At 35.9% G+C, this 57,671-nt stretch carries 50 protein-coding genes and 1 riboswitch (1 of these 51 running past the window's edge); of the genes, 34 read left to right on the top strand and 16 right to left on the bottom strand.

Features of this window, described 5'->3' with window-relative positions:
• Both rluB and rnd read left to right on the top strand, forming a co-directional pair.
• Nucleotides 1-1,051, top strand: the 3' portion of a protein-coding gene (gene rluB, locus Q4496_RS12905; protein ID WP_289847520.1) for a 23S rRNA pseudouridine(2605) synthase RluB. 20 nt of this gene lie to the left of the window's left edge; the window shows 1,051 of its 1,071 coding nt (coding positions 21-1,071); its start codon lies off the left edge, out of view; it ends in the stop codon at nt 1,049-1,051.
• A 99-nt stretch (nt 1,052-1,150) separates the two neighbouring features.
• Nucleotides 1,151-2,302 (top strand): ribonuclease D, encoded by a 1,152-nt coding sequence (gene rnd / locus Q4496_RS12900; protein WP_215972098.1) that lies wholly within the window; start codon nt 1,151-1,153, stop codon nt 2,300-2,302.
• A gap of 110 nt (nt 2,303-2,412) precedes the next feature.
• Here the strand turns inward: rnd and Q4496_RS12895 are convergent, their stop codons facing one another.
• Nucleotides 2,413-2,823 (bottom strand): hypothetical protein, encoded by a 411-nt coding sequence (locus tag Q4496_RS12895; RefSeq protein WP_215972099.1) that lies wholly within the window; start codon nt 2,821-2,823, stop codon nt 2,413-2,415.
• Nucleotides 2,824-2,936: 113 nt separating this feature from the next.
• Here Q4496_RS12895 and Q4496_RS12890 point away from each other — a divergent pair, with 113 nt between their 5' ends.
• Genes Q4496_RS12890 through Q4496_RS12875 form a run of 4 tightly spaced genes read left to right on the top strand, consistent with a single transcriptional unit; the run spans nt 2,937 to nt 5,688 of the window.
• Nucleotides 2,937-3,221 (top strand): YcgL domain-containing protein, encoded by a 285-nt coding sequence (locus Q4496_RS12890; protein ID WP_215972100.1) that lies wholly within the window; start codon nt 2,937-2,939, stop codon nt 3,219-3,221.
• Nucleotides 3,211-4,251 carry a lytic transglycosylase domain-containing protein gene (locus Q4496_RS12885; protein ID WP_303610589.1) on the top strand — a complete coding sequence of 347 codons (1,041 nt, stop codon included), beginning with the start codon at nt 3,211-3,213 and terminating at the stop codon, nt 4,249-4,251. The genes Q4496_RS12890 and Q4496_RS12885 overlap by 11 nt, the downstream gene beginning before the upstream one ends.
• A gap of 14 nt (nt 4,252-4,265) precedes the next feature.
• Nucleotides 4,266-4,784, top strand: coding sequence for a YcgN family cysteine cluster protein (locus Q4496_RS12880; RefSeq protein WP_215972102.1), 519 nt, complete (start codon nt 4,266-4,268; stop codon nt 4,782-4,784).
• A gap of 37 nt (nt 4,785-4,821) precedes the next feature.
• Complete coding sequence (locus Q4496_RS12875) at nt 4,822-5,688, top strand: DMT family transporter (RefSeq protein WP_215972103.1); 867 nt, start codon at nt 4,822-4,824, stop codon at nt 5,686-5,688.
• 16 nt (nt 5,689-5,704) lie between these two features.
• Here the strand turns inward: Q4496_RS12875 and Q4496_RS12870 are convergent, their stop codons facing one another.
• Nucleotides 5,705-6,820, bottom strand: coding sequence for an ABC transporter substrate-binding protein (locus Q4496_RS12870; RefSeq protein WP_303610588.1), 1,116 nt, complete (start codon nt 6,818-6,820; stop codon nt 5,705-5,707).
• A 177-nt stretch (nt 6,821-6,997) separates the two neighbouring features.
• Between Q4496_RS12870 and Q4496_RS12865 the strand changes: the two genes are divergently transcribed.
• From Q4496_RS12865 to icd, 3 genes are all read left to right on the top strand, one after another.
• Nucleotides 6,998-8,545, top strand: coding sequence for a Re/Si-specific NAD(P)(+) transhydrogenase subunit alpha (locus tag Q4496_RS12865; RefSeq protein WP_303610587.1), 1,548 nt, complete (start codon nt 6,998-7,000; stop codon nt 8,543-8,545).
• 9 nt (nt 8,546-8,554) lie between these two features.
• Nucleotides 8,555-9,964: a Re/Si-specific NAD(P)(+) transhydrogenase subunit beta gene (pntB, locus tag Q4496_RS12860; RefSeq protein ID WP_215972106.1), complete on the top strand. Its 1,410-nt coding sequence runs from the start codon at nt 8,555-8,557 to the stop codon at nt 9,962-9,964.
• Nucleotides 9,965-10,245: 281 nt separating this feature from the next.
• A complete protein-coding gene (gene icd / locus Q4496_RS12855) occupies nt 10,246-11,496 on the top strand; it encodes an NADP-dependent isocitrate dehydrogenase (RefSeq protein WP_215972107.1) in 1,251 nt (416 codons plus the stop codon).
• 119 nt (nt 11,497-11,615) lie between these two features.
• Here the strand turns inward: icd and Q4496_RS12850 are convergent, their stop codons facing one another.
• Nucleotides 11,616-12,377, bottom strand: a complete 762-nt coding sequence (locus tag Q4496_RS12850) for an ElyC/SanA/YdcF family protein (RefSeq protein ID WP_303610586.1) — start codon at nt 12,375-12,377, stop codon at nt 11,616-11,618.
• Between the two features lie 329 nt (nt 12,378-12,706).
• Nucleotides 12,707-12,911, top strand: a riboswitch (Lysine riboswitch).
• Nucleotides 12,912-13,041: 130 nt separating this feature from the next.
• On the opposite strand from Q4496_RS12850, the gene lysC reads away from it, so the two are divergent.
• From lysC to Q4496_RS12835, 3 genes are all read left to right on the top strand, one after another.
• Nucleotides 13,042-14,421, top strand: coding sequence for a lysine-sensitive aspartokinase 3 (gene lysC / locus Q4496_RS12845; protein WP_303610585.1), 1,380 nt, complete (start codon nt 13,042-13,044; stop codon nt 14,419-14,421).
• 472 nt (nt 14,422-14,893) lie between these two features.
• Nucleotides 14,894-16,216 (top strand): sensor histidine kinase, encoded by a 1,323-nt coding sequence (locus Q4496_RS12840; protein ID WP_303610584.1) that lies wholly within the window; start codon nt 14,894-14,896, stop codon nt 16,214-16,216.
• Complete coding sequence (locus Q4496_RS12835) at nt 16,216-16,863, top strand: response regulator transcription factor (protein ID WP_303610583.1); 648 nt, start codon at nt 16,216-16,218, stop codon at nt 16,861-16,863. The genes Q4496_RS12840 and Q4496_RS12835 overlap by 1 nt, the downstream gene beginning before the upstream one ends.
• Before the next feature lie 19 nt (nt 16,864-16,882).
• On the opposite strand, the gene Q4496_RS12830 is transcribed toward Q4496_RS12835, so the two are convergent.
• The 6 genes from Q4496_RS12830 to Q4496_RS12805 all read right to left on the bottom strand — a co-directional run bounded on the left by Q4496_RS12830 (nt 16,883) and on the right by Q4496_RS12805 (nt 25,320).
• A complete protein-coding gene (locus Q4496_RS12830; RefSeq protein ID WP_215972112.1) occupies nt 16,883-17,983 on the bottom strand; it encodes an ABC transporter ATP-binding protein in 1,101 nt (366 codons plus the stop codon).
• A gap of 5 nt (nt 17,984-17,988) precedes the next feature.
• Nucleotides 17,989-19,470: an iron ABC transporter permease gene (locus tag Q4496_RS12825; RefSeq protein WP_303610582.1), complete on the bottom strand. Its 1,482-nt coding sequence runs from the start codon at nt 19,468-19,470 to the stop codon at nt 17,989-17,991.
• A gap of 158 nt (nt 19,471-19,628) precedes the next feature.
• Entirely contained in the window at nt 19,629-20,654 is a 1,026-nt protein-coding gene (locus Q4496_RS12820; protein WP_303610581.1) for an extracellular solute-binding protein, read from the bottom strand.
• A gap of 287 nt (nt 20,655-20,941) precedes the next feature.
• A complete protein-coding gene (locus Q4496_RS12815; RefSeq protein WP_303610580.1) occupies nt 20,942-22,510 on the bottom strand; it encodes a PepSY domain-containing protein in 1,569 nt (522 codons plus the stop codon).
• The gene (locus tag Q4496_RS12810) at nt 22,507-22,806 is read right to left on the bottom strand and encodes a hypothetical protein (protein WP_215972116.1); all 300 of its coding nucleotides are present in this window, start codon (nt 22,804-22,806) and stop codon (nt 22,507-22,509) included. Before Q4496_RS12810 ends, Q4496_RS12815 begins: the two co-directional genes overlap by 4 nt.
• Before the next feature lie 387 nt (nt 22,807-23,193).
• The gene (locus Q4496_RS12805) at nt 23,194-25,320 is read right to left on the bottom strand and encodes a TonB-dependent siderophore receptor (RefSeq protein ID WP_303610579.1); all 2,127 of its coding nucleotides are present in this window, start codon (nt 25,318-25,320) and stop codon (nt 23,194-23,196) included.
• A 239-nt stretch (nt 25,321-25,559) separates the two neighbouring features.
• Between Q4496_RS12805 and Q4496_RS12800 the strand changes: the two genes are divergently transcribed.
• Together Q4496_RS12800 and Q4496_RS12795 are read left to right on the top strand one after the other, a co-directional pair.
• Nucleotides 25,560-27,236: an esterase family protein gene (locus Q4496_RS12800; RefSeq protein ID WP_303610578.1), complete on the top strand. Its 1,677-nt coding sequence runs from the start codon at nt 25,560-25,562 to the stop codon at nt 27,234-27,236.
• Nucleotides 27,237-27,725: 489 nt separating this feature from the next.
• Nucleotides 27,726-28,775 carry a hypothetical protein gene (locus tag Q4496_RS12795; RefSeq protein ID WP_215972119.1) on the top strand — a complete coding sequence of 350 codons (1,050 nt, stop codon included), beginning with the start codon at nt 27,726-27,728 and terminating at the stop codon, nt 28,773-28,775.
• Between the two features lie 44 nt (nt 28,776-28,819).
• On the opposite strand, the gene Q4496_RS12790 is transcribed toward Q4496_RS12795, so the two are convergent.
• Nucleotides 28,820-29,731 (bottom strand): LysR family transcriptional regulator, encoded by a 912-nt coding sequence (locus Q4496_RS12790; protein ID WP_303610577.1) that lies wholly within the window; start codon nt 29,729-29,731, stop codon nt 28,820-28,822.
• Nucleotides 29,732-29,906: 175 nt separating this feature from the next.
• Here Q4496_RS12790 and Q4496_RS12785 point away from each other — a divergent pair, with 175 nt between their 5' ends.
• The 3 genes from Q4496_RS12785 to Q4496_RS12775 all read left to right on the top strand — a co-directional run bounded on the left by Q4496_RS12785 (nt 29,907) and on the right by Q4496_RS12775 (nt 32,898).
• A complete protein-coding gene (locus Q4496_RS12785) occupies nt 29,907-30,593 on the top strand; it encodes a type 1 glutamine amidotransferase domain-containing protein (RefSeq protein WP_215972121.1) in 687 nt (228 codons plus the stop codon).
• Nucleotides 30,594-30,669: 76 nt separating this feature from the next.
• Entirely contained in the window at nt 30,670-31,839 is a 1,170-nt protein-coding gene (locus Q4496_RS12780; protein ID WP_303610576.1) for an iron-containing alcohol dehydrogenase, read from the top strand.
• A gap of 18 nt (nt 31,840-31,857) precedes the next feature.
• Nucleotides 31,858-32,898: an NADP-dependent oxidoreductase gene (locus Q4496_RS12775; protein WP_303610575.1), complete on the top strand. Its 1,041-nt coding sequence runs from the start codon at nt 31,858-31,860 to the stop codon at nt 32,896-32,898.
• Nucleotides 32,899-33,118: 220 nt separating this feature from the next.
• Here Q4496_RS12775 and Q4496_RS12770 read toward each other — a convergent pair whose 3' ends face one another.
• Nucleotides 33,119-33,538 (bottom strand): Cd(II)/Pb(II)-responsive transcriptional regulator, encoded by a 420-nt coding sequence (locus Q4496_RS12770; RefSeq protein WP_159820685.1) that lies wholly within the window; start codon nt 33,536-33,538, stop codon nt 33,119-33,121.
• Nucleotides 33,539-33,710: 172 nt separating this feature from the next.
• Here Q4496_RS12770 and Q4496_RS12765 point away from each other — a divergent pair, with 172 nt between their 5' ends.
• From Q4496_RS12765 to Q4496_RS12755, 3 genes are read left to right on the top strand one after another with little or no spacing between them, the layout of a single operon-like run.
• The gene (locus Q4496_RS12765) at nt 33,711-35,099 is read left to right on the top strand and encodes a TolC family protein (RefSeq protein WP_303610574.1); all 1,389 of its coding nucleotides are present in this window, start codon (nt 33,711-33,713) and stop codon (nt 35,097-35,099) included.
• A 10-nt stretch (nt 35,100-35,109) separates the two neighbouring features.
• Nucleotides 35,110-36,195: an efflux RND transporter periplasmic adaptor subunit gene (locus Q4496_RS12760; protein WP_303610573.1), complete on the top strand. Its 1,086-nt coding sequence runs from the start codon at nt 35,110-35,112 to the stop codon at nt 36,193-36,195.
• Between the two features lie 12 nt (nt 36,196-36,207).
• Entirely contained in the window at nt 36,208-39,330 is a 3,123-nt protein-coding gene (locus Q4496_RS12755) for an efflux RND transporter permease subunit (protein ID WP_303610572.1), read from the top strand.
• 208 nt (nt 39,331-39,538) lie between these two features.
• Here Q4496_RS12755 and Q4496_RS12750 read toward each other — a convergent pair whose 3' ends face one another.
• On the bottom strand, nt 39,539-41,527 hold the full coding sequence (locus Q4496_RS12750; RefSeq protein WP_215972126.1) for an oleate hydratase: 1,989 nt from the start codon (nt 41,525-41,527) through the stop codon (nt 39,539-39,541).
• A 223-nt stretch (nt 41,528-41,750) separates the two neighbouring features.
• Between Q4496_RS12750 and Q4496_RS12745 the strand changes: the two genes are divergently transcribed.
• Together Q4496_RS12745 and Q4496_RS12740 are read left to right on the top strand one after the other, a co-directional pair.
• Nucleotides 41,751-42,305: a DsrE family protein gene (locus tag Q4496_RS12745; RefSeq protein WP_303610571.1), complete on the top strand. Its 555-nt coding sequence runs from the start codon at nt 41,751-41,753 to the stop codon at nt 42,303-42,305.
• Between the two features lie 130 nt (nt 42,306-42,435).
• A complete protein-coding gene (locus tag Q4496_RS12740) occupies nt 42,436-44,130 on the top strand; it encodes an alkaline phosphatase (protein WP_215972128.1) in 1,695 nt (564 codons plus the stop codon).
• 227 nt (nt 44,131-44,357) lie between these two features.
• Here Q4496_RS12740 and Q4496_RS12735 read toward each other — a convergent pair whose 3' ends face one another.
• Together Q4496_RS12735 and Q4496_RS12730 are read right to left on the bottom strand one after the other, a co-directional pair.
• Nucleotides 44,358-46,733, bottom strand: a complete 2,376-nt coding sequence (locus Q4496_RS12735; RefSeq protein WP_303610570.1) for a TonB-dependent receptor — start codon at nt 46,731-46,733, stop codon at nt 44,358-44,360.
• A 265-nt stretch (nt 46,734-46,998) separates the two neighbouring features.
• Nucleotides 46,999-47,523, bottom strand: coding sequence for a M48 family metallopeptidase (locus Q4496_RS12730; RefSeq protein WP_303602607.1), 525 nt, complete (start codon nt 47,521-47,523; stop codon nt 46,999-47,001).
• A 493-nt stretch (nt 47,524-48,016) separates the two neighbouring features.
• Between Q4496_RS12730 and Q4496_RS12725 the strand changes: the two genes are divergently transcribed.
• Both Q4496_RS12725 and Q4496_RS12720 read left to right on the top strand, forming a co-directional pair.
• On the top strand, nt 48,017-48,634 hold the full coding sequence (locus Q4496_RS12725) for a DUF998 domain-containing protein (protein WP_303602609.1): 618 nt from the start codon (nt 48,017-48,019) through the stop codon (nt 48,632-48,634).
• A 27-nt stretch (nt 48,635-48,661) separates the two neighbouring features.
• On the top strand, nt 48,662-48,871 hold the full coding sequence (locus Q4496_RS12720; protein WP_215972131.1) for a hypothetical protein: 210 nt from the start codon (nt 48,662-48,664) through the stop codon (nt 48,869-48,871).
• A 253-nt stretch (nt 48,872-49,124) separates the two neighbouring features.
• On the opposite strand, the gene Q4496_RS12715 is transcribed toward Q4496_RS12720, so the two are convergent.
• Nucleotides 49,125-49,418 carry a type II toxin-antitoxin system RelE/ParE family toxin gene (locus Q4496_RS12715; protein WP_215972132.1) on the bottom strand — a complete coding sequence of 98 codons (294 nt, stop codon included), beginning with the start codon at nt 49,416-49,418 and terminating at the stop codon, nt 49,125-49,127.
• Nucleotides 49,418-49,657 carry a type II toxin-antitoxin system ParD family antitoxin gene (locus tag Q4496_RS12710; RefSeq protein ID WP_303610569.1) on the bottom strand — a complete coding sequence of 80 codons (240 nt, stop codon included), beginning with the start codon at nt 49,655-49,657 and terminating at the stop codon, nt 49,418-49,420. The genes Q4496_RS12715 and Q4496_RS12710 overlap by 1 nt, the downstream gene beginning before the upstream one ends.
• 503 nt (nt 49,658-50,160) lie before the next feature.
• Between Q4496_RS12710 and Q4496_RS12705 the strand changes: the two genes are divergently transcribed.
• From Q4496_RS12705 to Q4496_RS12660, 10 genes are all read left to right on the top strand, one after another.
• On the top strand, nt 50,161-51,954 hold the full coding sequence (locus tag Q4496_RS12705; protein WP_303610568.1) for a DUF262 domain-containing protein: 1,794 nt from the start codon (nt 50,161-50,163) through the stop codon (nt 51,952-51,954).
• A 57-nt stretch (nt 51,955-52,011) separates the two neighbouring features.
• A complete protein-coding gene (locus Q4496_RS12700; protein WP_303610567.1) occupies nt 52,012-52,920 on the top strand; it encodes a hypothetical protein in 909 nt (302 codons plus the stop codon).
• On the top strand, nt 52,917-53,120 hold the full coding sequence (locus Q4496_RS12695) for a hypothetical protein (protein WP_303610566.1): 204 nt from the start codon (nt 52,917-52,919) through the stop codon (nt 53,118-53,120). The genes Q4496_RS12700 and Q4496_RS12695 overlap by 4 nt, the downstream gene beginning before the upstream one ends.
• A complete protein-coding gene (locus Q4496_RS12690) occupies nt 53,110-53,487 on the top strand; it encodes a hypothetical protein (RefSeq protein WP_303610565.1) in 378 nt (125 codons plus the stop codon). Before Q4496_RS12695 ends, Q4496_RS12690 begins: the two co-directional genes overlap by 11 nt.
• Before the next feature lie 137 nt (nt 53,488-53,624).
• The gene (locus tag Q4496_RS12685; RefSeq protein WP_303610564.1) at nt 53,625-53,816 is read left to right on the top strand and encodes a hypothetical protein; all 192 of its coding nucleotides are present in this window, start codon (nt 53,625-53,627) and stop codon (nt 53,814-53,816) included.
• Nucleotides 53,817-54,526: 710 nt separating this feature from the next.
• Nucleotides 54,527-55,042: an adenylate kinase gene (locus tag Q4496_RS12680; protein WP_303610563.1), complete on the top strand. Its 516-nt coding sequence runs from the start codon at nt 54,527-54,529 to the stop codon at nt 55,040-55,042.
• Nucleotides 55,043-55,161: 119 nt separating this feature from the next.
• Nucleotides 55,162-55,632 (top strand): hypothetical protein, encoded by a 471-nt coding sequence (locus tag Q4496_RS12675; protein ID WP_303610562.1) that lies wholly within the window; start codon nt 55,162-55,164, stop codon nt 55,630-55,632.
• 205 nt (nt 55,633-55,837) lie between these two features.
• Nucleotides 55,838-55,993 carry a hypothetical protein gene (locus tag Q4496_RS12670; protein WP_303610561.1) on the top strand — a complete coding sequence of 52 codons (156 nt, stop codon included), beginning with the start codon at nt 55,838-55,840 and terminating at the stop codon, nt 55,991-55,993.
• Nucleotides 55,994-56,350: 357 nt separating this feature from the next.
• Nucleotides 56,351-57,148, top strand: coding sequence for a DUF4261 domain-containing protein (locus tag Q4496_RS12665; RefSeq protein WP_303610560.1), 798 nt, complete (start codon nt 56,351-56,353; stop codon nt 57,146-57,148).
• An 18-nt stretch (nt 57,149-57,166) separates the two neighbouring features.
• Entirely contained in the window at nt 57,167-57,514 is a 348-nt protein-coding gene (locus tag Q4496_RS12660) for a lactoylglutathione lyase (protein ID WP_303610559.1), read from the top strand.
• Nucleotides 57,515-57,671: the final 157 nt, after the last annotated feature.

The raw sequence follows: 57,671 nt of genomic DNA, 5'->3' as shown, positions 1-57,671 counted from the left end.
ACCGAAAGGTAAAAGTACTTCTACCGATTCTAAACCTGCTAATAATAAATATGGCAGCCGTGGTACTGGTTCAAAAGCCACAGTTAAAAAAGGTCAGAGTAAAGCAGCTGGTAAAGTTGGCCAAGGGAAAGGTAAAAAGACTGAAGAGTTACCAGTAAAAGTTAATTTTAAAAAAGCGACGGTTAAAGACTCTGAAAAATTGCAGAAAGTCTTGGCGAGAGCTGGCAAAGGATCACGTCGCGAAATGGAGACTATTATTGGTCAAGGGCGTGTTAGTGTTGATGGAAAAACCGCTTTTTTAGGTGATAGGGTTGATGGAAGTGAACAAATTCGAATTGATGGGCATCAAGTTAAACTAACAGCGCAAGACGACGATATTTGTCGTGTATTAATGTACAACAAGCCAGAAGGCGAAATGTGTACACGAAAAGATCCTGAAGGTAGAGCAACTGTTTTTGATCGCTTACCTCCTTTAGAATCAGGTCGCTGGGTTGCTGTTGGGCGCTTAGATATTAATACTTCAGGTATGTTACTTTTTACTACTGATGGTGAATTAGCCAATCGTTTGATGCATCCATCACAAAAAGTTGAACGTGAATACGCTGTTCGTGTTTTTGGTGAAATCAATGAAGCTATGTTACAAACGCTTCGTACCGGTGTAAAACTGGAAGATGGTCCTGCACGTTTTCAAAAAATTACCTATCGTGGTGGTGAGGGAAGAAATCATTGGTTCCATGTAGTATTATCTGAAGGTCGTAACCGTGAAGTTAGACGTTTATGGGAAAGCCAAGAAGTACAAGTAAGTCGCTTAATTCGTGTTCGTTATGGTGACATGGAAATGAAGCGTCAATTGCCTTTAGGTGGATGGACAGAGCTAGGATTACAAGAGGTTAATTACTTTCGTAAGTTAGTACAATTAACACCTGAAAAACAATCAAAAGTAAAAGTTGATGAAAAAGCTATGGATAATGCCAAAAGTCGCCGAATTCGTCGTTCAGTGAAAAAGCATCAACAACGCCATCAACAAGCGACACGTCGTAGAAGAAAATAGCAACCGATAAAATATTGAATACCAGTATCAGTAATCAACTTAATAAATTAAGTTGATTATGCAACATTTAGAAATAAAGGGATAAAAAACGTAAAAATTATGCAGTATCAATTAATTGAAGATTTTATAAGTTTACAAACCCTTTGTCAGCAATATAGCAAAGCCAGTGTACTCGCGATAGATACTGAGTTTGTTCGTACTCGTACTTTTTACCCTAAATTAGGCTTGTTACAGGTATATGATGGTAAAACGCTTGCTTTAATTGATCCAATAGCAATTGATGACTTATCACCATTTTGGCAATTATTGACGAATGAAAATATAGTTAAAGTGCTGCATGCTTGCTCGGAAGATCTAGAAGTGTTTCTCACTAGTGCTAATTGCAAACCGGTTAACTTACTTGATAGCCAAATAATGATGTCTTTTCTAGGACATGGACTGTCAATAGGTTATGCCGCGATGGTAGAACACTTTACGGGAATTGAGCTTGATAAGTCGGAATCTCGTACTGATTGGACAAGACGGCCATTGTCAGCTAAACAATTAGATTATGCTAGTGCAGATGTCGAGCATTTATTTAATATTTATCCTAAATTAGTGACATTACTTGAGCAGGTAGACAGGTTTCATTATGCTCAGCAAGAAACGCAATTGCTAATTGAGAGAAAATTTACGCCAGTAGACGAAAATCTATTATATCGCCAAATGAAGTTAGCTTGGCGATTAAATGCTAAGCAGTTAAATATCTTACAGCATTTAGCTAAGTGGCGTTATCAGCAAGCAAAAATACGCGATTTACCTTTAGGGTATGTTGTTAAAGAAAATACCTTGATGGCAGTTGCCGCAAATATTCCTGCTAGTTTATCTGCAATGAGTAAGCTAGATGGCGCTGAAGTACTTGATATTCGCCATAAAGGTAAAGCAATGTTAGCTATTGTACAGGAAGCAAATAAAGATAAAGAGGCTAGTTACCCGAAAAAAATACAGCGTTTAGATGAATATCCAGGTTATAAACAAATATTTAAGCAGGTGAAGTCTTTTATTAAGGCTATTGGTGATAAACATGATTTAACTGTTGAAAACTTAGCGTCTAAAAAACAAATTAACCAATTTCTAACTTGGTATTTTGATTTAAATGAGGCTAAAAAATATAGCGAAAATACAGGTGTTTACCCTGATATACTTATCGTTTGGCGCAAAGAGTTATTTGGCGAGTTATTGCAAGATTTTGCTGAAAAGGGGTTTAAATGATATGTATTCATTGGTGTATACTGATATTTACGTAAACCTTAATGAATAAGAAAATAAATCTTTTAGCTGTTATCAACCTGAATAACAGCTAAATTTAGCGATAATTTATTTTATAAACTTGCTAAAAATGTTTTTATCTCTTCTTTTAATTCTTCATCATCAATATTTTCACTCGCAATTTCAGCTTGTTTTGCATATTCAACAGCTTTAGATGACTCTTCAAATTCTTGTTGTCTTTGTGCCATAGCTAAATAAATAGAAGCTGTAAATGTGTTTAATTTCAGTTTGTTAGCAGTGTTTAGTGCAATTTCATATATATCCATTGCTAAATCACCGTCTTCAGTAAAATCGCCTAATGCTTCCCACTGTAATGGATGATCCTTTGGCGTTTCTTGATTAATTGCACATAACTTTTGCAAGTCTTTACAGGCATTATCTCTAAGTTCATCGTTACTCTCGGTAGAGGCGTTTGCTATGCGTTGACAAATGCCGAGAATTTCATCGTATAAAGGAGCTTTCATGTTTGTACCTAACGTTATCAAAAAAAGTAATGTAATTTATTGTGTCATTGTATCGCATATCAATACGAGTGCGTGATATATTATGCATCCATTTCTTATCATAGGTCTCCATTATGCTATGTGCTATTTATAAAAGTGCTAAAAAAGAGCAAACATACCTTTTTGTTAAAACACGCGATGATTTTTCCTCAGTGCCTGAAGCATTAATGCTTACTTTTGGTACTCCTACATTGGTGACTTTAATTAATTTAGCAACGAAAGAAAAATTAGCATTTGCTGACTTAGCTAAAGTAAAAAGTAGCTTAGTAGAGCAGGGCTATTATTTACAGTTACCGCCACCAAAAGAAGATTTACTAAAACAGCACAAAGAATATATGGGAGGAGGGAATGAAATTTAATCATATTATTACTTCTTTATTAGCGGTTAGCTTGATAATTATACCGAGTAAAATATTACAAGCAAAAACATTGAGCGAAGTAGGCTTTAAAGAATACGTTATTGAATTAAAAGAAGAGGCGTTAGCACAAGGTTTCTCACAAAGCTTAATTGATGAAAGTTTTACTAATGTTAAATTTCATAAAAGAGCCGTAGCTGCTGACAGGAAACAACCTGAAAAAGTTGAAACATTAGATACTTATTTGCCAAAACGCATACCTGCTTGGAAAGTTGATAAAGCGAGAGCGTTATTTAAAGAGCATGAAGAAATACTAACAAAAATAGGTCAGGATTATGCTGTTCAACCACGATTTATTGTCGCGCTTTGGGGGCTAGAAACTAACTTTGGTAAATTTACCGGTGGTTATAATGTTATTTCTGCATTATCAACTTTAGCTTATGAAGGGCGTCGTGAAGCTTTTTTTAAAAAGCAATTATGGGCCGCATTAACTATTTTAAAAGAAGGACATATTAAAATAGATGATATGAAAGGTTCATGGGCTGGCGCAATGGGACAAAATCAATTTATGCCAACATCGTTCTTAGGTTATGCAGTTGATGGCGATGGCGATGGTAAAAAAGATATTTGGAAAAACCAAGTTGATATTTTTGCATCAATGGCTAATTACCTACAAAAAGAAGGTTGGAATAATGAGCTAACATGGGGACGCCAGGTTAAGTTACCAGAAAACTTTGATACATCATTAGCGATACCTCAAAATACAGGCAGTCGCAAAAATTGGTTAAAAGCTTGGGCTAAAACTGAGAAAAAGTTAGCGGAATGGCAAGCTTTAGGTATTCGCCGAACAGATGGCACGAGTCTTCCAAATGTAGATATTACTGCTGCGCTTGTTTTTCCTGATGGAATAAACGGACGTGCATATTTAGCATATGATAATTATAAAAGTTTAATGCATTGGAATTTGTCTTATTATTTTGTTAGTTCTGTTGGTCATTTATCTGATCAAATTAAATACCCACCAATTCAATAAGAATATTATTAATTATGACCGTTCTCCAAAAAGATGCACCATTTTGGCAAAGTAAATCATTAGCTGAAATGTCACGTAGTGAGTGGGAGTCGTTATGTGACGGCTGTGCTAAATGTTGCCTTAACAAATTTATTGATGATGAAGAGACTGATGATCACAGTGAACTACAACCTACTGATCATATAGAGGAAGGCGAGCAGGTCGTTTATTCTAATATTGCTTGTTATTTGTTAAATGAAAAAACTTGTCAATGTAGTCAATACGATAAAAGAACCACGTTAGTTCCTGATTGTGTGCAGTTAACACAAGATAATTTAGCAGACGTCTTCTTTATGCCGCCAAGTTGTACTTATCGTCGTTTGCAAGAAGGGCGAGGTATGCCATCTTGGCATCCGCTGCTTCACAAAGGGAAAAAATCGGCAATGCACAAAGCAGGTATGTCAGTTCGTGGAAAAATAGTCAAAGATGATGATGTTGCGCTTGAAGATTTTGAAGATTACATCGTTATCTGGCCTCTTCACGATCTTGATTAATCAACGTACTTATTAACTATAAAATTGACGTTAACCTATGACAGCTAAACAACAAAGCCTTTGGTTTCTTCATAGTGCAGTTCTACTTTTTGGCGGGACAGCGCTATTTTCTAAACTTATTGGTTTACCGGCGTTAGATATTACCGTATATCGTACTGGTGTTGCGGCAATTGTATTATTTATTTTACTTACAATTCAAAAAAAGAAAATTGCTCTCGCCAACCCAAAAGACTATGGCGTTGCTATATTACTTGGCGCTGTCGTAGGCATTCATTGGGTTACCTATTTTGCTAGTATGCAAATGGCTGGTGTCACTGTTGGGGTGATTGCTTTTTTTACTTATCCCGTTATCACTGTATTTTTAGAGCCGCTGTTAAGCAAGACTAAAAGTAGGCCTAAAGTTAAAGATATTGTTATTGCTGTTATTGTTTTAATTGGAATTTTTTTATTAATTCCTGAGATAAATTTAGGAAACCAAGTAACAGTAGGAATTATAATTGGTGTTATTTCAGCTTTCTTCTTTGCATTGCGAAATGTCCTTCATAAAAATTACTTTAGTCACTACTCTGGCCCACATACCATGTTATATCAGACTTTAGTTGCTTTTTTAATGTTAGGGTTATTTGTTGATGTTCCTCCACTCGAGGTGAGCACTAATGATTGGTTACTCGTTTTATTGGCAGGCGCCATTTTTACAGCTATGCCTCATGCCTTGTTTGCCTCATCTTTACGTCATTTATCCGCAACAACAGCAGGCCTTATTTCATGCTTACAACCACTATATGGAAGCGTTTTAGCATTTTTATTACTTAATGAAAGAGTTAATATCATGACTGTTATTGGTGGGATGTTGGTGATTAGCGCGGCATTGTTTGAAACTTGGTCAGTCAGTAAAGAGCGATAATCAGCTTATTTTCGCATTAATTCTCTATTTTTAAAGAATCACTAAAAGATAAGTAAACTTGATTTAGCCCTTGATGATTATTGGGTGAAAATGAAATATTTAGCCCATCTTGTTTATACTTAAAGGAATTAAACTCTTCTAGTAAGCATGCTCTTGTTAATTTTATTCCACACCGTTTGGCAACAAGATTAAAAACATGAGCATTAAGATATCCTTCTAACTGAAATTTATTAAAATCAACATATCCAGCTTGTTTCATATCACGAATAAATTTTTTACAAATGCGCCACTGACATTGATAGGGAGAAGGTATAACTTCACTTACTATTACTTTACTTGGATGCTCAAGTCTTGCAAAAAGATATGAACTTGATACAAATGATAGGGTGCTAAAATAAGCTCTGATTCCCTGTTCATAACCTAAGTTGATTAAATAACTTAGCGGCTGATAAGTACCAACAAAAATAACTGTATCTAATGGCATTGTTGCTAAATTATCAAGAACACGTTCAATATCATTCGTATTACGTTTATATCGCTCTGTTATAACAGGCACTATATTATATTTTTTGAAAATTTGTTCGTAACTTCTTTGAGCTGCTAAGCCAAACTCATCAGCTTGAATAACTAATGCTATCTTATTTACCTTTTTCGCTTCAATTAAAAACTCAATTTGCGCTTGAGCTTCTTGTAAATAGCTAGCCCGTAGATTGAAAATATTATTAATGACAGGAGTACGAAGGAAGTCTGCTCCGGTCAGTGGCATTAAAAAGGGGATATTAGATTGTTTTAAAATTGGCAAAATAGCATGAGAGCTAGGTGTTCCCATAAAATTGAGTAAGGCTAAAACTTCTTCTTGGATAATGAAGTTTTTAATGTTTTTAATAGTGTTCTTGGGTTCGTAAGCATCATCTAAGCTGATTAATTCAACCCGTTGACCATTAATTCCACCAGCATTATTCAGTTGTTCAAAATAAACAGTTGCGCCTCTACTAACCCCTTTACCAATATAAGAAGCTGGTCCTGTTAATGCATTCGACATGCCTAACTTTATATGACTTGCCGACCATGTTTGACCTGGAAAAAAAGTAACACTGACAATAAATGAAAAGAACAGAAAATTTTTAAACAATCGGAATAGGCCTATAAATAGAAAAAGAGTTATGCGTTATTGTCATATTAATTCTATAAGTTACTAAAGAATTATCAAGTAGTTAAAAAATAACTGAGCACAGGTGTTTAAAAATAACACTATAAGTGGTAAAACATTAAGCACTTAGTCCTTTTTATTAATTTTCAAAGGTGTTTTATGATCATTAGCATTCCCAAAGAGTCATTAAAGGGAGAAAACCGTGTTGCAGGGTCTCCTAGCTCTGTTAGTGCTTTAATCAAGTTAGGCTTTACTGTGCGAGTACAAAAAAGTGCTGGCACTAAAGCAAGTTTTACTGATGAAGAGTATAGCAAATCTGAGGCAGAAATAGTGACTAAAAAGGTTTGTTGGCAAAGTGACATAATCTTTAAGGTAAACCCTCCTACTTTAGATGAAGTGGCACTAATGAATGAAGGGACTACACTTATCAGCTTTATTGCACCAGCCCAAAATTCTGATTTATTAGCTGCGCTACAAGAAAAATCCATCACCACACTAGCGATGGAGATGGTACCTCGTATGACCCGTTCACAATCAATGGATGCATTGAGCTCAATGGCAAATATTGCTGGTTATCGTGCTGTTATTGAAGCCTCGCATCATTTTGGACGTTTCTTCACTGGGCAAATCACTGCTGCAGGTAAAATGCCACCTGCGAAAATAATGATTATAGGTGCTGGTGTTGCAGGTCTTGCCGCTATTGGTACTGCCAGTAGTTTAGGCGCCATTGTCAGGGCGTTTGATACACGACCAGAAGTAAAAGAGCAAATTGAAAGTATGGGGGCTGAATTTCTTGAGATGAATTATAACGAACCTGAAGAATCATTATCAAAAGGCCCAGGGGATGGTTACGCTAAAGAAATGAGTAAAGCATTTATTGATGCAGAAATGGCTTTATTTGCTGAACAAGCCAAAGACGTTGATATTATTATTACTACTGCCATGATTCCAGGCAAACCTGCGCCAAAACTGATTACAGATAAAATGGTGCAATCAATGAAAGCTGGAAGTGTAATTGTAGATCTAGCTGCGGCTGGCGGTGGTAATTGTGAATGTACTGTTGCGGGTAAAGTAGTTAACGCACATGATGTTAAAGTGATTGGTTATACTGATTTAGTGTCAAGATTACCAAATCAAGCATCTCAACTATATTCAAATAATTTATTAAATTTAGCTAAGCTACTCTGTAAAGAAAAAGACGGTACTTTAACTATCGACTTTGATGATGTAGTTATCCGTAATATGACGGTTGTGAATAAGGATGAAATTACTTTTCCGCCACCACCTATTCAAGTGAGCGCTTCACCGTCATCGACTAAAAAAGAAAAGGTAATGCCTGCTGTTGACGTAGTTGAAGCACCGGTATCATCGACAAAAAAATATGCCTTTATAACGGCAGGTATGGCATTGTTTGGTTGGATAGCTAATGTAGCACCTGCTGATTTTGTCACTCATTTTACTGTTTTTGTCTTGGCTTGTGTTATTGGTTACTACGTGGTGTGGAATGTTAGTCATTCTTTGCATACTCCTTTAATGAGTGTCACTAATGCAATTTCAGGCATCATTATTGTGGGGGCGTTATTACAAATCAGCTCTGAAAATATTTTAGTTCAAATACTCGCAGCGCTAGCTATTTTGGTCGCCACAATAAATATAGTGGGTGGCTTTAAAGTGACTAGTCGTATGTTAAAAATGTTTAGTAAGTAGGAGAACTGTATGGAATCCACACAAATTGCGTCCAATGGTTTTATCAGTGCAGCTTATGTTGTTGCAGCATTACTTTTTGTGTTTAGTTTAGCTGGATTAAGTAAACAAGAAACCGCCAAGCAAGGTAACTTATACGGCATGATTGGTATGGGCATTGCGTTGATGGCGACAATTTTTAACCCCGCAGTGACTAGCATTTGGCTTATCGTGCTTGCCATGATCATTGGTGCAGGCATAGGGTTGAAGTTAGCCAATAAAGTTGAAATGACACAAATGCCTGAGCTTGTCGCTATATTACATAGCTTCGTTGGCTTAGCTGCAGTATTGGTTGGTTTTAATAGTTACTTTGAGGCTGGTCATCACGTTATCATAACCGCCAGCCAACAAACGGCCATGAATATTTATCTAACTGAAATTTTCTTAGGTATCTTTATTGGCGCTGTTACTTTTACTGGATCTATTGTAGCTTTTGGTAAGTTAAGTGGCTCTATTAGCTCTAGTGCTTTGGCGTTACCACATCGTCATAAAATGAACCTTGCTGCTGGCGTTGTTTCCTTTGTTTTAATGATTATCTTTGTGCAAAATGGAGGATCAAATTTCCCACTGTTTTTAATGACCGTTATTGCTCTAGCGTTTGGTTGGCACCTTGTTGCTTCTATTGGAGGAGCCGATATGCCGGTTGTGGTATCAATGCTGAATTCATATTCAGGTTGGGCAGCCGCCGCAGCAGGTTTTATGTTAAGTAATGATTTGTTGATTATCACTGGCGCATTAGTTGGATCATCAGGTGCTATTTTATCTTATATCATGTGTAAAGCGATGAACCGATCATTTATCAGTGTTATCGCTGGCGGTTTTGGTACAACGGTAGTGATTGATGAAGATAAAGATTATGGAGAACACCGCGAAATACAAGTAGAAGCGGTTGCTGACTTGTTACGAAGTGCTAAGTCTGTAGTCATAGCACCAGGCTACGGTATGGCTGTTGCTCAAGCACAATACCCGGTATATGAACTGACTCAACAATTAATAAGTAAAGGGATTGATGTACGTTTTGCTATTCATCCTGTTGCGGGTCGGTTACCTGGGCACATGAATGTATTACTCGCGGAAGCAAAAGTACCCTACGATATAGTGTTAGGCATGGATGAAATCAACGATGATTTTCCTAATACTGATGTGGTATTGGTTATTGGCGCTAATGATACTGTAAACCCTGCGGCTAATGATGATCCTAACAGTCCAATTGCAGGCATGCCTGTACTTGAAGTTTGGCATGCAAAAGAAGTCATCGTCTTCAAGCGCTCAATGAATACAGGTTATGCCGGTGTTCAAAATCCTTTGTTTTTTAAAGATAACACGCAAATGCTTTTTGGTGATGCTAAAACTACAACCGAACAAATATTTAGAGCTTTGTAATGTTAAATATTCATTATAAAAATAATATTCAGCAAATAAATAGTAGGTATTGACGGTGAGGTTATAGTGTAAAGGCGCTTTTTGCTTTACTTTAGATACAATGAAAGTTTAAATCATAATTGTTGAAAGCTAAGTTAATTTTAATTAAATCTCAATTAAGCTCAAGTAACAAAATGATATTTTAAAAACTTAATTTTCATGATGTTTAGCTTTTGTCGCTACCATGATATAAATATTTTAAACATTTTTAATGTTCATTCTTCCAATTAGGAGAGCGCTTTATGACAAGTAAAATCACAATTCCCAGTTCAGGCGATAAAATCACGGTATCTAACGGTAAATTAGTCGTGCCAAATAACCCAATCATTCCTTTTATTGAGGGGGATGGTATTGGTATTGATGTTACGCCACCTATGATTAAAGTCGTTGATGCTGCTGTCGAAAAAGCTTATGGCACCAAGAAGAAAATTGCTTGGATGGAAGTATATGCCGGTGAGAAAGCAACGCAAGTATATGATTCTGAAACTTGGCTACCAGATGAAACATTAGAAATGTTTAAAGAATATAAAGTTGGTATTAAAGGGCCATTAACTACCCCTGTGGGCGGCGGTATGCGTTCTTTAAATGTAGCGTTACGTCAAATACTCGATTTATATGTATGTCAGCGTCCAGTGCAATGGTTTACCGGCGTACCAAGTCCGGTGAAAAAGCCATTTGAAGTAGATATGGTAATTTTCCGTGAAAATACAGAAGATATTTATGCCGGTATTGAATATCAAGCAGGTAGTGATAGTGCTAAGAAGATGATTAACTTCTTAACTGAAGAAATGGGGGTCACCAAAATTCGTTTTACTGAAAATTGTGGTATCGGTATTAAACCTGTTTCTAAAGAAGGCACTCAACGTTTAGTTCGTCAAGCGATCCAATATGCTATCGATCATAATAGAGACTCAGTAACGTTAGTACATAAAGGTAATATTATGAAATTTACTGAGGGTGCATTTAAAGATTGGGGTTATGAATTAGCGTGTGAAGAGTTTGGAGCAGAATTAATAGATGGTGGTCCTTGGTGTCGTATTAAGCATCCTAAAACAGGCAAAGAAATCATTATAAAAGATGTAATTGCAGATGCAATGTTACAGCAAGTATTGTTACGTCCTGCTGAGTACAGTGTTATTGCAACACTGAATTTAAATGGTGATTATTTGTCTGATGCCTTAGCGGCACAAGTTGGTGGTATTGGTATTGCACCAGGTGCTAACTTAAATGATGAAGTTGCCATTTTTGAAGCAACTCACGGTACTGCGCCTAAATATGCGGGGAAAAATAAAGTTAACCCAGGTTCGGTAATTCTATCTGCTGAAATGATGCTACGCCATATGGGGTGGGTTGAAGCAGCCGATTTACTACTAAAAGGTATGTCTGGCGCTATTGGTGCAAAAACAGTAACGTATGATTTTGAACGCCTAATGGATGATGCAACCTTGGTTACTTGTTCTCAATTTGGTGATTGTATTATTGAAAATATGTAACTAAGCCTATGTGAGCTAACGTAACTAAGTAAATATAAACAAAGTAAAAGCATTAAAACCAGTATTATCTAAGATGATACTGGTTTTTTTAGGTTTACAGTTAATACTATTATTTGATTTTAAAGTAGGCTTTTTAACCACTGCACAAAAAGACCTAAACTTTCGTACCAGGCAGCGGTTGTTATCTGCAGAGATTTACTTTTAGGAACGTAATACCCCCAACCTTTAGGACCATTTATATTTTTAACCATAAAGCCTGTTGGTGCAGGTATTGGCTCTACTCCTTGTGCTTGAAAGTATTTTATTGCTCTTAGCATATGACTTGCATTGGTTACTAATACAACATTATGTCCTTGTACTCTAGGACCAATTAATTGCGCTTCTTCTTCAGTATCTTTAGGGAAATTTTCTGTCATGATTTTATTGGCAGGTACACCTAAAAGAACTAAAGATTGCTTCATTGTTTGAGCATGAGATAACTGATCCTTAATATAATAACCTGACGTGATAATCGTTGCTTCTGGATGTAATTGATAGATCCTTAATACTTCAACTAATCTTTCTAATGAGTTTGTATTAAGTTGGCTAGTTACGGGTAAGGCATCATTAGCAACGTGCCAACCTCCTAGCACTATAATGTAGTCAACAGGTTTACTAGAATGAGTAAAGCTTTCATATTTATTTTCAATATTTACCATTAACTTATCAGAAACCACTGGCATAGAGGATATAGTTAATAATAATACTGCTGAGATTAAGTACTTAACGCTTCTTTTTGGGCGTTTTCGACAATACAAAAGTGATAAGGTTAATAAAATTAACACTAAATTAATCGGCATAATTGCAGCCGAAATAACTTTTTTTAGTAAAAATAAATCCATTAGGCTCTACATAAGCTAGTAATACATGTTTGTAGCTAAACTATAACAAATGTAACTGTAAAATTGGGGAAAGTTATGCGCACAAAAAAATTGCATTGTATTTTTCTACTATTTTGCTTTATGTGCTTAGTTGTTTCTTAAGTTTTAGTCACTGTTTAGTCATCTTTAGTTAAATAGAAATAGGCTTTATTAGTATTGACTATTAAATATAAAAATTATTATTCCAAATTAACTCTCTTTATAGCCATCTAAAAGTCTATTGCAATTACTACTGAATTCATGTCTAATAGACGGGTTGTTTATACACTTTTAATTTAAGTGATATATACAACACCAGAAGAGGAGCGATAACTAGATAGATAACGTTATACTGAAAAGTATTAGGAACCACATTCCAACATACGTTATTGAAGGAGATTATCGCCGAGAACATAAACACCGTGGCTGTTTACGTTCGGTCACTAAGGCTGAATCCTTAGGACTGTCACCTGATTTTAGTGTCTGTATAGACTAAGGTGGAGAGCTTCTGGCTGAAAAAGTTACTATGCTCTATGCCTATATTGTTAAATAGGCTAGCCTGTCGAACTGTTCAGTCATGCTCTTCCTGTTTTAATTAGTGAGTATTATTTACTAATGTAAATTATTGTATTTAGGAAGATTACCCATGGTACACCCAAGTTCACCAAAAGAAAATTTATCCCTTACCGTTGCTAAATTTGGCGGTACAAGTGTTGCTGACTTTCCCGCTATGTTGCGTTGCGCTCAGATTATTAAAAATGACTGTAGTAATCGCTTAGTGGTTGTATCTGCTAGTGCAGGCGTTACCAACTATTTAGTACGCTTAAGCCAAGCAAATTTATCCCTTGATGAACAAGCAGATATTATTGATAAAATTCAAGCTATTCAGTTAAATATTACTCAACATTTGGCAAAAGATGTTGAGCAAGCTTTAAATACTGAAATAAAAGGGTTACTTAAAGAGTTAGCAACGCATGCGTTAAAACAATCGCAACAGCATAGTGTTAAGCAAGGTGATGCCATTCTGTCATTTGGTGAGCAGTTAAGTTCACGTATCTTTGCGCAAGTTTTACAGTCTATTGATGTTAACGGTGCTTATTTTAATGTACAGCAAGTTATGAAAACTAATAGCTTATACGGCAAAGCAGTGGTAGATATAGAGCAATTAAGTTTAGCATGTACAGAGCTTTTAGCGCCTAAATTGACTCAACAAGTATTAGTAACACAAGGCTTTATTGGTCAAGATGGTTTAGGTGAAACAACAACCTTAGGTCGTGGTGGCTCTGATTATAGTGCGGCTTTATTGGCTGAAGCACTTCATGCGAATAATTTATCAGTATGGACTGATGTTGTTGGCATTTTTACCACCGATCCTCGTATAACCGATCAGGCGCGTGCTATAAAAGAAATTAGTTTTGGTGAAGCAGCTGAAATGGCAACTTTTGGTGCCAAAATATTACATCCAGCTACTTTGATCCCAGCAATGCGTCAGAACATCCCTGTTTTTGTTGGTTCAAGTAAAGAGCCTGAAAAAGGTGGAACACAAATCAAAAAATCGGTCGCCTCTAATCCTACTTACCGGTCAATCGCCTTAAGACGAGAGCAAACCTTAGTCACAGTTAAAAGCCCGGCTATGTTACACGCGAGTGGTTTTTTAGCACAAGTATTTGGTATTTTAGCTAAACATGAGCTGAGTGTAGACTTAATTACTACCAGTGAGATTAGTGTCGCCCTCACTTTTGATAACCCAAGTGGCTCTACACAAGCGTTAATAACATCAACAGTCGTAGAAGAATTAGAGCAGCTTTGTGAAGTAACCGTTGAACATGGTCTGTCATTAGTTGCTGTTATTGGCAATGGCTTAGATTGTGCAAAAGGCATAGGGCAACGTATTTTTCAAACGATTAATGACATCAGCGTTCGTTTAATTTGTCATGGGGCAAGTGCCAATAACTTATGCTTCTTAGTGAATGAGCGAGATGCGAATAATGTTGTTGAGAAACTACATGGAGAATTATTTAACTAATCTTTTTGCACTCTACTAGTATTAACTTTTCCTCGTCATTTATTATTACCAAGTAGGAGCTCCGATTTTACTTGGTAATAAATCATTCCAAAAGCCCCTTAGCACCATCTAAAGCAGTAAACTATCAATTATTGCTTTCTTTAATTGCGACTCCTTCATCTTAATAATTGGTATATCCTGTTTATATCTCCTTGTTATTATTTTAATACCCAATTACCCAATTAATCATCTCACCGATTATATTCTCATCACTGATATTGTCATTTCGAGTGTAGTGCAAAAGTATGAGAAATATAATTCGAACGTACAGTGCCTATATTAAATATGATGCGTATGATTGATTATATAAAACAAACATAAGGAAAAAAATTTTAGGGGTGTTGTCTCTTAAATTTTTGATATTTTTAGCACTTATAGTTCAATTAGCTCGTGCATTTTTTATCTTATTCACCTCATTATTGGAATTCTACAAATGAGTATACGTGCTCTGATCAATATGAGAATAATTGCATCAGTACTGTTGATTTTAATTTTCAGTGCAATTATTGCTGTATGGCAGGCAAGAAGCTCAGTAGAGCGAGAAGTGAATTCTTCAATTAACTTAGCCGTACAAATGATTGAATTTGGCCTTAATCAAAGCTCTTCCACTAGTGAAGAGAAAGACGCATGGCTAGACAAGATTGCCACAATGCAACCAGTAAGGCATTTAAATATTTCTGTCAAAAAGAGTGTAAATCAAGTTAAAAATACCCATGCTACTAAGCTAAATGATGATTTAAAGGATGAGAAAAAATCGACACCTCATTGGTTTGTAAAGTCAGTTATGGTCGACTTTTTTATACATCATTATGATATTAAAATTGCGGATGGATCTATCAAAGCGATTGTTATTACCGCGAATCCAATGGATGAAATAAATGAAGCTTGGCAAGAAACAAAGTCTTTTTTTTGCTCTATTGTGTTAATGCTTTTTATTATGTTTTTGACAGTGAACCTAGTGTTTAATGCAATGTTGGATTCCGTTAAAGCTATTTTAACTGGACTTAAACAAGTTGAAAAAGGGCACTTTGATCATGTACTACCTCACTTTAAAATTAGTGAATTTGATGCAATAGCGTTAGAAATTAATGGTATGTCATCAGCCCTTAAAACGGCTCAAGAGAAGAACCAAGCTTTGGCGCGCCACAGTATGCAAATTCAAGAAGCTGAAAGACAAAATCTGTCTCGAGAGTTACATGATGAAATGGGGCAATCGTTAACAGCAATCAAGGCAATGGCGATTACATGTCAACAACCTAAGACAAATGTAAAGGTAGTAACTAGTTCAATTGTTGATATTTGTAACCATCTATCTGTGGTCGTTCGTTCTATGATGAGAACATTACACCCATTAAGTTTGTCAGAGCTTGGCTTAGGAGCCACCTTATCTGAGCTGGTTAGAGAATGGCAAAGACGAAGTAGTGAGGTTCAGTTCGATTTAGATTACGACCAAGCTTTAGAGAATTTAAGTCACGATATTACTATTCATGTCTATCGAATTGTTCAGGAGTGCTTAACCAATGTTGTTCGACATGCAAATGCAACTAAAGTGGTTATTTTAGTCGTTAAACGCGGTGATAAAGTCATGATTACTGTATCTGATAATGGTCAAGGAAAACAGCTTAATACTCCTGGCTTTGGTTTGTTGGGAATGCGCGAGCGAGCTGAAAATTTAGGCGGAACATTTACATTTGAATCTGTATTAAATACCGGTGTTAATGTTGTTGTGGAATTACCTTACTGGGAGGAAAAGTAATGGAAACAAAAAAAATTAAAGTTCTATTAGTTGATGACCATATGGTTGTTAGGGCAGGGTTTAGAATGTTGCTCGACTCTCAACCCTATATTGGTGATATTGTAGACATTGAACGCGGTGAACTGGCCGTGAAGGAGTATGAACGTTTCCAACCTGATGTTGTTGTGATGGACTTGTCAATGCCGGGTATTGGTGGTTTAGAAGCTATTCGTCGCCTTTGCAAGCATTACCCTAATGTACTTATTTTAGTTTATAGTATTCATGATGAAAAAGTTTATATTGAACGTGCATTAGAAGCAGGTGCACGTGGTTATGTTAGTAAGAATAGTGCTGCTGAAGTATTAGCGCAGGCGGTTGCTGTTATTGCTAGCGGTAAACGTTATATTGAACAAGGCTTAATGCCGGAAGTAAATGATATATGCTTAACCGAAGCTAAAAAACCAAAGCATAAACTTAAGCTTTTATCGCCACGTGAATTTGATGTGTTTCGCTTACTTTCAAAAGGGTTAAATGCTCATAATGTCGCTAGCGAGCTTTGTTTAAGTTATAAAACTATTTGCAATTACAATACACAAATTAAAAGTAAACTGAATGCGAATACCTCAGCTGATCTTGCTAATATAGCGATGGTAAATAATATTATTTAGGCCAGACTAATTTTTTACTTTATTGATATATTTGGTATGGATGCGGTTTAATTTTTATCGCTATTTTTTGACCTAGAGCGAGTAACATCTCACTATAAAAACTAAGTTGTTTAAAAGCTAATGATGAATCTCTTTCAATGCTACTGAGTAAATAACGAAATCCTTGTTCAGTAACGGCAATATTATCTACTGTTACATTAACCTTTTCATCCTCACAATACTCAATAGCTTGCGGTTTTAACAAGAATTGTAAGGTTTGTGAATTCTTATTATTGGCTTCATTATTCGTGTCTACAATTGCTGAATTGGTTGATGAAAAACTGCCGATGGCTGTTTGGTATTCATTACCTTTGGCCTTTACGGGTATCCAACTACCTAATTGTAAAAAGTCAGCAACTTGCCAACTACTCGGCGATTGGCAAACTGAAGCAGGGCTGCCTGTTTGTAAAATTCTTCCTTGGTGCATAACCGCTATTTTATCTGCAAAAGTAAAAACTTCATCTTTGTTATGTGTAACAAAAATAGCACTCATTTTTAGTTGCTTTAAAAGCTGGCGCATTTCTAACATTAATTCATTACGCAAACGGGCATCAATATTTGAAAAAGGTTCGTCTAATAATAATAATTTAGGCTGAAGGGCCAATGCTCGTGCAATAGCAACCCTTTGCTGCTGGCCGCCAGATAGCTGATGAGGATATCTTGATTCTAAACCGGTTAACTTAAGTAAATGTAGTAGATCAGCCGTGCGTGTTTCTTGTTCACTTTTAGGTAATTTATCAATACCAAAATAGATGTTTTTCTTAACCGATAAGTGAGGAAATAATGCATAGTCTTGAAAAATCATACCAATATTACGATGTTCTGGTGGTATGTTTTTAGAGGGACTAATAGTCAGTATATTCATCGCAGTTTGCGTACTATTGTTTATTTTTAATTCACCAGTACTCAGCTCATTAAAGCCCGCAATGGTATTAAGTAATGTTGTTTTACCACAACCGCTAGGACCTACTAGACCAAGTATTTCACCAAAATTTAAGGTCAAATTAGTATCTGATAAAATGATTTTTTTTTGTAATTTCACCGAAAGCTGTTTGATGCTTAATAATTCAATGTTGTTCATTTATGTTATTTCCTTTCTTTATTAAGCCAAACAATAGGTAGTAATCCCAGAAGAACAATCAAAATAGCGCCCAATGCACCTTGCTCTAGCATTTCATCAGAGATTAATTGATAAATTTGAATACTCAGGGTTTCAAAGTTAAAAGGCCTTAATAATAGTACGGCTGGCAACTCTTTCATCGACTCAACAAATACCAATAACCAAGCCACTAAAATAGAAGGCTTTAGGATAGGAATATGTATTTTTATTAGCATTTTACCTAAGCCGGCACCTAAACTTGCTGGGGCTAAGTCGACAGATCTCGGTATTTGTTCAATACCACTGGATATTGTGCCATTAGCAATAGCGGCAAAACGAACTACAAAAGCAAAAACGACAGCAAAAATAGTACCTGATAATAATAATCCTGGAGAGTCTAATCTTAAATAATCAGCGACTTCATTAAGCATGTGATCTAATGGGCCGAAAGTCGCGAGTAATACCATCGCCAAGACTGTACCAGGAATAGCATAACCGAAACCTGCCAAACTTAATGGAAGCATACGCCATTTATCTTGGCTAAGTCTACGATACAAACCGAATAATAGAGCTAAAAAAGTTGCAATAGTTGCAGCATAAAAAGATACCTCAATGCTGTTAATGCTTGGCGGTAATAGTGCTATTAGTTGATTTAGGTCACTGTATTCAAATGCCATAATAATCAATAAAATGAAAGGTGCAAGGAAGCCTGCGAATACTAATATCCAACAAAAAGCACCAATGAAACATTGTTGTATAAAAGATAATTTTATTACTTCTATATTTTTATTGGGCCTGTTTGACTGATGCCCTTGTCCAGCTCTTGCACGTTGCTCTGCTACAACCACAAAAAATATTAACAACATTAAGATACTTGCTAACGCGTTTGCAGCGGCTAAGTCGCCATAACCTAACCAAGTATCGTATATCGCTGTTGTAAGTGTATTAACCGCAAAATAATTTACCGTAGCAAAATCGGCTAATGTTTCCATCAGAACTAAACTTGCAGCGACTGCAATAGCAGGACGCGCCAAAGGTAGGGCAACTTTTAAAAAGCTTTGTTTTGATGATAAACCTAATAGACGTCCGGCTCTTAATAAGTTTTGATCTTGTTGTTCAAATGCAGTTCGTGCCAACATATAAACATAAGGAAACAATACTAATGCCAGAATAACGGCGGCGCCGGGTAAAGTGCGTATATCAAAAAACCAGTAGTCATTTGGCGATTGCCAATTAAACCAATAGCGTAATGCGCGTTGAACTGGCCCTGCATAATCAAAAACATCAGTATAAAGATAAGCAACTAAATACCCTGGCATTGCCATGGGTAATAAAAGCAGCCATCGTAGAAACCGTTTACCTACTATATTGGTGTGAACAATAAAGGCCGCACTAAAGGTACCAAAAATTAAGGTAAGGCAAACGACCAGTACACCAAGTATTAGCGTATTAGTAATATAATCTGGCAAAACCGTTTGCCAAAGATGAGAGAATAAGTCACTCGACGAACTGAGACTCGCTAACAACATTACTACGATAGGTATTACGAGTAGTAATGCTATTAACCAACAGACAGTTCGCCAGAGATTATTTTTTAACGGGGCAATCAAGGAGTAATTATATCATCTTATAAATCAAATTTAGCTTGATCAATTAATTTAAGGGCTTCTTTTCTATATTTCGCAATAGTTTCTAATGGTAAGTCATCGGCTTTAAACTTACCCCATGAAGCAACTAACTCAGAAGGCATTACATCAGCTCTTACTGGATATTCTACATTTGTTTCTGCATAAAGTTGTTGTGCTTCTTTTGATATTAAAAATGCCATTAATTGTTTAGCATTGCCAGTATTAGGAGAGAACTTTGCCATTCCCATGCCAGATATATTCACATGAGCACCACGGTTACTTTGATTAGGAAAGTTAATGTTTACCGCTTCAGCCCATACTTTTTGTTTTTCGTCTGATAGCATTCTACCGAAGTAATAGCTATTTCCTAGTGAAATATCACATAAGTTTTGATGAATAGCTTGTACTTGTCCTCGATCATTGCCTTGAGGTTTACGTGCTAAATTTGCTTTGAATTTTTCTAACCAAACAAGTGTCTCTGCGCTACCATGTTCAGCAATCATAGAAGAGACTAGTGCGATGTTATAAGCGTGTTTACCACTTCGTGTACAAATTCTACCTTTATACTTACTATCAGCTAAGTCTTCATAATTAATATCTAATGTGCCTAAACGTTTGGCAGAATAAATATTTCGTACACGCGTTGTTAATGCAAACCAAGTATTGTCTTTTGCTCTGTATTGACTAGGAATAACATCAAGTAATACTTCAGCGTCATTTGCTTGTAGTAAGTTACGGTCCTGTAATTCAATAAGTCGACTAATATCTGTAGTTAATAATACATCTGCAGGGCTATGTTTACCTTCACGCTCTAGACGTTCTGCCATGCCTGTTTTAGCAAAAATAACATTTACTTTGATGCCGGTATTTTCAGTGAACTTGTCGAACAGAGGCTTAACTAAAAATGCTTGGCGATAAGAATACACATTGACTTCTTCATTCGCGTGTACAAGAGAAGATGAAATAAGACATAGGCTAGTAAAGGTCAACAGGATTTTTTTTCTAATCTTGGTTATTTGAGGCATAACATAATTCTGACAATATGATGTCAGTCTCTTTAATAGGTTTTTAATACAAATAGGGGGGCAAGATTAAAGAAAACATTGTACTATGTCAATGTCATTTGATAACCATTCTCATTTGATTTATTTAGATGTAGTAAATATTACGTTATTCTATTAATCACTGCTTTTAATATTTATATTCCTCATTATTAATTAGGCCCAACATAATAAGATCAGCCTTCTACTTTTGTTAATTATACTTTAGGTAGAAGGCAATAATGGCTTATTAATATACGTTTAATAAATTGTTATAACGCCCAAATACTATTACGCTCTCCAAAATATGCGCGTTTTTTAGTTTTTAGTGCTCCATAATAAAATATAGCGGCAAAAATTAAAGCGGATATATCAATAGCACTATTGCTATACGCATTTAAATTCCACTGGCTAAAGATTGGTGTTGTTATAGCAACAAGTGTTGTAATAGGAATACATAAACAAGTTAAAGCAATGATTTTTTGCATATGAATAGCACTTTTTGCGGCGCCAAAAACAAAGCTATAAATTAAAACAGCAAAAAATACTAGGTAGTAACAAGTTACATAACTATTGTTAATTTTTGCGTTAATCAAATATAACCACTTACTTGCTAATAAAGTAACAACGACCGCTAATATCGAGCCTAAACATACACCAATAGTTAGATTAGCCATAAAACGGTTAGATTTACTATGAATCGGTTTCTTTTGTCTTCGTTTTTCTAACCAAAGCAAGTTACCGCTGTAAAATAAAAAAGCACCGAGTAAGCCCATCACAAAGTACAACCAACGGCCTAATTCACCGCCAAATCCACCAAAGTGTAAAGAAAAGAAGCTCGCGACATAAGAAACGTAATAATCGTCTTCGCTCATTGAAATACTGCTAAATGCAGGAGCAAGAGTGTAAGGGTTCATGTAAATAAAGTCGCCAGTGTTATTACGCATCATTTCAGCTGTATTCATCACACTTATTGCAACAGAAGGGCGTTGAGTTGATAAGCGCGAAAACTCAATGTATTTGATACTATAACCCTCAGTTAGCTCATTGACCTTATCTATATATGTTGAAATAGGTGGTAGTTGGCTCGCAGAGTAGTTTACTGGCGCACTTTTCGCTTGTTCAAATATGGGTTGTTTACCATATACTAAGTCTAAACCATCATATAATACGTCGTGAAAAGCAAATACCACAACAGACCAAGCAATTATTAAATGAAAAGGAAGACTCACAACGCCAACTAGGTTATGGCTGTCTAACCAAAATCGGTTTGCGCCTTTATTTTTTCTAACAGAAAAAAAAGTTTTTACTAACGTAGGTAGTAGAAAAATAACACCTGAAACTAAGGCTAAAAAGTAAAGTATAGAAGCAACACCAAGCACTAAAACACCTAGGTTTTCGTGTCCAACTTTTCCTGCAATACCTGCCGTACGGTGTAACATGTCAATTAAATCACCTAGTTCATTGGTAGGCTCCGTTCGAGTAATTAAATCTCCTTGAGCTGATAGGGTGGCATGCACCATAACATTATCTAAATATAAACCTCGTCCTCCTTTTTTTTCATACCAAGTCATCGGGGAGCTTGCGTCATTGAAATTTATTTTAAAACCTTGTTGCGCGTTTTCTGAGGTGTCTAGGGCTTTAGTGATTAAATTATCTATTTTATCTATAGTGACCTGTGGAAGGTGATGACTTGGAGGCGTTGCCCATTGAGTAATTTCTTCCTCAAACATAGTAAGGGAGCCAGCATAAAAGCCGATAAATAAAACTAAGCCAGCAACAATGCCTGTCCATGTATGTACAGATTGGTAGGTTCTAAGTATATCGCCACGAACTCTCATGATAACCACCTTAAAAGAAAAAATACGCTGTAAACGATAATGTTCGCAGATAATAGATATACAACAGCTTTTAACGCTGTTTTAAATAAATAGGTAAATGACAATACAAACAATGCAATGGGAGAAAGCACCCACATATTGAATTGACCTTTTGCAGGGGCATCCAAGCCTCCAGGACCAAACCAAGCAAAAATAGCAACAAAAGCGTAAGCTAATGTTAAACCAAAAATTGTTCCGGCAAATGTTTTAACCCACCAATGGGGTTGAATCTTTTGTTCTGAGGTTAACCTACTCATGATGATGCTCCTTTATTAGAGCCGTTATTTTTGTTTGGTGTAATCATTAAACTAAGGAAAGGGATACAAGCTAAAGTGGTTAAAAGTACAAAAAGCCAAGTGAATAGTGCAGCAGCAAGCACCTGTGTTTGAAGGCAAGAAACTAGTGATAATAGCCAACATAAGTAACCCAGTGTTCGCCATTTTTTTGTTAATGGTTTGCGAAATAAATTTTGATTTTTATTAGTGGAATATACAATAAATACGCCAAAAAAAATAAATAGTAGTGCCAATAATTGCCACATATTAAAAACTCTCAATGTTAAATATAGATACCCAAAACAGAAATAGTATGGGTATCTATATTGTATAAAACGACATAGTTATTTATTTGTTAAATAAATAGTGTTAGAAATCCATTTTTACTTTCACAGCAAAGGTTCTGGGTTCACCAATGCGTAAACCACCATATGAATCACTATTTGCCCAATATTCTTTATCAAATAAATTATCTATCGTCGCGATAACGGTAAGGTCTTTTTCAGCTAACTTTGTACTGTAACTCGCACCACCATAAAAAATAGTATAGGAAGGCAATTCCCAAGTATTGTTTGAATCTACCGTGGTTACACCATGGTATTTTCCACCTAAGTTTACTGTTAGCCCTGGAATAGCAGCAACATTGTAATTAGTTTGTAGGGTGAACTGTTGTTTAGGTGCACCTGCAACATTGTTACCTTCAATTGGATCACTTGTTTTGTCATATTCAGCACTCAATAGCATAAAATCACCATACAGTGATAAATTCTCAGAGAACTCTAATGCACCACTAAATTCTAATCCTTGGTAAAGACTTATTCCGTCTTGAATTAAATAATTGTCATTGGTAACAAGAGTCGCACCGCGTTCAATACGAAATAGAGCAGAGGTAATAGACCAGCCATCTCCAGCAGTTTTAAGACCAAGCTCATACTGAGAGCTCTCTAGCGGTGGAAGTAATTCGTCAGCATTGGCATAATCTTCACTAACAACACCTGTTTTACCTTCAAAAGATTCTACATAGCTCATGTAGTAAGAAGTATTTTCACTGGGTTTGTAGATTAATGCCGCTGTTGGGCTAACGGCTGAATCATTTAAATCATCATGTGAAGAAAAATAGTCACTGGCTCTATGTTCAATTTTGTTTGATCTAATACCAACCAGCACTTCCCACTGTTTTGTTATCGATATAAAGTCACTGATGAACATAGACGTTTGTGTATCGGACCAAGCCATTTGTATATCTTTTTCTAAATCAGCGCTGTAGGTTTTAACCTCAACAGGGTTATATAAATTGTCAACAGCATAACCTCGAGTTACTAAACGACCGTAAATACCGCCGTCATTTCGGTATGTTATTGCTTTTTGATGAGACGCTCCAATAACTAGGTTATGACTAATATTACCGGTATTGATTTTACCCGTAAGTAACCCTTGGAATTGATCATATTCAACATCAAAATATTGCTCATATAAGCTAATACTGATATCGCCATCGCTATTTAATATGCTGTCTAAGTTTTTAACCCAACGAGTTTCATTTTTAGAATGATCATAATCAATGCTAGCATGCCAGTTGTCATTGATTTCCCATTTTAAACTTGTTAGCGCTATTAAATTTTCGTAACGGTCAAAGGTACCTTCGGCAGCAAGATTATGTGTGCCATTGACTGGTTTAGGTAAAGAGTCATCGCTGTCTAAACCATTACTAAATTGAGTCCATGAGTTTTCAACTAATCGGTCATTAGATATAATATCTACTGTCCAATATAAAGAGTCGGTTAGTTGAGCATCAAACGCTAATGATACTGTTTCACGATCTATCGAGCCACCATCTAAATAAGTATCACCTTTTTCTTTAACCAAATTAACACGTAAGCCGTAATCGTCGTTATCACCTATGCGAGTACTAGCATCAAGATGTCCACTGAAAACACTATCACTACGCATTCCTACATTAACGCTAATAGCATCATCAGTTGCTTTTTTAGTGACATAATTAATTATGCCTCCGGGTGCAGCCATACCGTACATAAAACCAGTCGCACCTTTTATTAAGGTTACTTGCTCAAAAGCTTCGTATGGCAATTCACCACTAAAACTGTTAATAGACATACCATTAACTTTAAAGCTTTGCGTGTAATCTAAATTTAAACCACGTACGCGCACTGTATTACCAAAGGCACTATAGGCGCTGCCATCTACAGAAACGGAAGCTTCACGACTGAATAAACTGTCTAAAGTATTTACCTGACGAATCTCCATATCTTGTAGTGAAATAACATCAACAGAGAATGGCGTGTCAAGTAGGGATCTATTACCTAAAGCACCACCATTATTTTCTTCACTAAGTTCGGTCAGCTTGTGACCAACAACGTTGATTACTTCTATTTTTTTTTCAGTTTCTTCAGAAGCTAGAACAGAAGAGCAGTTTACTGATAATACTGCCGCACAGGCCACAGCAACTTTATTTAACCGTAAGTTATTAGTTTTCATTTAGAATTCCATTATATTTTAGAAAAATGATCAAAGGCAAAGCATGATTATTAATCGATAAGGTTTGCCAAATTGTTATTGGGTTTCAATCGTTGCGAATACTAACCTAAATGATAATGATTGTTAATAGTGTTAATGAGAAAAATGGGTTATTATTCATTTTTTTCACATGCTTAGTATATTTTTATTGTGATTCCGTTAAATAACTAATCGAAAATCAAGGTAAAAAGGGGTAATTAATGATAAGTAAAGAAGTGTTTGTTAAGGGAGCTAAACGGGGTGGACTTGGAACTATGTGTCTAATATCTTTAATTCAATTTTCGGTATTGAGTGCTGAAATAACTTCATCAGCTTTATCAAACTTAACGGTTAGTAATGCTTTAACAGGTAGATTTAATGACACTCAGAGTAAAAAAAATGAACTCAATCAAAACTTTAAAACGATAAAAATAATCGTACCCTGTGAAAAAGGAGACTATCTAACGGGATATATTGAGAATAGTCACCCTATAACGGTTGATGTTATTAATGCAAAGGGTGATTTATCAAGACGTTTAATTGATAACAAAAATGGGAAACAAGATTTTTATTCAGTCGCTAAAAATTGTGATGAAATATGGCATATATCAGGCTCTGGTTCATACCATATTGTGCTTGAAAATCGTATTAGCTTAAAAGAACAAATCCCTGATGACCAAAGTAAGATTTTAAGTCCGGTAATATCGTCATTAAATGATGAGCTTCGAAAAGGGCAAAGTACTGAGAATTTTTGGAAAATGATAGAGAGAACAGGGACGCCATTGGTTGAAAATACACCTAACGGAACTTTGATGACTTTTTTGGCAAGAGGTTCGTACAAAAATGTTAAACTTATTGGGGCGCCTTCTAACAATCATGAGTCCCTACAAAGGCTTGCTAATTCTGATACCTGGTATAAAAGTTTTATTGTACCTGACAATACTCATTTATCTTATCAAATAGCCCCTGATGTGCCGCAACCGCCACTAACTGGTTTTGCTCGTCGAGTTGCTATAAAAGCTGTGGCTCAGGTTGATCCGTACAACCATTACCCTTGGTCATCTTCGGGTTTTGACAAGTTTAGTACGAAATCAACTATCACTCTTGAAGGTGCGCCTAAAAACCCTATGATCGATTCAACAGAAATAAAGCCAAAAGGGACATTTTCTCAATTTTATTTTACGAGCAGTACCTTAGCGAATACTCGCGAGATAACTATTTATTCTCCTCTAATGACTAAGAAAAATAAAAAGGATGCTGTACTGCTATATATTTTTGATGCGCAGGCTTACATAGAATTGGTCAACTTGCCAACAATACTCGATAATTTAATGGCAGAAGGCGCTATTCCTCCTGTTATTACCGTTTTTATCAGTAATCCTGATCGTGAAGCTCGTGCTCGTGAATTGCCAGCTAATAGCATATTTGCTGATGTTTTGGCTAATGAACTTATTCCTCAAATAAAGCAGAGGTTACCAATGATAATACCAAAAGAAAAAACGGTTATTGCTGGCTCTAGTTATGGTGGATTAGCAGCAACGACGATAGCATTACGTCATCCTGAGATATTTGGCAATGTTATCTCTATGTCAGGGTCATTTTGGTGGAGTCCCAAAGCTCAGACTGAAAATGATAAACATTTTGTAGCTTCTGAAGTCATAGCGATGGATAAAAAAGCAGTTCGTTTATTCTTAAGCGCAGGTTTATTTGAAAACTCTCGTGGCGTTGGTGATGGAATTTTAGAGACTAATCGCCATTTACGTGATGTTTTATTAGCAAAAGGCTACGAAACTCATTATCAAGAATACGGTGCTGGGCATGATTATTTTTCTTGGCGAGGGGTTATAGCAGATGGTTTAATATCTCTTTTTGCTACCAATGAACTCAGAGAAAAATAGAATAAATAATGTAACCTAAGGTATGATTTTTCATGTTACCCCTTAAGTTATTGACCTAACTTGGTTATTAATGTTTAGAAAGGCACTACATCGAGGTAGCTTCTTAGCATATTTATTCACTATAGCCGTTCTGCTTGAAAATGTTGTTAATTACATTTGCATTATCTCTATTCAAGTGGAACGGTTTTACAATCAATAGCATTATAGAATGAGAGAATATTCATAGCTGCCCAGTTGGGTTGTTAGTATTGTAAATTATTGAAATATAGTGCATACCCCTCCTTTTTCATCACTTTTTGGCTTGGTGTTTTTTTTTGTCATAAATCTTTCTTTTAAAGCTTATATTATTGCGTTGTTAACGGTTTTATTAAAATAATTTTATATTGATGAATAATTTATTTTAATTTTGTGGTCTAGGTAAGAAATTAAAACGTATTACCTGTCAATTGCGATAAAAATAATGACAAGCTGAACTGATGAGTTACCTATATGAAAATCATTCAATTATTTAATGGTGAGTTTTCTGCTGAAAATGCGCCCAAAGCACAACTTGATAATGGCAGTTTTTGCATACCACAGCATTATCTTAAATATCGACACACGTTAGCGAGTGTAGAGGAGCTAATTTTAAAAATAAGTTATTGCGATAGATATCCCATATTTGTTTCAGAAGATAATCAAGGGATTTATATACAAGTTGGTATCATCGGCGCCGATAACTACAAAGGTAATAATTATGAAAGTCACTCTATTCTTCATCAGAATCAGAAATCAAGTGATGGCGTTTCAGCAGTAAAAGATAAAAAACTTAAAATAATGTATGGGCGTAAATGGCGAGTAGAGCCTAAATTACCTAGTGCTGAAATAATACAAACCGCTTTTCTTGCGATAAAAAAGGTGAGAGAGCATGAAGTAAGAGAGCTATTTCGTTTAAAAGCGTTTAACAAAACAACAACACCATTAAATTGTCATCATGATGTGACTATGTTGATTAATAGCCAAGAAATTAGAAGTAAAGAGACTGAAATTTCATGGTTAGAACTACAACAAGAGCTGGATAATTTGCGCTATGAACAAGCTAAGTTTCAGGTAATTAATATTGAAAACCGACATGAAAAATATTGGATACTTGAATTAAAAGTATGTCTTGAGGCTTCAAGTCACTTAGATGAAATAGAGCATGATCAACTTATTGTGTTAATCATTAATAAACTCACCTTTAATAATGTTTGTTATCAATTAATGGCAGAGCTAATTCGATTAAGTGATAGGCATGTAGACGAAAACTTTATGTTTTCTTGCGTTCCTCGTTTTAGTCAAAAAAATGATATAAAAGCGATTGCTAAAATATCAGCTAATACGCGTGAACTTCACAAATCAGCAGAAAAGTCGGACTTTGAAGAAGATTGGCGTAAAGAAAATTATCAAGTGGACTTAGCCCGAGTTCCACAATTAAATACCAGCGTATTTTCAGAGCGCATTAGAAACATATTAAATTCGTTTAATGGTATTGAAGGAATATTACCAGAGAATACTTAATGACTTTACGTATTCTCTGGTGCTATGCATAAGGGAGTATACCTTTAGGCTGTTGTTATACTTATTTGACTTGTGAAATATTCTTTTAAATAATTAAGCAGTAACCTAAGCTTTTTCGAATTAGCTGTGCCTGGAGGAAATACGCCATACACATTAATATCACTAAGTTGGTAATCATCCAGTACTGTTTCTAACGTGCCTGCTTTTATTTTTGGTAACGCATCATAAGTAGGTATCCGGCCTAAACCATGTCCTGCTTCAACGAAAGAAGTTCGTGCAGCAGCATTATTGGTACTAATGCTGCCTTTTGTCGTAATGCTGAATGAACGACTACCTTTAGTTAACGTAACTACACCTGACGTTAGCTTATAAATGATCCATTGATGATTACTTAAATCGGCAGGTTTTTTTGGTCGGCCATACTGAAGGAAATACTCAGGAGCACCACACAAACACGTTTGTAATGTGGCTAATTTACTTGCTTGCAAACCAGAATCAAGTAAAGGCGCGCCACGAATAGCTAAATCAATGCCTTCTTTCATAATGTTAACAACTTCATCTGTTAGCATTACATCAAGTGATATTTTAGGATAGATTTTTTTAAATTCATTTAGTGCCGGTACAACGGTTTGTAAACCAATATTCACCGGACACGTTATTTTAAGTAGCCCAATAGGCTCATTTTTAAAATTCTCTATTTGTTGATTAGCTGCACTCGCTTGTTCAGAAATGATACGACAGCGTTCATAATATCCTTGGCCTGCTTCGGTAAGATTAATGGATCGGGTAGAGCGGTTAAGTAATTTTACTTCTAGTTGTGCTTCAAGCTTTTTTAAATGATAACTGACCACTGCTCGGGATAAGCCTAGGTGTTTTGCCGCAGCACTTAAACTTCCTTGTTCAATAACTTGTGCAAATACAACCATACTTTTGAGCTGTTCAAATGATATATCCATAAACCCCTCTAATAAAAACCTTTTAATTATTGTATCAATTATTGATACAAAGTTGTTAGTTTTATCTGCATTGTTCACTTGGAGGCTGAAGCATATACTAGCTGTATTGAAAATGAATAAACAATTGTAAGAGACTTACATACTTCTAAGTATATAGATAAAAGGATAAATAAGAATGACTAAAAAAATATTGATGGTACTTACTTCGCACGATGAACTAGGCAACACAGGTAATAAAACAGGCTTTTGGGTTGAAGAGTTTGCTGCTCCTTATTATGCTTTTATCGATGCCGGCGTTGAAGTAACGTTAGCTACACCTCTAGGTGGACAAGCACCTATTGATCCAACAAGTACATTAGCCGACTTTCAAACTGCAGCAACAGAGCGTTATGATGCTGACTCTGAGGCACAAGCTAAAATTGCCACAACAGTAAAACTAGCTTCAGTGAGTGCGGCAGATTTTGATGGTGTTTTTTATCCTGGGGGGCATGGCCCATTATGGGATCTTACTGATAATACTGACTCTATCACTTTAATTGAAAACTTTTTAAATGCAGAGAAAGCTGTTGCAACTGTTTGTCATGCAAGTACTGCCTTATTAAATGTAAAAGATGTGTCAGATAATTTTGTTATAAAAGGCAAAGCTGTAACAGGTTTCACTAATAGTGAAGAAGCAGCAGTTCAGTTAACAGATGTTGTACCATTCTTACTAGAAGATGAACTGATTAAGCGTGGTGCTGAATATCAAAAAGCGCAAGATTTTCATCCCTTTGCTGTACAAGATGGCTTAATTATTACTGGGCAAAACCCAGCTAGTTCAGCATTAGCTGCAGAAAAATTACTCACTCATCTTTCAGCTTAAATAAATTACTTCGTTTAGCTAAGTTATTTAACTAATTAACTTAGCTAAATCGTTACAGACAAATACAGGACTATATATGTTAAATTTTAATTTTCAAAATCCAACAAAAATTAACTTTGGCGAAGGCCAAATCAAGGTTATTTCAAAAGAAATCCCTTTAAATGCAAGAGTATTAGTGGTTTATGGTGGTGGTTCCATTAAAGGTAATGGCGTATATCAACAAGTTGTTAATGCGCTTACTGAGCATACTTGGTTTGAGTTTTCAGGAATTGAACCAAACCCAACATACGATACCTTGATGAAAGCCCAAGATATCATTAAAGCCGAAAAAATTGATTATTTATTGGCGGTAGGTGGCGGCTCTGTAGTTGATGGCGCAAAATTTATTGCTGCCGCGGCTTTGTATGAAGGGGATACTGAAGGAAATGATCCTTGGGATATTCTAGCGAAACAAGCAACTATCACTAAAGCCTTACCGCTTGGGGCAATATTAACATTACCGGCTACAGGCTCAGAAAGTAATGGTAACTCTGTAGTGACTCGAGATGGCAATAAACTACCTTTTGCTAGCCCTTTAGTTCGTCCATTATTTGCAGTACTAGATCCAACAGTCACCTTGTCGTTATCAGATCGCCAAATTAGTAATGGTGTGGTTGATGCTTTTGTTCACACAATTGAGCAGTATTTAACTTACAGTGTTAATGGCAAGGTGCAAGATCGCTTTAGTGAAGGTTTGTTGCAAACGCTAATTGAAGAAGGCCCTAAAGCTTTAGCAGCTGAAACGAAAGATGATTTAGAAGTCAGAGCCAATATTATGTGGTCTGCAACCATGGCATTAAATGGCTTAATAGGTGCGGGTGTACCACAAGATTGGTCAACACATATGATTGGGCACGAATTAACTGGTGCTTTTGGTATTGATCATGCGCGGACATTATCTATTGTGTTACCGGCAGTGATGAAGGTTTGTAAAGAACAAAAACGTGAAAAATTACTGCAATATGCATCGCGCGTGTGGGGAGTAAATAAAGGTGATGAAAACACACGTATTGACCAAGCAATACAATTAACTGAAGCATTCTTCGAAAAAATGCAAGTGCCTACACGTTTATCTGATGTCGAGCTTGGTAGTAAAGATATTGATTTATTAGTTGAGCGATTAGATCAACACGGCATGACCGCGTTAGGTGAACATAGCGATATTACGTTAGACATAAGCCGTGAAATTTTAACTCAAGCACTATAAAAGATAATAGGAAGTAATATGACTCAAACAACGGATATAAATCGTCAAATTCTCTTGGCATCAAGACCTTTTGGTGCCCCAGTGAGCGAAAATTTTAACCTAGTAACGAGTGAAAAGCCGACACCTAAAGCAAATGAAGTATTGCTTCGTACCGTGTTTCTTTCATTAGACCCATACATGCGTGGCCGTATGAATGATGCGAAATCATATGCCGAGCCAGTTGGTATTAATGAAGTAATGGTTGGTGGCAGTGTTTGTCGAGTAGAAGAATCAAACCATGCTGATTATAAAAAAGGCGATTGGGTTGTCGCTTTTGGTGGCTGGCAAGATTATAGTGTTATCAATGGCAGTGAATTACTTAAACTTGACAATAATATGGTCAACCCATCATATGCATTAGGTGTTTTAGGTATGCCAGGGTTAACAGCCTATATGGGGCTACTTGATATTGGCCAACCTAAAGCAGGTGAAACTGTTGTCGTTGCTGCAGCAACAGGTGCAGTAGGAAGCTTAGTTGGACAAATAGCCAAATTGAAAGGCTGTAAAGTTATTGGTATTGCCGGTGGCGATACTAAATGTAAATATGCGGTTGATACCTTAGGCTTTGATGCTTGTTTAGATCATTATTCAGATGATTTAGCTGAACAACTAGCGACAGCTTGTTCATCAGGTATTGATGTTTACTTTGAGAATGTTGGCGGAAAAGTATTTGATGCTGTTATGCCATTATTAAATAGCTCAGCCCGTATCCCTTTATGTGGCCTTATATCACAATATAATGCGACTGAATTACCAAGTGGTCCTGACAGATTGTCATTATTAATGGGCACATTGTTAATTAAGCGTATTAAAATGCAAGGCTTTATCGTGTTTGATGACTATGGCCATCGTTATAATGAATTTAGCGAACAAATGGCTAAATGGTTAATAGCTGGTGACATCAAATATAAAGAGCAAATGGTTGAGGGACTTGAAAATTCAGTTAATGCATTTATCGGCTTATTAAAAGGCGATAATTTTGGTAAGTTAGTTGTACGTGTTGGTCCAGATAACCTCTGATTTTAACGCCGATTTAATAACTGCTTTATATTTTTAAAGGGCTCTTATAAATTAAGAGCCCTTTTTTATATTTGTGGGTTTATTCGTTATTGGGTTTCTTTTATTAAATTAATCAGTTATCAAATTAAGTTGTTATGCTTGTAGTCTTTGATTTTAATTTTCTTTTAATTGTTTTTTAAGGATTGTCTTTCTAGTAGCTAGTGTTTGAATCACGAGTTTTTTAGTAAGGTGTTTCTGATAAATGCTCAGTAGATTCTTTGTTTAATTTCTTCAATATTTCACATTCACCAATAATATTATTTGAGCAAGATGTAGATAAGGTATGAAGCGTTTTTTCTAATAGCGTTAATTCACTTATCGTACGACGAACTTTCTTTAATTGCTGATCTATAAGTAAATCTACTTCAAGGCAAGAAGATGTTTTATCTGATTGTACTGCTATTAATACTTTTATTTGCTCAAGCGGTATTTGTAATTCTCGACACCTACGGATAAAAATCAAGTTGTCTACATCAGCTAAATTATATTCTCTATAACCATTACTATTACGTGATGGTTTTGGCAGTAATCCTATTTCTTCATAATAGCGAATTGTCTTACTGAGTACGTTCGTTAACTTAGACAGTTGATTTATTTTCATAACATTTGACCTTACACCTACAGTAAGGTTTATGATGAGCCAAAATAAGGGCTTATTCAACATAAATTCATAAAAACTGCTACAGCATAATTTGATGTAGCGGCTTCTATCACCTTGTACTCCAGAGTAAAAAACGCCCTTAATTACGTCAATAAAAATGTAGGAAATGTAAATGCGTTATTTGTTTTTTGTGCCATGTAAAGTTGCAAAATTATCATACCGATTAAAAGACTCATTAAAGATTAAATTATCCCCTGTGAAGCTTCTGATGATGAGCTTGTGCTTCTTAAGTCCTTTCTCTTTAGCTTATAGTGATAACAAAAGCCAACAAAATAAAGAGGTGGTGTTAAACACGTTAACGTTAGCTTCAGCAATCAAAAAAACACTCAATGATAATCCTTCTCTTAAAGTATTTGAATTTCGCCAACGTGCGATTGAAGGTCAGTTGCAAAGTCAACATTTAAAACCTGCTTATGAAATCGGTTTCGAAATGGAAAACTTTGCCGGTACTGGCAGTATAGGTACCTTTGAAAATACTGAGTTTACGGTATCTCTTTCTTCTGTGGTTGAGATGGGAGATAAACGCTCTGCTCGTACAGGTGTTAGTCATAGTCGTAACTCCCAACTGATTGCGATGCGCAAAATTAAGGCCTTAAATTTATTGAGTGAAGTTGCACGCCGATATATTGATGTTCTAGCGGCACAAGCGCGATTGTCATTGGCTAAAGAAGCAACGGCATTAGCTGAGGAAACATTATCTGAAGTAGAGAAACGGGCAAAAGCAGGGGTTGCACCAGAGGCAGAAATTAAACGCGCACTTGCTGCACTAGGAAATGCAAGATTAGTGACTTCATCAGAGCAACAACAATTTGATTATGCAAAAGTTTTTTTAGCAATGATGTGGAAAGAAACAACAGCTGAGTTTGAAAGCGTTGAAGGTAACCTATTCCAGTTTTCTAAAGATGTAGCGTTTGAAAAATTATATAACAAGGTTAAACAAAACCCTGAGATTTTAGTTTATGCAGCACAAGAGCGTTTAAGAGATGCTCAACTTCGTTTAGCGCGGACTGAGTCAAGTGCAGACATAAAATGGTCGGTGGGTATTAAGCAAATTCAAGCGCTTAATGATACAGCGCTTACTGCTGGTTTTACTATGCCTTTATATTCATCTCAACGGAATACCGGTGCCATTATATCTGCTCAAGCTGCACGAGATGAAGTTAACTACAAAAGAGAAGAGAAATTGTTAGCGTTACATCACCAATTATATCGAGCTTATAGCAATAGAAAACAAGCAATTTTTACAGCGTTAAATTTAAAAAATAGCATTATTCCTACACTAACAGAAGCCTTGAAAGAAACCCAAATAGCCTACCAACGTGGTCGCTATAGCTATTTAGATTATTTAAGTGCGAGACAAGAACTGCTTTTTGCACGCCGTGCCATTATAGAATCAGCTACAGCCGCACTACGATATGGCATAGAAATAGAACAGCTTATCGCTGAACCATTACCAGCTTCACAGCATAATTTTACATCACAATTAAATGACCAGTTTTAAGGGCTTTTACATGACAATTACCCAGAGAATTACAAAATATACACTTATGTTCTTATTAACCATGGTAACAATCAGTAGCGTTGTGATAAGTAAAAACACCTTTGCTATGTCTGAGCATGATAGTCATGAGCACAAACGTATAGAAAAACATTCAGATCATGATGAAGAAGAAAGTACACATGCAGATGAGCACGGACATGAAAATGAGCATCAAGATGATCATGGACATGAAGGGCATGTTGAGATCTCAGTCGATAACGCAAGAGAGGCTGGCATCGTAAATATGATTGCCGATAGTGCTCAAATAAAAAAAAGTATAACCGTTTATGGTAAGGCAGAAATCAAACCTAATGCTATCAGCCAAGTAAAAGCCCGTTTTGCTGGTTTAATTACGCGTGTAAATGTCAATGTTGGTGACAATGTTAACGCTGGCGATATTCTTGTTGAAGTTGAGTCGAGTGATAGTTTAAAAAAATATAATATCACCGCACCTATTTCAGGTGTAGTCGCACAGCGACTTGCTAATCCTGGTGAAATAGCAGAGTTACAAACATTAATCACAATAGAGAATTATGCACAGTTGTGGGCTAAGTTTCAGATTTTTCCAAGTCAGCAAGTAAGTGTTGAAAAGGGGCAAGCAGTTACTATCTTATCTCCAAAACAATCTTCAAAGCACTCTTCAAAGCCACCTTCAAACTTGCTCTCAATAAAAACTGCTCAAGTCAATTCTAACCAATCAACAATATTACATTTGTTGGCCAATAAGAATCAGCCATTTATTACCGCAATAGTTGCTGTAGATAATGCAAATAACCTATGGAGTCCAGGGGAAATGCTCACTGGCAGCATAGTAACAAGCGAAGAGAAGGTTACTATTGCCGTTGATAATCGAGCTATTCAAGAAATTGAAGGTCAGCGTGTCGTTTTTGTAAGAAATAAAGGCGGTTATGAAAAACGTGAGTTAACGCTGGGTCAAACAGATGGTGAATTAACTGAAGTTTTCGCCGGAATTGATGCCGGCGAGCAATATGCCGTTATTAATAGTTATCTACTTAAAGCTGATTTAGGTAAAGCGGGCGCAGCGCATGTTCATTAAGGAGAAGAGAATATGATTGAATCAATATTGCGCTTCTCGATAGCGCGTCGTGGGCTAATGATGGCGATGATTTTAGTGATTATTGCTATAGGTTACTGGAGTTATCAAAAGCTTCCTATTGATGCTGTACCTGATATAACTAATGTCCAAGTACAAATTAACACGCGTGCGCCTGGGTATTCACCATTGGAGACGGAACAGCGTATTACTGTACCTATTGAAACGGCGATTAGAGGCATTCCTGCTTTGTCATATACGCGATCTATTTCTCGTTATGGGTTATCGCAAGTGACTATTATTTTCGATGAAGGTACTGATTTATATTTCGCTCGTAGTCTTATTAATGAAAAGTTAAGTGCACTTAAAAATAAACTACCGAGTGAATTAACGCCTGAGATGGGCCCAATTTCTACCGGGCTTGGTGAGATATTTATGTATAGCGTTGAAGCATCTGCCAATGCTTTACAGGCAGACGGTTCACCATTTGATGCTACAGCGTTACGTGAAATACAAGATTGGATCATTAAACCTCAGTTATCGTTAGTTGACGGTGTAACTGAAATTAACACCATTGGCGGCTATGACAAGCAATATCACATTACGCCAACACCAAGTAAAATGCTTGAGTTTTCACTTTCATTTAATGACATTAATATGGCCTTAAATAATAACAATAGTAACCGTGGAGCAGGTTATATCGAGCAACATGGTCAGCAACTTATGGTGCGCTCACCAGGTCAACTAACCTCAGTTAATGACATAGAGCAGGTTGTTGTTAAGTTGGTTGACGGTACGCCAATTAAAATAGTCGATATTGCGGATGTTGCTATTGGTAAGTCATTACGCACAGGTGCTGCAACGCGTAGTGGTGAAGAAACCGTTATAGGCAGTGCGATGATGCTTGTTGGTGAAAACTCTCGTGTTGTTGCGCTAGCTGTGGCAGAAAAACTTGAACAAATAAAGTTATCTTTGCCTAAAGGCGTTATCGTTGAGCCGGTATATGATCGAACCACCCTTGTTGATAAAGCCATGTTTACAGTACAAAAGAACTTGGTTGAAGGAGCGTTATTAGTTGTCGCTGTATTATTTTTATTACTGGGTAATATTCGGGCGGCATTAATCACTGCTGCAGTTATTCCTCTTGCTATGCTAGCCACCATCACTGGTATGGTGAAAACCGGTGTGTCGGCCAACTTAATGAGTCTTGGCGCATTAGATTTTGGTTTGATTGTCGATGGTGCCGTCATTATTGTTGAAAATTCAATTAGGCGGCTAAGTGATGCACAACGAAATAATGGCGGTATTCTTACTAAAAAAGATCGGTTAAAAGTTGTTTATTCAGCAACCAATGAAGTGATTAGGCCAAGTTTATTTGGTGTTTTCATCATTACCATTGTTTATATTCCATTATTTAGTTTGACGGGGGTCGAAGGAAAAATGTTTCACCCAATGGCTGCAACCGTAATGATGGCATTGATTGCAGCCCTTGTTTTATCACTTACTTTAGTACCTGCTGCGGTTGCGTTATTTATGACCGGTAAAATTAAAGAAAAAGAAAGCCTTATCATTAGTGGTGCGAAATCAGTTTATAAGCCTGTGCTAATGATTGCGATGAAGTTTAGATGGGTAATATTAGTTTGCTGTGCGGCTTTAGTTGCTTTTTCTCTTTGGTTAGCAACAACGCTTGGCTCGGAGTTTATCCCACAACTTAATGAAGAAGACTTATTGTTACAAGCAATTCGTATCACAGGTACAAGCCTTGAACAGTCAGTTGAAATGCAAAAAGCATTAGAGCTTAAAATACAAGAATTCCCTCAGGTTAAAAATGTATTTTCCCGAATAGGAACACCCGAAGTAGCGAATGATCCAATGCCACCCAATATTGCAGATACTTACGTCATGTATACACCAAGAAATCAATGGCCAGATCCTACCTTGAGTTATGATGAATTATCGGCACACATTGTTGAAGCTGTCGCAGAACAACCGGGTAATAATTTCGAACTTACGCAACCTATTGAAATGCGCTTTAATGAATTGATTTCAGGTGTTAGAGCTGACCTAGGAATTAAGGTGGTGGGTGATGATTTAGACCAACTATTACGCTCTGCTAATGCCATTAGGGAAGAGATTGAGAAAATTGATGGTGCAAGTGACATTCAAGTTGAACAAGTGACGGGGTTACCTATGTTATCAATTTTACCTAAACGTATAGAGCTTGCCCGTTATGGTCTTAATATTGCTCAATTACAACAGGCTTTAGCTACGGCAATTGGTGGTGAAAATGCTGGCGCTATTTATGAAGGTGATCGTCGCTTTAATATCGTCGTAAGATTACCAGAGCAAGTTAGAAATAATATTTACCGATTAGGGGAGTTACCTATAGTTTTACCTAATGGCCAGTTTGTGCCTTTATCAGAGGTTGCTGATCTTAATATTGCTCCAGCGCCTAACCAAATTAGCCGTGAAAATGGTAAACGCCGTATTGTGGTAACAGCCAATGTGAGAGGTACTGATTTAGGTACTTTTGTTAAGAATGTTAAACAAAAAATTCAGCGTAATGTAGAAATTCCGTCGGGATATTGGCTTGAGTATGGTGGTGCGTTTGAGCAATTAGCATCAGCCAATGAACGATTAACCCTCGTTATACCGATAACCTTAGCAATTATTTTAGGCTTGCTAGTTATGGCTTTTGGCAGTTTAAAGGATGCGTTAATCATCTTTTCAGGGATTCCACTAGCCCTAACTGGTGGTGTTATAGCCTTGTGGTTACGTGATATGCCATTATCAACTTCTGCTGGTGTTGGTTTTATCGCACTTTCTGGTATAGCTACACTCAATGGTTTAGTGATGCTGATGTTCATTCGTGATTTATATAAAGAGCGAGGTGAGCTTATTTCAAGCATTATCGATGGTGCTATGCTCAGATTAAGACCGGTATTGATGACTGCGTTAGTTGCAGGGTTAGGCTTTGTTCCTATGGCGTTAAATATTGGTACGGGGGCAGAGGTACAACGCCCATTAGCTACCGTTGTTATTGGTGGTATTATTTCATCCACGCTGTTAACATTGCTCGTGTTACCTATTTTGTATCGTATTGTTCATCAGCGTGAGTTTGACAAAGGTTTACTTTAATCTAATTGATAAAATTTTTCCGAACAAAGTAGATGTTATTAATGTAAGTTACAGTCACTTTGAAAAATACCATGATGTACCGGGTAAATGTTGCGCAAGTTAAAAGTTGATAACCCTTCATTGTTAAAAGAAATGGAAGGCTGTATTGATGTAGTAATAAATTACTACATCAATACATTATTAAAGCAATAAGTTACTTTTGGCAGTGTTACTTATCTTTAGTTGAAAAACCTTCTCTAAGTGAGCTTATCCAACCACCAAGCTTGTGCATTACCGTATTACCTTTGCCGAGCAGTTCATTCATTTCTTCTTCAAAATGCCATTGTTTTTTCTCTTCAGGCTCTGGTAGTGGAGGTAAGATGTGAGCAAAATACGTTTTATCCAGTAACCTATGCAACAAACGCTCACCAAAGAAAGGCTTGCCACTGTTAAGTGCTCTTGCGCCTTTGATCATGTTACGAATATCATATTGCGTTGGGCTAATATCTGGCACTTGCTTAGGAATATTCAATAGCTTATACACGCCAACACGCGCACTTCTAATGGATGTTTCCATAGTAAAGATAACGTCGTTGCGCGTTTCAACAAACTGACCAACAAAGCCTAAATTAGTACAACCTTCTGGCACAGGTTTTGGTCTATCGCCTGACGCACGAGTCATAAATTGCGCAGTAATGTAAGGCATTAATGCAGTACGAATTTTAGTGTTGGCAATCACTTCATCAAGTTGCTCAACAATACCAAGGTGAAAACAAAGCTCCTCAAGAATTTCTCTACCAGTACATTCAGCCATGGTTTTTTTAACTCGATTGCCTTTCTTATCCATAAGTAAACCGTAAACCCATATCACTAATAAGTCGTCAGGTTGCTCTGGATAATGTGGTTGGCGATTACAAGTAACACTTAACAGCCAGTTTGAATCCGTAACGGTAATAATGCCGCCTGTTGCAGCTCGGCCAGAATAAAGATCGTTAGCGGCTAATGTTTGTAATTTATCAACCAGCGGTGACGGTTTACATGTTAGCGTAGCTGACTCCCAAATAGACTGTTCAACATTGCCACAAAACTTATCAGGTTTACCAAATACAGGCGATTTTACCGCTAAGTTTTTCCATAAATCCCAACCGCTATTTTTACCGGGATCATCGTTTTCACAAGTAAGAACAGGAACGCTGTCCATATCACCATAAGCAGTTTGTTCAGTCATGGAGCCATTAAGAGCAAAGACTAAATCTTGTGGTGCCACTGCAATCTGTTGTTCTTTACCATCAATAACGGTTTTGATAGCCGTAACTGTTTTTTTATCGCCTGTGAAATTGATATCAAGATCATGTGCACAAGTATTAAACTGAAACGTAACGCCTTTATCACGTAAGTACTTTTGCAGTGGTTTAATAAAGGTGTCGTATTGATTGTACTTAGGAAATACTAAAGTAGACATATCACCAAAGCCATCAATAGCGTCAAGGAAACGATGTAAATACAGTTTCATTTCTAACAAGCTATGACAGTTTTTAAAGGCAAACATAGTGCGGAATAAAAACCAAAAATTAGTCTTTAAAAAACCTTCACTGAAATACTCTTCAATGCTGATGTCGTCTAATGTATCTTTACGTTTTAGTATGAGGCGGAGCACTTCCCACTGTTGAGACTTACTTAGTCCAAAGTCCTTATCATCTAAAATCTCACCGCTTGTTTTAATTAACCGTGCTTTAGAGTAATTAGGATCGTTGTCGTTAATGAGGCGATATTCGTCAAGTACAGAATAACCTTCTGGTAGTTCAAGTGCAGGTATTTCTTGGAATATATCCCACAAGGTATCATAGTTCCAAGTCATTTCACGGCCACCGCGAATTATGTAGCCGTTTTCTGGATCTCCAGAACCATCCATAGAGCCGCCAGCAACATCCATTTCTTCTAAAATGGTAATGTTTTTACCTGGCATATGACCGTCACGAATAAGATAAAATGCAGCGGCAAGTCCACCAACGCCACCACCGATGATCCAAGCTTTACGTTTTTCTACCTCTGGAGTAGGTAAAGGCTTATGACGAGAATAAGGAGAAATATAGTCACAAGGTGGCAGTGTATTTAATTTTTGGTGATGCCAAAAATCTTTAGTTGCATCAGGTTCATGTTCAAATCCCTCTGGTGCCGTTGTTGGAATATCAAATCGGGAATTCATTTTTATAGACATAACGCGTTCCTTTTATAAACGAGTGTTGTGCAGAAAGTATGATTTTTTGCTTAAACTAATCATGCTCCCACCAAACAGTAAATATATTGTGATAGATCAATCTATTGACGTTTATTTAAAAACTTATAATTTCGCGTAAACACTGTAGATTTAGATGATAAGAATGGTAATTGCTACTTTTTTATATCAATATAATACTCAACGTATTTTAAAGGTGAATGAAATGAAATTTATTGATTTGATTAAAGCGAAATATTTAGTGGCGGTAGTATTAATGTGTACGGCTGGTTCTTCGTTTGCCGGCAGTGAGGCATTTAAACCAGGCACTCAAATAAAAGAATTTGGTAAGATTGCATCGGTTGATACTACAGTTGCAATACCTAAAAACACAAAGTTTAAGATTGTATTCGATGTCGCCACAACGGGAGATGCAGGTACGGTTAATCGTAAATTTGATAGTTTAGCGCGATTTATTAACATGCACGTAGCTAACGGTGTTAAACCTGAAAATATTGATTTGGCGTTGGTTGTACACGGTAAGGCAACACTTGACGTACAAAATGCAGCAGCGGTTGAGGCAAAGCAACTTGGTGAGAATAAAAATATACCGTTATTACAAAGCTTGCTCGATAACAATGTAAAAATTTATTTATGTGGTCAGTCAGCGGCTTTTTACGATGTTAAAACTGCAGATCTTTACCCTGGAGTTGATATGGCACTTTCAGCCATGACTGCTAATGCTTTGTTACAGCAACAAGGTTACACTTTGAATCCTTAGTGTTTGCAATTGTACATTATGATAACTCTGCAACATAAATGTCATTGAAACTTCTTTTTCTATTTATAAAAATGAAATATTTAAGCAGTAAAGTGTGAGGTTACTGTTTAAACATCTTATTAAGTAAATTATGTCAAATACCTCCCGTCGTAAATTTTTAAAACTAACCACAGGTTTATCAGCTGGCAGTGTGCTTGCACTAACCGTATCTACTTCGTTAACTGGCTGCGCTATATTACAGAAAGAATCGTTAAGCAAAGTTGAATTTAACCATGGCGTTGCCAGTGGTGATCCGCTAAGCAATGCCCTTATTATATGGACTCGTGTTCAAAGTAAAGAGGCGAGTGCTGTCGTTGCATGGGAACTTGCTAGTGATGCTGATTTCAAGAATATTATTAGAAATGGATTTGAGAATACAGATAAGAGTCGTGATTTTACCATCAAGATAGATGTGCAAAATTTACAAGCTAACACTGAATATTTTTACCGTTTTGTTGGTTTAGACTCTGTAAGCCCTGTCGGTCGTGGTAAAACATTACCGGTTGATAATATTGAACAAGTTAAAATGGTAGTGGTGTCTTGTTCAAACTATCCTGCTGGTTATTTTAATGCTTATTCTGATGCAGCAAAACAAGAAGACTTAGATGTAGTGTTACATTTAGGTGATTATATTTATGAATATCCAATGGGCGGTTATGCCACGGACAATGCAGAAAAAATAGGTAGGCAATTAGCCGCCGACAATAGCGATGAAATCATTAGCTTAAGTGATTATCGTAAACGCTATGCCATATATCGAACAGATAAAGGTTTGCAGGCGCTACATGCCGCGGCACCATTTATTGTAGTTTGGGATGATCATGAAATCAGTAATGACACCTATAAAAGTGGCGCAGAAAATCACAGTGCAAATGAAGGTGACTTTTTTAAACGCCGCGCTGCAGCAATTCAAGCGTATTATGAGTGGTTACCTATTCGTCCTCCTATGGGGGAGCAAAACCCACAAATTTACCGTACTTTCGATTTTGGTAATTTACTTAGCTTACACATGTTAGACACGCGTGTTATTGCAAGAGATAAGCAATTGTCTTACAGCGATTATCGAAATAAAAATAGTAAAGAAATGGATATTGCTAAATTTTCCAAAGATCTTAATAACCCCGAAAGACACTTACTTGGTAAAACCCAATTAAACTGGTTAACATCTGCAGTTGATAAGTCAAAAGCAAAGTGGCAAGTGTTAGGTCAACAAGTTTTAATGACTAAAATGTGGCTGCCAACGGAAATTTTTTCACAAGCCGATCGCAATAATATTCCTGCGGTAGTGGCTGAACTCGGCGCGATAAAACAAGACGTTTTAAATAACAAAGCGGTGACGGATGAACAGCTTGCTAGGGTTAATAGCCTTATGCCTTATAATTTAGATGCGTGGGATGGTTATCCAGCAGAGCGAGAAGCTTTGTACAATAATGTATCTGCGTTAAACAAAAAGTTGATAGTCGTTGCCGGTGATACCCATAATGCATGGCATGGCACATTAAAAGATGCCAAAGGTAATATCGTTGGTGCTGAATTTGCCACGCCGGGAGTAACATCACCTGGGATGGAAAGTTATTTATCGATCGACACAGAACAAGCGCAAAAAATGGCAGAGGGCTTATCTCTATTGATCAATGACCTAGAGTATTGTGATTTATCACAACGTGGTTATATGCTTGTTACCTTAACTAAGGAAGAAGTAAAAGCTGACTGGCGTTATGTTGATAATATCATGTCAACGCAATACAACATCGTTAATCCAACACAAAGCATTTATAAAGCTTAAGCGCTAAACATAAGTTACGCTAAACGGATTAAATGGTCCGAACGATAGGTAACGATAATATAAAAGTAGGGCGGTTACGTTAATGCGTAACCGCTTTTTTATTTGCTTACTTTGTAAGTATATAGAGTAAATCAAGCTGAAGTGAAATGTAGACAATAAAAAAGCCACAATAAAAGTGGCTTAATTAATTATTTTAGGAGTATAAGTTGTTTACTGCTGGTTAGTGGTTATAAGCCCGCAGTACCAAAGTTCATGGTAAACTCAACACCAAACATACGAGGTGCACCCGCTACGAAAGTAGGGTTGCCAAATCCACCACCAGTATTCCCCGCATCAACTAAATATTCTTCATCAAGAAGGTTGTTAGCATATAAGCTTACAGACCAATTTGCATTACTCGAGATACCAACACGGGCACTCATTAAACCAAATGCTTCTTGGCTGATGTCTAAGCCAGATATTGGGGCATTTTCAGGCTCAAAGAATACTTCTGTACGGTAGCTGTATATTAATGAACTCGTTAGGCTTAAGGAGTTTGTTATTTCAGTACCGTAGAACACACCTGTACTAAATGTCCATTCAGGTTGTAATCTAAAAGTATTACCCGCTAATTGGCCATTGTTACTGTCATCGTCAATTTCTGCATCAAGGAAAGCCGTGTTTGCAAATACTTCAAATTCATCGCTAAGTAAGGCTCTTACTTCGGCTTCAAAACCAATATTAGTTGCAGAGCCAGCATCAGCAGAATAAGCAACGCCTTCTTCATCTTGTAAAGTCACTTGGAAGTTTGAATACTCTTGGTAAAACATTGCCACAGAGTAATCCACGCGGTTTTGTAATGCTTTACCTTTAATCCCTGTTTCGTAGTTCCAAATAACCTCTGCAGGTACTTCGCTAACCGAGATAGCAGCATCACCTTGTGCCGTAGCCATTGAGCTTACTTCAAGAACTTCAGAGCGTCTGCCCTTTGAAATAGTTGCATATACGTTAGTTGTTGGGTTAATTTCATATAATGCGTTAAAACGGGGCAGCCAGTCGTCATAATCGGCTTCTGCGTAGAAAATTTCACCACCAGTATCCACTGTGAATAATGCCGCACCGGTTAATACACTGTTAGGTGCGTCTGACTGATAACCACTGCGTTTTTCTTCTTTTACATAACGTAAACCAGCGGTTAGCTCTAATGCGTTAGTGGCACGGTAACTAACATCAGCAAAGGCTGAATAGGCAGTATTTTCACCATAGTTAGTAAATTCAAGCGAATAAGGAAGTAGCGTTGCGGCTCCTTCTGTTAAATATGGCGTTAATACGTTAACACTACCATCTGTATTAATACAAGGTAAGTCACTTCCTAATAAACCAAGACAATTTAAGAATACCGACTCTTCTGTACTAAATGGCACTGCTTGACTGCCGTCTTCATCAAAGTAGCTAGCACCAAAAATAGTCGTGAAGTCACCCGCTGTATAAACAGCACGTAATTCTTGGCTAAATTGATCGCCTTCAGCGGCTTCTGCAAATTCTAGAAACCAAGCTTGTGTGCCGTCACCGTCGAAAACTTCTAACGAATCAAAGCTACGTTGCGCCGTAATTGACGTAACGGTTAGGTTATCGTTTACATCCCAGTTAACGGTCAGGTTTAGGTCGTTAACGGTACGTTCTACCCCTAAATCTTCTTTACCAAATACATCTTTAGCAAGTGGTGAACCTGATAATTCTACAAAACTGTATGGGCTAGTGTCACCACCCGTTGGTGCGTATAAACCATTTTTAAATGAGGTACCAGAGTCATCATTTTTTTCATAGGTGTATACAAGATCAATCGTTACGTCGTTGTTTGGGGTAATGCGTAGAGATGGACGATAAGAAACATGATCAAGTGCATGCATGTCTTCTTGAACGAATCCGCCAGCACTTTGTGAATCATCATTACCCGCTATATTTTCAATAAAGCCGTCACGAGTACGGGAAGTAAAGGCAAAGCGACCTTGTACTAGATTGCTACCGCCGGTAACAAAACCACTTAAGTTTTTAGCGGAAAAGTTACCAACCGAGGCTTTAATTTGTGCGGAAAAGTCTTGTTCAGGTTTACGAGTAGCAACACTGATTGCACCAACAGAAGCGGCAGTACCAAACAAGGTTGCTTGTGGCCCTTTTACAACTTCAATGCCTTCAATATCAAATAGTTCAAAGTATGAGCCTCGTGAACGAGAAACATCTACACCATTATAGTATACAGAAACGCGTGATGATGATTGTGAAGAGCCACTGTCTGAGGTTATGCCGCGAATAACAAACCCTGGATTGTTTGGGCTTTGCTCTTGAATAACAAGCCCAGGGGTGATGTCTGATAATGCATCTAATTCACCAATGCCAACACTTTCCAAAAAATCACCATCATAAGCCGTTATTGTTACAGGTACATCTTGAATTGATTGCGCACGTTTTTGTGCAACAACCACAACTTCTTCCAAAGATTTTTCTATTTCTATTTCTTTTTCAGCTTGCTGTGCTGCATAACTATTTACTGATGTAATACATAACATCGCTAACGATAGTTTTGTTAGTTTAAATAAAGGTTGAGAGATATCTTTACTTGTCATTTTTAATTCCGATTAAAGTGGTTTTTTTAAGTCGAAAGGAGAGTAACCAAGTAATGCGAATTTTTTGCGTCGAAATAATGACAAATTTATGAAAATATATTTCAATTTTATGAATTGGTGTTGAGTTTATTTCTATATTAGTCCTTAATACATAAAGAAAAAAACTAAAAGCTTAAGGGAGGGGGCTATCCACAGGGCAATTATTTATTGTGAGTGACTCAAAAGCTAACACCTTTTGTTAACGAAATTTTCTAATTGATGATAATTAGTAAATAGGACCTTTTAATTCGAGTTGAGTTAGATATAAACGCATCTCAAATTCTAACTGATGGTAGTCTGGCAGCATATGTTGGCACAATTGATAAAATGCTTTATCGTGTGGCTTGACCCTGATGTGAGCTAACTCATGAACAACGATCATTTCTAAGAACGCTTCAGGAGCCGTTTTGAAAATATCGCTAATTCGTATTTCATTCTTACTTTTTAATTTACTCCCCTGAACTCTTGAAATAAATGTATGCAAGCCCAAAGCATTATTTACAACATGTATTTTTTTATCGTAAATAACTTTACTTAATGGGGGGGACTTTCGTAAATGAGTATTCTTTAAATTCATGACATATTCACGAAGCATTTTATCGTTGTTAATATGATGTATTTGAGGATGCTTCTGAAGTAAAAAATTACCTAATGTATCTTTTTCTATCATCGTGCTGATTTGATCTTGTACTTCACTTGAATATGCAGATAAATACTGTAATGGCGCTGGTTTAACTGTTGAGGATGGCATTTTTAGCTTAGATAATCGAATAAAGAAAATTGTACCTTACTTATTTTTATTCTGATAGTGATAAAATTTCAAGTTGAAAAGACAAACAAAAGATACTGTTTTAACGTATCTGGCCTTACACAACAAAAAACATAAAGCCAGTGATAAGCTTGTAGGCATCATCGCTGTCTTAATACACCAAATTCGATTTAATAACGCAATTTTGTGTGGAAAATGAGCATTAATATGCTCACTTTCCACATAGGTAATCTTCTAATTTATTGATTTTTAATATTTAATTTTTTAAGCACTGCTTCATACTCAGCACAAAATAGCTGAGTATGAAGCAGTGCTTAGTTTTTACAAACTTAATGTTTAAAAGAAAACCACCTATTTTACTATAAAGCTTTGACAGGTAATGATTTAATTATTATTGTTTTGTTATTCTTTTATTTCATAATCCGTTACTATCGTGAATTATGGATAATATACTGCTAACTGAGAAGGATATTTAGTGCGAAATTTAAATTACTGGTTGATCAATCAGGCACATATTGTTTGGATGGCTTCAATAATCAATATAGGTTTGGGGGTTATCATTCCTGACTTCGACTTTCTATCAAAAAGTATTAGCCATGTCGCGTTGGAAGCTCCGATTTTTGCGTATACTCATCGCGCTGCTGACATCATTATTGGTTTGTCGATGTGTGGATTTTCTTTTGGTATACATAAAATTTCACAGAATCGCTTTTCTGCAGCTACGCTGTCCTCATTTTTACTTGGCATCAGTATGATAAGTGCGGGTATCTGGACGCTGGAAACGCCACTTCACCTGTTGTACAACTTATCTATTTTCATGATTATTGTACCAATGAGCTTTGCGCTGGAGTTTAAAAACACTATTAAATCTCGCCTATTTGAAAGCTTTTCTGTAGCGGTAACAGTATTGCATGTTTTAATGTTTTGGTTTATATACGCAGGGTTTATACCGCAAGAATTTAACGGTTTAGTGCAACGCTTATGGGCCATTCCGACAATGGGATGGTTTGGTATAGCTGCTTACATGCTCATCTTGAATCAATTTTCAGTTAACAAGTCAATACAGCCGACCGCTAACGCGTCGACTGATTGAGACGTTGGTTTTCAAAGGATTTGAATTATGAGTCATAATCAAAAAGTAGTATTTTGGAGTATTTTCATAATGTTTTGCGTTGGAGCTACTGCAAACATTTATTCTCAAGGTGCTTTCGATAATATTACTTTAGGTGGCTCAATTATCATGGTGATCTTTTATCTTATTGTTGCAATATTTATTCGAAAGTTTGTAGAATCAAATCCTAAAGATATCGATAAATGGTTTAAAAAATAAATACATAAAAAGCAATTCAACGGGACACGTAAAGTTGGCTGCGTTCGTTCCTCACACATTATAGCCAACATACTTAGCCCATTAATTGGGCGTTGAGGCTGTAGAATAACTAACTCAGTCAAAACGACGAGCTTCTTTAGCTCCTGTATCAGGCTGTAGAGTGTTAACGCGATATAGGTAATGCATTTAGTACCCCTATTTTATGGGGAAATTTATAATAAACGAGTTATTCTACAAACTCGTTGGTATTTTTCTAGAGTGCGGAGTTAACATCCATACTTTTATGTAATATTCTTACGATAAATATTTGACTGTTTTTATACTCTTTGTAATAGATAACATGACTAGCTTGTGGGTATTTACTGTAACCTTCTCTTATGTAATCACAGTTAATACCCAGCTCGGGATCACCAGCTAATAAATGGAACGTGCTATCTAATACTTTTAGGTAATCATTCCGTTGAGAGAGTCCCCAAGTTATTTGGGTATATTTAGCTATTTTAATTAAGTCTGTTTTGGCTTTTGAAGATAATACAAACTTATTCATTAATGGTCATCTTTATCTAATTCAGTCAATAAGCTTTCATAGCTGTATTCAGCGATACCGCTTTGTTCGCCTTGGATTAACATATTACGTAAATTTAAAAGCTTAGCTTCTTGATCTTCTAAGACCCTTAATCCAGCTCTAACAATTTCACTTGCTGAGCCATAACGACCAGTGCTAAGTTGTCGGTTTATAAACTGATCAAAATGATCGCCTAGTGTAACGCTTGTATTTTTAGCCATGATGTAAATCTCATAAAGTACCTATATATAATACATTATGGTACAAAAAATATAACAAGTCACTCAAAAGGACAACAATAAAATAGCAATAAAATAGGACACCCATCTTTTAAACAATAAAATAGGACACCCATCTTTTATTGTTGTTGTAATACACCAAATCCGATTTAATAACGCAATTTTGTGTGGAAAGCGAGCATTAATATGCTCACTTTCTACATAGGTAAACTTCTAATTTATTGATTTTTAGTATTTAATTTTTTAAGCACTGCGTCATACTCAGCACAAAATAACTGAGTATGACGCAGTGCTTAGTTTCTACAAACGTAATGTTTAAAATAAAACCACCTGTTTTACTATAAAGCTTTGACAGGTAATGATTTAATTATTATTGTTTTGTTATTTTTTTATTTCATAATCCGTTACTATCGTGAATTATGGATAATATACTGTTATATTTTTCTTCAAAGTAGTCCGTATTATCAATAAAGGGTTTTAGAGTTATGCAAGGGAACTTAAGTATTAAAGGCGTTACCGTTCAGAATATATATACACAGTATTTAGCTGATTTATTTGTGATTAATAGACGTTATCAAAGAAAATTGGTTTGGAGTGTTGAAGAAAAAGAAAAATTTATTGATTCTCTAATAAATGGCTTCCCTATCCCTATGATAATTACTGCAAATCATAAGAATTCAGATGATGCGAATGCCTCAGAGATTCTAGATGGAATGCAAAGATTAAACGCAATAACTTCATTTATCGAAGGCGAATTTCCTGTGAATTCAAAGTACTTTAATTTGGCTTCTGTTGCGCAAACTAAGCAAAAGTTAGATTCAGGTGTCCTAGAACAAAAGCAACCAATACTAGATTTATCAGAATGTTCCAAGATACTAGATTATCCTGTACCTTTTTCTGTGTGTGATGTTAATGATCCCGAAAAGGTAGATGAAAGTTTTAGGCGTATAAACACGGGTGGTCGAACTCTCTCAAAACAGGATGTTAGGCAAGCTGGATCATTAGGGCTAATTCCTGACATGATTAGAGATGCTTCAGTATATATACGAAAAGATAGCTCACGTTCAAATATACTCAATTTATCTAATATGAAAAATATTAGTTTAAGTAATAATGGGCTTAATTACGGTATAAATTTGAAAAGTATATTTTGGGTAAGAACTTCTATTGTGACACCTGAAAACGTGAGAAAGTCTAGAGATGAAGAACTTGTTGCTCAATTAGTTTCATATATAGCAAACCCTGAAAGCTCACAAACTACATCTTATTATTTAGATGCTATTTATCGTGATGAAACCGAAGAAAGTAAGACATTAACCAAAAAAATTAATACCAAAGGCTATGAAACTGTATATAAACAGTTTTGCTTTGTTTTTGATGAGGTCGAAAAAACCCTTTCAAATACACCTCTTACTTTTAGTAAGTTAGTTTATGCTGGTCGTCCAGTTAGGGTGTCTAGAGTTTTCCAAGTTATATTTATTGCGTTTTATAAAGCACTTATTACTTCAAATTTAAAAATTTGTAATTATAAGAATTTATGCCAATCACTTTCCGGTGTTTTTGATAAACATTTGAAATCGTTAGATTCAGATAGAAAATGGGATTTGAATGATAGAGAAAAATTTTCTGACTCAATGTTGGGAGTTATCAAAAAACATTTTACTACTAGGTCTGGTAGTGATCGAAACCTAAGTTCGTGGGTTGAAAGTTTAGAGAATATTTTGAATGAGTCAAAAACAGAACAAGTTTGTTACGACTTCAAATTAGGATTACATCAAATTAGCGATGGTTCTGGGACTTATAACTCTAAAACATTATCTAAGATCATTAAAACTTTAGTATCTATGACCAATACAAAAGTAGGCGATTGCTATGTGATTTTGGGTGTTGCAGATGATGATGAATCAGCTGAGTTACATAAAAATCATTATAGTACGGAATATAGTAAATATAGTGGTTTTGCTATTACAGGCATTGATAGTGAAGCTAAGAAATATTGTGGCTCTATAGAGAACTTTGAAAGAAAGGTTTTGGCACAATTAGAAAAAGAACCTATTTCGGATTACTTTAAAGAATTAATAAAAGCAAATGTAGTCACATTTACTTATGGTAATAAGGAAATGATGCTCTTTAAGGCCGGTCGTTCAGATAAGCCTGAATTATATGATGACACGTATTTTAAACGTTCTATCTCTCACAATGAAAAAGTTACCCGTGATGGGGAGTTTGATTTCTTCGAGCTTTTTAAAAGAGAAAGTGAATTAGCACAAAAAATATAGCAAGTTGCTTATATTTTTAACAGGCATTAGTTATCTAGTATATTAATAGGAGGTCAGATGGCATTAGAAGAAGGAACTTTAAAAGTTCATTATGATGGCAAAGGCGTTTTGCTTAAACAACATCAAATGAAGGCTAAGTCTGTTTCTAAAAGTATTTTAGCTATAGAAACTATTTATGTTGAGGCATTTAAAGAAAGTAACCGTATTTTTAAATCTAAATATAGTACTGAGGTACTTTTAGAGGGGGGGTTTCAAGAAGGATCTTTATGGTGGGTTCTAAAAATATTTGGTAAAGAAGATGAAAGCCAAATTAGATTAGATCATCATAAATCGGGCTTTTCAATAATTTCTTCTGCACTTAACAAAGTGGTAGAAACATTAAAAATTATCTCTTTTGACAGCGCTGAAATAGTTATAAGAGAAACTGAAGACGGGTATGAAGTTGATGTCGATGGTGAAAATGTAGTACTTAATGAAGTTGAGTGCGCTATTTTAACAAATGAAAAAATTCGCTCAGCACTTAGTGATTTAGCAAAACCACTTTCAGATGAAGGTGTGGATACTTTAACTATCGAAAATTATACTAACCCTGATGATTCAATCAAAGTGAATAACAGTGATAAAGATAATCTGATAATTAACCGGAAGCACAAATATATTGTAGATGAAGGTAAAACTGAAGGTTTATTCTACATAGAAACATTATCTTATAATCCAAAGTCAAAATGGAAATTAGTGTCTCATGATGACCCAAGTTTTACTTTATCTGCTACTATCGTAGATCCTATCTTTTTAAAAAGGGTTTCAGATAACACTGAGAAATTTTCTAAAGATGATTTGTTAGATGTCGCTGTTAATTGGTACAAAGAAAAATCTAAATTAACTGGCAATGTGACAACGACTAATACTATTGTTGAAGTTAAAAGCCATGTTCCTTTTGAAGATAGGCAACGGAAACTGCTATGACTGCTTTAATATTATCTGTAATTATTATTTTGCTTATATATATAAGCCCATTAGTTTTACATCGATTTAAAACAAAAAAAGTAAATTTAAGCTATATCTCAAAAGATGGCTTAAAGCTGAGTACTACACTTTTTCTAAAAAAAGATGACCCTTTATGGGAAGCAGTAAAATTGCATCGTGAGGATATTGATGTCAAATAATACTGTAAAACGAAATATATCTAAAAGTGACTTATTTAGTAGTGCAACAATTTCAGGTTTGCTGACCTTTACTTTATTGTCTTTAGCTAAAACAGTAGACCCAACACACTGGTCCGCTACTTTTTTAACAGACCAATATATAGCTTTTATATCTGGTGCAGGTTCTTTAGTTTTGGCTTTCTTTTTCTCGCTTCTAAGGTATGAAATTAGTTTTATTATCAATAAACGTGACTATACGAAAAAAGTAGAAGCTATGAATGCGTTAATTGCAATAGCAACTTGCGAGAAAAAACTTAAAGAGTTAGAAGTAATAAAAAATAAAATTATTGGAGAAGCAGCTCAAAATGTTCTTCAACAAAAAATATAACAAGAAATTCAACAAGGACAAAAAACAGTTGGCTTTTTGTTCACTACGTTCACTTATGTTAGCCAACAATTTTTTGCCTGTTAATTAGGCGTTAGTAGTATCAGCAAATATCCATTATCAATCAAAAGGAAGTGTTAATGAAAAACGATTCATCATCTAAATCTAATAATTATTTAATTGCATCTTTTATTATGTTTTTAGGTTTAATCTACAACGTTTTTGAACAAGATTTTATTGGCTCAGGAGTGTTTTTAATTTCTGCTATAGTATTTTTATCCTTGGGTATAATCAAAAAACGTACAACAACGAAAGAAAACTCAGTGGATTAAAATACTACTAACAAATAAGAATAGGTGTCGCGAAGCCGACACCTTATTCGGGTGTTGGACAAGCCCGGAGCCTCCTTTATTATGTAAATAGCGTGATATTATCTGAAGTACTTGCAAGCAATAACCTAAATGCAAGACGTAGAAGACTGAGTCGATAAAGAGAATACTTTATCAAGCGTTATTTTTTTACTTTTTCATCTGTTTCTTTTTCCTTCTTTTTTACTTTCTATTATTGCCATTATCCTTATTATATTCGCCTTTCGACTAGGGCTTTCGTGCAATACCTATACGCACACAGCGTGAAATACAGTGACAATGAGGCGTATCTTGTAAACTAACTTGTCTTTTTCTTGCGGTAGCCATAATAAAAAACCTCTTCCTTTAGATTATTATTTAACCATAGGTAAGAGGTTTTAATTTATCAATTTTAAGTGAGTGTCTGAATTAATCTTATAAATAATATAAAACGAGTTATTCTACAAGCTCGTTATATGCTTTCGCGACCACTGATAATCCGATTATCAGTTGACATTAATTTACCGTTCGAACAGAATGAAGTTATGAATATAAATATTACGCAACAGATAACTCGAATTATTATCATTCCATAGGAATGGTGGTTTTTTGATGCGTTGAAAGTTATCAAATCCGCCCAAGAGGCGGATTTTTTATTTCTGCTTCATGGATTCAATCTCAGTCATGGAGGTAATATGAAAAAGATAGCAGTTTTTGGTAAACCAGGTAGTGGTAAGTCCACTTTAAGTAAAAGTCTGTCAACAGCTACGGGTATACAGTTGTATCAATTAGATTCAATAGTATATAAAAATAATGGAGATTTAGTAGATCGAAAGACATATGATAAAGAGCATGGAGATATAATCTCCTCTGATTCTTGGATTATCGATGGTTTTGGTCCAATTGGGTCATTTTATGAGCGACTAGATGTGGCCGATACATTGGTCTATATAGACTTACCTTATTTCCTCAGTTATTGGTTAGTGACAAAGCGACTTTTTAAAGGTTTGGTTGTTAAGCCTGAAGGTTGGCCAGATGGTAGCTCAGTTTTAAAAGGAACTTTAGAAAGTTATAAAATGTTAAAACTTTCTCCAAAGTTTTGGAATAATAGCTTTTCACAAAAATTAGAAAAAATATCGCCGAACAAATCTTTATATATAATAAAATCAATTGCTGAATTAAATAGCTTTATTGATGAGCATGTGAAATAAACGCATATAACAAGGCACTTAAACGGAACTAAAACAGTGAGTTACGTTTCGCTTCGCTACTCATTTTAACCCACTATTTTAGTCCGCTTAGTGCGGCGTTATGATTTTAGGATAGAACTGTGGTAACTCCAATAATAATTCTTTTAATTCTCTTTTCTCCATTAGGGATCGCTTTTTTCTATTCCAGATTTAAAAAGACACCTATTAATATAAACAAATATGCTTGTTGGGGACTAGGTTTAGCATTTATATTCTTTTTTATAGGTCACATTGCTAAAGCAAATGGAATGGCTGAAATGTTACCTCCTTGGGTGCCTTTCAAAATACCTTTAATATATATCACAGGAGCTATTGAGCTATTAGTTGGTATTGCTTTATTTATACCTAGATTTCAACTCGTAGCTGCTAAATTTGGCATTATTATCTTTATAGTGTTTTTTCCTGCCAATATTTATGCTGCATTTAATAGCGTTGGCCTTGGTGGGCATCAATGGGGACCTATTTACTTATTAATACGTGCACCGTTACAAATAACATTGATCGCCTGGGCGTATTTTTTGTGCATAAAAAATCATAACAACACGCCCTGAGGTGGACAACAAGTTTAAATTAGCTATTTATTGCTTATTTTAACCAACTATTATTTGCCTCTTAGTGAGGCGTTGAGGCTGTAGAATTTCTCCAAAAAGACGTATTTACGTCTTTTTTTATATTTCCTCAATTGTTTGTTTTTTAAGCTTGAAGCAAGTTCCTCGCTGTGATCTAATAGATATTATTCACCGATAGCAAAATATCATGGCCAATTATAAACCTGATTTATCCTGTCAAAGTAAGTTCATCCCCATCAATTTCTCACAACAAATAGTCCCCGGAACGTTTGAATATGCGCTTGCGCATATTGTTGATAATCACCTTGATTTATCGGGCTTCGAACAGTGGTATCATAAATAAAATAGGACACCCATCTTTTATTGTTGTTGTAATACACCAAATCCGATTTAATAACGCAATTTTTTGTAGAAAGTGAGCATTAATATGCTCACTTTCTACATAGGTAAACTTCTAATTTATTGATTTTTAGTATTTAATTTTTTAAGCACTGCGTCATACTCAGCACAAAATAACTGAGTATGACGCAGTGCTTAGTTTCTACAAACGTAATGTTTAAAATAAAACCACCTGTTTTACTATAAAGCTTTGACAGGTAATGATTTAATTATTATTGTTTTGTTATTATTTTATTTCATAATCCGTTACTATCGTGAATTATGGATAATATACTGTTAGTTTTCAAAATTGGATAGGTACATGTCTGAGAAAGAAGTAGAGATCGTTTTATGTGTTCCTGGTCCATGGGTAGATCGGAGTGATTTAGTTGAACGCATTGTTAAAGATAGTGAGGGTTATATCTTTGCAGGTATGATTCTAATGCAGATGGAGACAAATCAATCTTTTGAACTTGAATTTGAGAGCTCAGACGAACGGATGCTATCTGCTTTTGAAGCTGCTGGTCCTCACTGGAATAACTCACCTGAAATGGATCTGATCTCATCCCATAAATCTGTTTGTTATCTAATTTCTAAAGGCGGTTCAATCGAATCTGCCCACTCAATAATGAAAGCGGCTAATGCATTACTAAAAGCAGGGGGGCTTGGTGTTAAAGTTGAAAGTACAGGTTTAGCTCACTCTCCTAAAGATTGGGGAGAGCAATGTGAATACAGCTATCTGTTCAAAAGCCACTCATCATACGTTGTTTATGTAACCTCTGATGAGACTTATTCTTGTGGTATGCACAATTTCGGTCTACCCGATGCAATTATTAATAGTGCAGACTCAGATAACCCTTCTGAATTACTCAGGGCTTTTACACACTACATATTATCTGAATCACCAGATATAAATGATGGCCAAACATTCTCAGTAGACTCGGAAGCTCCCAAGTATAAAATCACCAAATGCCCCTCGATTGATTATGGGGAGAACACGTTGTTCAATAATCCTTTTGGAATGTGGAAACTCTATCCATTAGGTAAAAAAACTAACAAAAGCATGTTGTCGGACTGGTTTTACGCTCCACTCCAAACCATCCGCAAATGCTGTCGTTAGTTGCCAATGGAGAGTCCAGTGAAAGTTGATGATATTAGAGTTTTTATTCCTAGCAAGGATTACGAAATATCCAAATCTTTTTATCAAGCATTGGGTTTTCAAATGGATTATGTCACTGATGACTTATCCCTATTTGAAAACGGCGAATGTACTTTTTTCCTGCAAAGGTTTTATAACGAAGATTTAGCTAAAAATTTAATGTTTCAACTTTCTGTTTTAGATATAAATGAGGCTTTTGAAATTATTTCTAGTCTAGATGGTTTCGACATAAAGTATGAACCAATTAAAACAGAACATTGGGGTAAAGTTGTTTATTTGTGGGGGCCATCGGGAGAGCTTTGGCACATTACAGAGTTTAGCAACTAATAAAATAGGACACCCATCTTTCATTGTTATTGTATTAATTGTAATTTTGAGCGACTTTGAAAAAGCCACTTATTGTAAAGGACAATAAAATAGGACACCCATCTTTTATTGTTGTCGTAATACACCAAATCCGATTGAATAACGCAATTTTGTGTGG

The sequence above is a fragment of the Colwellia sp. 5_MG-2023 genome, assembly GCF_030547795.1.
Taxonomy (GTDB): Bacteria; Pseudomonadota; Gammaproteobacteria; order Enterobacterales; family Alteromonadaceae; genus Colwellia.
This window is presented reverse-complemented; position numbering and strand designations above follow the sequence as displayed.

What these genes read in the sequence shown, in the direction of transcription:
- rnd (WP_215972098.1), top strand. Translation starts at nt 1,151, where the DNA reads ATGCAGTATCAATTAATTGAAGATTTTATAAGTTTACAAACCCTTTGT.
- Q4496_RS12895 (WP_215972099.1), bottom strand. Translation starts at nt 2,823, where the DNA reads ATGAAAGCTCCTTTATACGATGAAATTCTCGGCATTTGTCAACGCATA.
- Q4496_RS12890 (WP_215972100.1), top strand. Translation starts at nt 2,937, where the DNA reads ATGCTATGTGCTATTTATAAAAGTGCTAAAAAAGAGCAAACATACCTT.
- Q4496_RS12885 (WP_303610589.1), top strand. Translation starts at nt 3,211, where the DNA reads ATGAAATTTAATCATATTATTACTTCTTTATTAGCGGTTAGCTTGATA.
- Q4496_RS12880 (WP_215972102.1), top strand. Translation starts at nt 4,266, where the DNA reads ATGACCGTTCTCCAAAAAGATGCACCATTTTGGCAAAGTAAATCATTA.
- Q4496_RS12875 (WP_215972103.1), top strand. Translation starts at nt 4,822, where the DNA reads ATGACAGCTAAACAACAAAGCCTTTGGTTTCTTCATAGTGCAGTTCTA.
- Q4496_RS12865 (WP_303610587.1), top strand. Translation starts at nt 6,998, where the DNA reads ATGATCATTAGCATTCCCAAAGAGTCATTAAAGGGAGAAAACCGTGTT.
- pntB (WP_215972106.1), top strand. Translation starts at nt 8,555, where the DNA reads ATGGAATCCACACAAATTGCGTCCAATGGTTTTATCAGTGCAGCTTAT.
- icd (WP_215972107.1), top strand. Translation starts at nt 10,246, where the DNA reads ATGACAAGTAAAATCACAATTCCCAGTTCAGGCGATAAAATCACGGTA.
- Q4496_RS12850 (WP_303610586.1), bottom strand. Translation starts at nt 12,377, where the DNA reads ATGGATTTATTTTTACTAAAAAAAGTTATTTCGGCTGCAATTATGCCG.
- lysC (WP_303610585.1), top strand. Translation starts at nt 13,042, where the DNA reads ATGGTACACCCAAGTTCACCAAAAGAAAATTTATCCCTTACCGTTGCT.
- Q4496_RS12840 (WP_303610584.1), top strand. Translation starts at nt 14,894, where the DNA reads ATGAGTATACGTGCTCTGATCAATATGAGAATAATTGCATCAGTACTG.
- Q4496_RS12835 (WP_303610583.1), top strand. Translation starts at nt 16,216, where the DNA reads ATGGAAACAAAAAAAATTAAAGTTCTATTAGTTGATGACCATATGGTT.
- Q4496_RS12830 (WP_215972112.1), bottom strand. Translation starts at nt 17,983, where the DNA reads ATGAACAACATTGAATTATTAAGCATCAAACAGCTTTCGGTGAAATTA.
- Q4496_RS12820 (WP_303610581.1), bottom strand. Translation starts at nt 20,654, where the DNA reads ATGCCTCAAATAACCAAGATTAGAAAAAAAATCCTGTTGACCTTTACT.
- Q4496_RS12815 (WP_303610580.1), bottom strand. Translation starts at nt 22,510, where the DNA reads ATGAGAGTTCGTGGCGATATACTTAGAACCTACCAATCTGTACATACA.
- Q4496_RS12810 (WP_215972116.1), bottom strand. Translation starts at nt 22,806, where the DNA reads ATGAGTAGGTTAACCTCAGAACAAAAGATTCAACCCCATTGGTGGGTT.
- Q4496_RS12805 (WP_303610579.1), bottom strand. Translation starts at nt 25,320, where the DNA reads ATGAAAACTAATAACTTACGGTTAAATAAAGTTGCTGTGGCCTGTGCG.
- Q4496_RS12800 (WP_303610578.1), top strand. Translation starts at nt 25,560, where the DNA reads ATGATAAGTAAAGAAGTGTTTGTTAAGGGAGCTAAACGGGGTGGACTT.
- Q4496_RS12795 (WP_215972119.1), top strand. Translation starts at nt 27,726, where the DNA reads ATGAAAATCATTCAATTATTTAATGGTGAGTTTTCTGCTGAAAATGCG.
- Q4496_RS12790 (WP_303610577.1), bottom strand. Translation starts at nt 29,731, where the DNA reads ATGGATATATCATTTGAACAGCTCAAAAGTATGGTTGTATTTGCACAA.
- Q4496_RS12785 (WP_215972121.1), top strand. Translation starts at nt 29,907, where the DNA reads ATGACTAAAAAAATATTGATGGTACTTACTTCGCACGATGAACTAGGC.
- Q4496_RS12780 (WP_303610576.1), top strand. Translation starts at nt 30,670, where the DNA reads ATGTTAAATTTTAATTTTCAAAATCCAACAAAAATTAACTTTGGCGAA.
- Q4496_RS12775 (WP_303610575.1), top strand. Translation starts at nt 31,858, where the DNA reads ATGACTCAAACAACGGATATAAATCGTCAAATTCTCTTGGCATCAAGA.
- Q4496_RS12770 (WP_159820685.1), bottom strand. Translation starts at nt 33,538, where the DNA reads ATGAAAATAAATCAACTGTCTAAGTTAACGAACGTACTCAGTAAGACA.
- Q4496_RS12765 (WP_303610574.1), top strand. Translation starts at nt 33,711, where the DNA reads ATGCGTTATTTGTTTTTTGTGCCATGTAAAGTTGCAAAATTATCATAC.
- Q4496_RS12760 (WP_303610573.1), top strand. Translation starts at nt 35,110, where the DNA reads ATGACAATTACCCAGAGAATTACAAAATATACACTTATGTTCTTATTA.
- Q4496_RS12755 (WP_303610572.1), top strand. Translation starts at nt 36,208, where the DNA reads ATGATTGAATCAATATTGCGCTTCTCGATAGCGCGTCGTGGGCTAATG.
- Q4496_RS12750 (WP_215972126.1), bottom strand. Translation starts at nt 41,527, where the DNA reads ATGTCTATAAAAATGAATTCCCGATTTGATATTCCAACAACGGCACCA.
- Q4496_RS12745 (WP_303610571.1), top strand. Translation starts at nt 41,751, where the DNA reads ATGAAATTTATTGATTTGATTAAAGCGAAATATTTAGTGGCGGTAGTA.
- Q4496_RS12740 (WP_215972128.1), top strand. Translation starts at nt 42,436, where the DNA reads ATGTCAAATACCTCCCGTCGTAAATTTTTAAAACTAACCACAGGTTTA.
- Q4496_RS12735 (WP_303610570.1), bottom strand. Translation starts at nt 46,733, where the DNA reads ATGACAAGTAAAGATATCTCTCAACCTTTATTTAAACTAACAAAACTA.
- Q4496_RS12730 (WP_303602607.1), bottom strand. Translation starts at nt 47,523, where the DNA reads ATGCCATCCTCAACAGTTAAACCAGCGCCATTACAGTATTTATCTGCA.
- Q4496_RS12720 (WP_215972131.1), top strand. Translation starts at nt 48,662, where the DNA reads ATGAGTCATAATCAAAAAGTAGTATTTTGGAGTATTTTCATAATGTTT.
- Q4496_RS12715 (WP_215972132.1), bottom strand. Translation starts at nt 49,418, where the DNA reads ATGAATAAGTTTGTATTATCTTCAAAAGCCAAAACAGACTTAATTAAA.
- Q4496_RS12710 (WP_303610569.1), bottom strand. Translation starts at nt 49,657, where the DNA reads ATGGCTAAAAATACAAGCGTTACACTAGGCGATCATTTTGATCAGTTT.
- Q4496_RS12705 (WP_303610568.1), top strand. Translation starts at nt 50,161, where the DNA reads ATGCAAGGGAACTTAAGTATTAAAGGCGTTACCGTTCAGAATATATAT.
- Q4496_RS12700 (WP_303610567.1), top strand. Translation starts at nt 52,012, where the DNA reads ATGGCATTAGAAGAAGGAACTTTAAAAGTTCATTATGATGGCAAAGGC.
- Q4496_RS12695 (WP_303610566.1), top strand. Translation starts at nt 52,917, where the DNA reads ATGACTGCTTTAATATTATCTGTAATTATTATTTTGCTTATATATATA.
- Q4496_RS12690 (WP_303610565.1), top strand. Translation starts at nt 53,110, where the DNA reads ATGTCAAATAATACTGTAAAACGAAATATATCTAAAAGTGACTTATTT.
- Q4496_RS12685 (WP_303610564.1), top strand. Translation starts at nt 53,625, where the DNA reads ATGAAAAACGATTCATCATCTAAATCTAATAATTATTTAATTGCATCT.
- Q4496_RS12680 (WP_303610563.1), top strand. Translation starts at nt 54,527, where the DNA reads ATGAAAAAGATAGCAGTTTTTGGTAAACCAGGTAGTGGTAAGTCCACT.
- Q4496_RS12670 (WP_303610561.1), top strand. Translation starts at nt 55,838, where the DNA reads ATGGCCAATTATAAACCTGATTTATCCTGTCAAAGTAAGTTCATCCCC.
- Q4496_RS12665 (WP_303610560.1), top strand. Translation starts at nt 56,351, where the DNA reads ATGTCTGAGAAAGAAGTAGAGATCGTTTTATGTGTTCCTGGTCCATGG.